Origin of the sequence: Rhizobium sp. BK181, from assembly GCF_014193305.1 — a bacterium.
Taxonomy (GTDB): domain Bacteria; phylum Pseudomonadota; class Alphaproteobacteria; order Rhizobiales; family Rhizobiaceae; genus Rhizobium.
Map to the genome: position 1 here is coordinate 1 of NZ_JACHZA010000019.1, position 57671 is coordinate 57671.

Genomic DNA, 57671 nt, shown 5'->3' on the forward strand with positions numbered 1-57671 from the left:
GGCTATCGCTCCGACTACGACCTCATGGTCGTGGTCAACGACAGGTCCTTTGCCGAAGAAGACGCGCTCTGGGAGGGGGTCGACAACAGGCTGCTCGAAGAACAGATCGCTCGCCGCATCGAGACACCGGTTGTTCCGATCGTCCATACCTTGGCCGACGTCAACGACCAGCTCGGCCGCGGCCGACCCTTCTTTGTCGATATCGCCAGGGACGGCATCGTCCTCTACGAAGTGCCCGGCCATCCGCTAGCAAAACCGAAGCCGTTGACGCCGAAGGAACAGCGCCAGGAAGCAAAAGGCTATTTTGAGCAATGGTTCAAGCTGTCAGAAGAAGCGCTGAAATTGGCTGAACTTGGAATGGCAGACAACATTTGGCGTCATGGCGTATTCATGCTTCATCAGGCGACGGAATCCGCCTATCATTGCGCTCTGTTGACCCTTACCCTCTACAGCCCGAAGTCGCATCGCATCAAGGTACTGCGCTCTCGCGCCGAAGGACTGGACCCGCGCCTGATTGCGGCATGGCCTCGTGACACCCGGTTTTCGCGGCGGTGCTTCGAGCTGCTGTCTCGCGCCTATGTCGAAGCCAGGTATTCCTCCCAATACGAGATCACCCAAGAGGAACTTGCCTGGCTTACAGAGCGGGTCAGGAGCCTGCAGGAGGTTGTCAAAACAGTCTGCCTCGAGCGGTTGTCCGGGGAGTAGTATTCCGGATCCCGCATGGCAAGGAGTGGGCTTCGTACAGCAGGGATCGGCTCTTTGGTCGCCCGTGAATTGATTTCATACTGGTACGAACGCTTACACCAGTTGATGCAATAATGCTGACGATCGAACATCCTCCGCCGCCGCCGTTTTCGGTAGGGTCCAATTCGGACGGGCCTCTACCGGCACATGATGACGCTTGGCGCTTTCAACCACTGATCGTATTGTTACCGAAGTGCAACGTCCCATGACCAAAAGGCCGTTTGTCGACAGCAACCCGTCACTTCGAGATTGATCGACTCAGACAAGAATGAAAGGCTGGCTTTGCGGCTAGCTGACTCGCCAGCCGAAAGGCGATCTATCGGAACAGCCCCAGCCCCCAGGTGGCGGTTCAATCGAAAGGGAATGGATTTCCAATGACACTTCGGATGGCTTTGTTGACCTCCGCCGCGGTATTTGCTGCCGCGTCTACGCCGGTCTTTGCTGCTGATGCAATCGTTGCAGCTGAACCCGAGCCGGTTGAATATGTCCGCGTCTGCGATGCATATGGCACAGGCTATTTCTATATCCCAGGCACCGAAACATGCCTCAAAGTCAGCGGTTACCTTCGTTTCGAGGTCTATGCGGGCCCGGATGAGAAAGGCACCTCGGACTGGAACGCTCGCACGCGCGCTCATGTGCAGTTCACTGCCAAGAGCGACACCGAATATGGTCCGCTCACTGGCCTAATCGTTATACGAAACAACGGTGACAATCCCGAGACGACCTCGATCCTGGACTCGGCCTACATCGACCTCGCCGGCTTCCGCGCCGGTCTGTTCTACAGCTGGTGGGATGACGACCTTTCTGGCGAACCGGACGTCCTCTCGAGCTTTGAAACCCTGCACAACTCCATCCGCTACCAGTATGAAAACGGCGACTTCTACGCTGGCGTCACCGTCGACGAGCTGGAAGACGGCTATTACAAGCCCGGTGAGAACCCGAATAATTTCGGCGTCGGCCTCGGCATTGGCGGCAAGGCCGGAGCAATCAGCTACCAGGTCATCGGCAGCTACGACACCGACAACGAAGACGGTGCAGTGCGCGGAATGCTCTTTGCTGATATCGGCCCCGGGACACTTGGACTGGCAGCGATTTACGCATCTGGTCCGAACTCCTACTATTCCCAGTCAGAATGGACCGTTGCAGCCGAATACGCTTACAAGGCCAACGAGAAGTGGACCATCACCCCGGAGGCTCAGTACTTCGGCAATTACGTGCCTGATCTCGGTAGCTTCAGTGGCGACTCGTTCGACGGCCTCGGCGACGCATGGACGGTCGGCATTACTGTAGACTATCAGATCGCTGACAACCTCTATGCCAAGGCAACAGCCGATTACACTGATCCCGATGATGCTGACGAGGTGACCAAGGGTTTCTTCCGTCTGCAGCGCTCCTTCTGATTCCTGCCGGCGCCCTCATAGGCGGGCGCCGTTCAATCTCATCGGTCAGGGCGTGTTCTTGGTTTACCGCTCCGTTTCAGGCAACGCGGCACGTCGGTGCTGTATTCGGCTTCGAAGCCAAAATTCATGGGATCGAAGCGAGCGGATACCCTCCCGGACAATTTGGAGATGGTGCGAAGTTCAGGAACCGCCGCGAGTCTCGGGCGATGGCGAGTGAAGCTTTCAACGCTCGCGGGTTTTGATGACCTGTGATCGGACACTCGCAGGTTTCGCGGCTACGCCAGTTCCCTGAAGGTAATAGAATATCGCAGCTGTTCAACGGGAGGGATGGAATGTTCCCATTCCATCCGCGAGGGACCTGAGAGAAGATATGCGTACCCAGCCGCCACGCTAATAGATCTTCGCTCCCACTTGCCGGCCATACGTCGGCGGCCCTGATCCGTGCGGCTGAAGAGGCTGGAATTCCCGTGATAACAGTCGTTCATTAAGCTCGTTCCCGCCCAACGGATTTGGCTCGAGTGACGAGTAAGGCGGGGAAACCGCCACTGGGGCTCGCTGTTGGCGTGCCGCCAGTCTGCAGCGCTAGGCCATTGCACGCACGATGGTCACCTTCAATCAAACCGAGAATAAAATGATCATCGTTGGCGGCATTAGGTCCAGCGCTTCGGCATTGTGTTGAGCCTCGTCGAAGTCAGCGGCCATGCTGGTTGTCCTTGGAATGCCGAGAGCCCACTCCTACCTTGAGGCCATGGAAGCTGCCATACTCGAAGGGGGTTGGGATTTGCGCTCGATCAACCAGTACGCTAGCGTACGATGGGGCCGTCGCAGTTGTGAGTAGTCTTTCGGACCGTATACCAATAACCAGGACTCTCGTCTCGTTTGAACAAAATTTCCTGTTCATGCTCCCCTGCCCTCCCGGAATTCATGACGTCCAAGAAGAAATCGGCAACGACGCGAAATGCGAGACCCAAGTCGCTCCTGCAACGCCTAGCGGCCCAGCCCGAGAAACTCTTTGCGGGCAAGTTTCGCCAGCAATGCGCTGCGTTGTGCTTCCGTTACAAGGATGACAGAACAACGATTGAAATTCTGATCGTCACAACGCGCGACAGTGGGCGCTGGATCATTCCGAAGGGATGGCCGATAGAGGGGAAGGCACTCATGAGGCTGCAGCCATCGAAGCTAGGGAAGAAGCAGGAGTTCGAGGTAAGGTTAGAAAGAAACCGGTCGGCAGATACACATACCTGAAGCTTCTAGGCGACGGCGAGGTCGTGCCCTGCATCGTTGATATTTTTCAGATCGAAGTCAAAAAGAAACACGACAGATTCAAGGAGCGTGGCGAGCGCATCCTGGCTTGGGTCTCCCCGGACGAAGCAGCACGCAGGGTTAGGGACGTTGAGCTCAAGTCTCTGCTAGTGGAATTCACGCCCCACGGACGTTGATCGTGGCAGGCCAATCAAGGCGACATTCATGATTGAATGGTTCGTACGGTCTTATTGCCGGACGCGATATGGATGCGGACATCCGGGAACTTGCGGGCTGCCCAGGCTGCAGTGAGGACGCGCATACGGCAAAGGTGCTGTAGTACGCACCTTCTCTGCATTGGGGGTCATTGCGGTTCGCGAGCCGACGTCGAGTGAATTGAAACTCAATTGCCATACCTCCTCGAAAATCCAACATATTGTGTTGACGAGATGTGCCGCTATTGTAGTTTCGTGTAAACTCTAGGCGGCAGACTCCGATTGGATCGAAATGGAGTTCGATGCCAGCCGAAAGGCAGAGGCAATCATCAGGCATGGCTGAATTTAGCAGAATGGAGAGGCATAGTGTCCTACTCTAAGGCGGAAGAGTCGCCGTTGTTGCGGGACCGCTATCAGGCATTTGTCAGCCAAATAACACTGCAACCGAGAGCTCTTCTGACCTTTCTTGGATGCTACCTTCTCATTCACGTCTTCGTCAGACTTCTGCTGCCTCACGGCCTGCGATATGACGAGTCGCAGCAGGCTTTGTTCTCGCAGTGGCTGGCGATCGGATACGACAATCAACCACCGCTGTATAACTGGGTTCAGCAGGCATTCATAGGTGTATTCGGCCTTTCGCTGGCGACCCTGGCATTCACCAAGAGCCTGAGTCTTTTCGCTGTTTTTCTCGCCTTTGTCGCACTTTCTAGGATTTTGCTTCGGTCGAGTGCATCAATTGCGCTGGCGACACTTCTACTCTTCACGATCCCTCAGTTTTCGTGGGAATCCCAACGCAACTTGACCCACACCGTTTGCGAGCTTGCGGTGGTGTGCGCGTTTTTTTACTCGGCGTCCATAACGATGAGGCGTCCGACAGCCCAATCCTATGTAGCGCTCGGATTGGCCACTGGCCTTGGGATGTTGAGCAAGTATAATTTCGCGCTTATCGTCGTTGGGGTAATGGTGGCCGCGCTCGGCGATCCATCTGGACGAGCGCGGCTTTTTGATCGACGTTTTGTTCTGTGTATTTTGATCGCCGCTGCGATCTTTCTCCCGCACGCGGTTTGGATGATAAGTCACCGCGATATCGCAGTGGACAGAAATCTCGGGCTACTCGGAGTAAGCGAAGAGATCCAACTGGTGATGGCGGGCAAGGGCATGCTGGATGTAGTGTCCACCGCAGTGCTGCTGTTGCTTCCGACACTCCTGACGTTTGGTCTCATCGTTAACAAGGATGTGGTTCGCGTCTGGAATGCATCGAGTAGCGAGTCCCGGTTCCTGGGACGCTACCTAATCGCCGTATCGGCCACGCTTCTCGTGATAGCCTTCTTTGGCACGAATGGAATGCGCGACAGATGGCTCCTGCCTCTCTATGTCGTCGCTCCGCTTTACCTCTGTCTGAAGTTGGAGGCGGCTGGCGTCGTTGTTGAACCGCTGGTCAAAAGGCTTATGCCGGTTGTCCTAGCCGTAATGATCCTCGTGCCGGCGAGCCTGCTTGTGCGTTCAGGTTTTCCTCAATGGTTCAAGCGCCCCGATGCTACCGGAATCCCGTATGCAGAATTTGCTCAGTCTGTGACCATGTCGGGTACACGCATGCCCGACCTCATTGTAACCGACGAATGGCTTGCAGCTGGTAATCTTCGCCTTCAGTTCCCCACCACACCGGTTCTGTCGCTCAATTTTCCCAACCTTACGCCGGTATATGAGCGGAGCACCCTCAGATCGATCTTGGTCGTGTGGACGGACAACGAAATAAAGCAGAAGGAAAGGCCTGAGCTCGATCGATGGGTCACGCTGATGGGTGAAAGAGGCTCCGCTTCGCCGGTCAGCACCGTTTCCTTGCCTTACGAACGAAGCTGGGGTCTCAGGCAGGCTGAGTTCCACTACCGTTGGGTTGATTTGCCGATCAACTAAACGCCACGGCCAGATCGATCAGCGTTCCTGCTGCTAGCACTGCCCCGTAGCCTGCTCATCTCGCTTCCTCGACACAGTGATCTTACGTGTAGAGATGCCGCGTCGGAGAACCGATGCGAGGGCTATCACGAACACTTGACCGCCTCACCCGACTCGGCCCACCAAGCCGCGGCGGGGTTCCCCGCCCATCACCACGAAAGAGGAAATTCTCGTGCCGGCGATTTCCGCCGTCGATAAGTCGTGGTGGAAAGAGTGATAGTTTCCAAGATCCAGCAGGCATCGAGAGTTCACCCCGAGGGAGGTGCCGACCTTTTTGTTTGGCGCCGGCGTCCAGCTCTTCCTGCGGTACCAGCGCAGGGGCTGCTGTCGCGTGCGAAAGCGTTGCCCTGCGGCAACACTCAGCTTCTGAACGATGCTGGCGAACCATGAAATTGCAGGTGAACCGCTATACTCTCCATTAGGGTAGTTGCATGTTTCGCCCTAAACCGGGTTAGACCGAGCGCATACGGGGGCAGAAGTTGACTGAGACTGTTGATGGTTCATACCTTCCCGTTCGGCGTGCCACCAGTATAAGCACAATCCTTCCCGTCCTTCTGCTGGCAACCTATTTCACCGCGAGCTTCGTCCTTCGGCTGCTGCGCGGCGGCGATCTCGCCTCCGACGAGGCGGAACAAGTCGCACTCTCGCATGCGTTGCAATTCGGTTATGGCGACCAGCCGCCTCTCTACAACTGGGTGTTCTACTGTTTCGCCAAGGTCTTCGGCGCGTCAGTCGATACGCTGGCATTCGTGAAGAATGCGACGTTGCTGATGAGCTGCCTGTTTCTTGGCTTGGCTGCTCGCAAAGTGGTGGGAGAACGTGACGCTGCCTGGATCTCCATTCTCGGCTTCCTGAGCCTGCCGGCGGTCTTTCTGCTGTCGCAGCGGGATCTGACTCACACCGTCGGCGCCTTCGCTGTCGTTGCGCTGTTCCTCTACGTGCTGACGCTGGTGGCCGAGCGCCCGTCGGCTGGCAACTACGCGCTTCTCGGCGCGGCGGCCGGCCTGGGATTTCTGGCAAAGTACAACTTTGCGATAATCCCCGTGGCGACAGTGGTTGCGCTCCTGCTTGAACCCAGCCTGCGCCGACTGGTTCTCAACTGGCGGCTGGCCGCGACCATTGCGGTTGGTCTCGCTGTTGTTGCCCCGCACGTTTATTGGGCGGTAACCCATCTCGATGCGGCAACCGGTGACACGGTGACAAAGATGCGGGCAGCATCGAGCCACGGGATGCCTCTGCAGCTCATCGCCGCCTTGGAGCTGGTGGAATCAATTGTCAAATGCTGCGCATTGACGATCGCTATTCTCGCCGTTGTCTATCGCGGGCATCTCCGCACCATTTTCGTTGCGAGCAGCGAATGGACGCGGGTGATCGGCCGGATGCTTGTCGTCAGCATGTTTCTGGTCTTCGTCATCATGCTGGCTGTCGATGCGACGATGATGCGCCCGAAGTGGATCTCGATCTTCTTCGTCGCATTCCCCCTCTATCTCGCATGTAAGGTCGATGCGGCAGGGGTCCACGTCCCCGGCGCAATCAGCAAGCTTACCGTGCTCGTTGGGGCAATGATCTTTATCTCACTGGGCGTCGTTTTCGCAGGAAGCTTCCATTAGCGCGGCACACGACGCCGCTTATATCCGGCACGCGAGATCTCACTCCAACCGTTACATCGCCGCATTGTCCTGCACCTCCCGTAGCCCCTCGTGAGAGGCGTGGCGAAGCTTTCCGTCCTCAAGCACCTCGCAAAATCAGCGCCCTTACGCAAGGCAGCATGTCGAACCGGGCTTACCGAACGAATCCTCACGATGACGATGCCGGCGCTGCCACGATGCAGGCTCAGTCGCTCATTGCCGGTCGAGATCCGAATCCGATGGGGAGCCCGCAGTTCTGGACGGAAGCATTCATCCGCGGTGGTGGTGGCGGCATGCTCGGCGATTTCGTCAACTCTTCGGTTACGCGCGGCGGGGAAGGCATCACCCTTCTCTCCACCATTGCGCGTGTAAAATACCGATGTGTCACTTTCGCCTTCCGGGGCCTGATGGTGACCGTCGTTGCCTATGTCCTCTTGCTTGTCAGCACGTAATCGGGACCTGGAGAAACGAGGCATAGCGTCTGATCCTGCACATCGCGCGTAGATGATGCCGCTCGGTCAGGAGCTTGTCAGAGCCCCAGTTACCAGAAATAAGTAAGTTTTGGGCACTGTAGGAGGGTCAAGGGGCACGATCGGAGAGGGGCGGCAACGGGCTTAGTTGATAGGCTTTTCAGGCGCGGCATGAGCAATAAAGCCACACAAAGCTCAGGGTATAGTCTCTCCTTCAACCCGCGAAAACTCGCTGGCAGCTCCAAGAAACCAGCAACAACTGCCGGGAGTGAACCTCAGCTTCCAAGCGTTCACTGGGTAGTCGAGCACATCGCTCAAACTGAACGGCTGTATGGCGAGTTGCACAATCAGCTTCCAGATCCCAATCTGACTGTAACAAAACCGCGGTCGATTGAACGAAAACTTGCAATTCAGGGTAAAACCGACCCTTCAAAGATCGCTGAGTATCACAGACAGACGCTAAATAAAGAGGCGATCGATACAGCCCAGCGCATTGCCCTCCTCTTTCAGGTGCTTTCTGTTGATGTCGCCCACGAGATTAAGCGGGCTAAATCTCGACCGCGCCGAACCAAACGCCAATCAAAGAAGCGTAGCGCCTAACATCTTCCTACACCGGCCTTAGGCCGGCGACGGGATGGTCACGCCGTCACGTCAACAAAGATCGATTTCTCCACGAGCGTTCCGCACAGCCAACTGGCGATGCAGGCGAGCGGTCGCGCCAATGTCGTCATCGATGGTGACCACATTGGCGCGCCTGCCAAATCGCGCCGAAAAAAACTCCCGTTCTGTCTCGGCCGAAGCCAAGTGCCGGGTAACCAAGCATACATCCGTTCCCAAAACCACCGCATATCGCATCGGCTTCCTCCGGTGTGGTAGCTTGATTGCATGATGCACGATGAGAGCATGGAACGCAACTTCTTGGCGAGCAGCAAATTGAAAAAGCTCAAGCCATCGGAGCGGTCATTTCGAGATGGCGCGTCCCCAGACCACCTCCATGATCGGCCTGATCAAAAAGCCAGCATTTTCGAGATGATCGAAGTCCAGTAGTTTGAGGAGGATCGCACTAAGGTCTTCTTGTGCCCCCATGATTCTCGCCCTACAATTCCCCGTACTGAAGGATCGTCCACCCGGCTATTCGAGGTGATGACAAGTCTTGCGTTTGTCCCGGTCCGTGAAGCGCCCAGGTCATGAGGCGTCTTGCCGAAATTCGCCCGACGCCGGCCTGGAGCTCACGCGACGCTGACAAAGGAAGTTCTGCGACAACCCCTTTCGATAAGGTCATAGTAGCAGGCTTTGGTTCGCCGAAAACCCTCGGAGCCTCGGCTACCCTGAGTGGCGAGGTGTCTCCAATCGACGCCGTTTGGATCGGATCGGTCTCATGGCCGTTCCTAATTGGCTGCGTTCGTAGCGTTGGGACTGGGACCGCCATTGCGGAGAGATCGGCGAAATTGCTCTTTTCAGTTTCCTTGCGATCGCTGCCGCCTTGAGCAATCTGGCGGGCAAGTGCTGCCTCCGCACGGCTGGAAGGCACCGCAAGGAGAGCGGTCTTCAGATTGGCGCCCGAGGCCCTTGTTTCCGTTTCCTCCGTGTCGTCCTCATCCACCGTCGCGGCAATGTCGATCGTTCTCGAGCCAGCTCGCTTTTTGCTGTCGGCAATCGCTTGGTCGTAGCCCGGTAGCGGTCGGCCATCCGCGGGAACATGCATTGTTCGTCCGCTCGGAAAAATGCTTGCTAGTTCCTGTCGCGACATGCGGGGCCAGGCTCTGACACGACCGACATCGAGATGAACGAAGGGAGAACCGGAGCGGGGATAGTATCCCACACCGCCTTCCTGTTTCTGCATCGCCAAGGCCCTCAGCGTGGCAAGTTTCACGCCTGGAATGTAGAAGTCCATCGCCTTTCCAAGCATGTGTTGACTGCTCTTTGCGACGCCTGAGCTTCTGGATCGGGACCGCAGCATGTTGTTGGTAGTAGGTGAACGATACGCTGAGACGACGTGAATGTAGTCGCGAGCTCCGCTTTTGCCATAGACCTCCCAGACGAGATCGAGCAGCCGGGGATCCATGCGCGCCGGCTCGTTTCTTCGCCAGTCACGCAGGAAGCGGTTAACCTGGGCAAGCCCTCTTGGATCGAACTTTCCATCGCGTTTGAACGTAATCGTTGCCCGCTCTCCCGTGTGGGTAAAGAAGAGTTTTAACGCGCGATCTTCCGCAGCGGCATCGACGGCAAATCCTAAAACCGCCAGCAAGGCGATGGCCACCTGTCTGACGCGCCGAACAACAGAGCATAGAACACCCACCGCATTGAATGATGTGCGCCCAACGGCTTGAGAGTTGCTGGCATAGCCGGACATTGCGATCCTCGTCATCTGAGATCATGCCCGGCTGCAGAAACACGACGGACGGACGAAGCCACAATTATGGTCAACAAAGCCCTAACAACACGTTGACGGTTTGTTTCATCGGCTCCGTTTCAGAGCCGCCGTCAGCGGTCCGCTATGCCCTGAATCTCTCAAGCGCGGTCAGGTGCTGGACGGGTGGGTCTGCATCGTCCCAGCGGTATATTTCTGTCCGGAGGAAATGACGTTCGTCATCAAGAACGTCCTCATCGAGCTCGATCCACCACGACCGCGGACGCCCGTCGGTACCGTCGGACCATCTGTATCCGCGCGCCTTGAGGTGATCCTTCATATCGAACGGGCTATGCTCGGCAAAGAGCCGGACGCGTGAGCGCTGGGCAGCGCGGTGGAGTTCGGCAAAGGGACGGTCATCCTCTCCTTGCTGGTGGTCCAGGACTTCAAGAAGCGCAAAACAATCGTCGACGGCGCGATGTCCGTCATGAAAATAGCCTGCCTGCCCGATGAGGTAACCGAGTTTGGTTCCCTCGAAGCCACGGGAGCTCCAATCGATCTCCTTGACCGAACAGGCCCAGGCCTTGTTGACGAACAACGGAGAGAACGCCTCACAGAAAGGACGATCGAAACCGGCATTGTGGGCGATGATAAGGTCTGCGGGTTCGACGATGCGGCGCAGAGCCGCGATGTCGATCTGTTGGCCCGCCACTATTTCGTCGGTGATCCCGGTCAACCGGGTGATGTCAGCGGGGATCGGCGTCTGCGGTTCCTGCAGGCCGCCATAGACGTCGGTGATATCGCCGATCCTACCATTGTCGTCGAAGGTGAAGGCAATCGCACCAAACTCGATGATCTCGTCATTTCGGTGATTGAGGCCCGTGGTCTCGGTGTCCACGATCACACCGACCCGCGTAAATTCGGGTCTTCGCTCTGTCACGATCGGTCGGGGGAGCAGTCTTCGCAGGATCTTGTAGTCCCCGGTCGCCTCAAGGCTTTTGGCCATTTCCTCCGGCGCCGTTCTCGAGCTTTTCCGGATAGCTCGTTCCCTGACCGTTTCAGCGCCAGCCGCGACCGGTATCGAAGCAAACATGTCGAGCTGGTTCGCCATTATTCCCCTGTTGGATCGGCCTTTTCGCGTTATTCGGAACAACGAGTTTACAGCGATTTGAGAGTGAGGTCGTTCGTCGGCGGTCGAAATCCCCACCTTTCGATGCCGGCCATCGGTCCCCCATCGGGCTCCGAATGCCATGCTTCGAGCAACACCATCACGAGACTCCAGGTTTTCGGGGTTCCAGCTATCTGGTCGCGCGTCTTCGACTTGTCTTGGCCGCACCAATGTCATGATCCAGAATGACGGCGTCGTGCGGCCGGACCGTCTTTCGAGCTCACACGGCTCGGCCCTTGGCCACCCCCTTCGCCCCTTGGTCGACAGCTCACAACAGGCGTGCTATTGAAAAGCGAATGAGTGATTCTCTTTTTGGAGTTTGCGCCATGACGCTCGATCTCGGATGTAACTCGATTGACGATCTTCCTCTTGTTGAATTGGACGCCACCGCACAGGCAGAGCTCGTCCGCGCAGGGCGCGTAACGCCGGAAGAGCTGCTTGATGCAGCGATCACCCGTATCAAGCGATTAAATCCTGCGCTCAATGCTCTCAGCGCATCGGCCTTCGAGGCCGCACGCGAACGCGCCCGAACGAACGCGGGTGACGGTGCCTTCGCGGGTGTCCCCACCCTGCTCAAGGACCTGATCGCCTATCCCGGCCAGCCTCTTGGCCTGGGTTCCCGCCTCATGTCCGGCCAGATCGCGCCAGCTGGTTCACCCTATACCGAAGCGCTCGACGCGGCGGGTCTCGTTGTTCTCGGCAAGACGACGACCTCGGAGTTCGGCCTCGTCGGCACGACGGAGCCGCTTGTGACAGGCAAGACACGCAATCCCTGGGATCTGTCCCGATCGACAGGCGGTTCCTCAGGTGGTGCCGCAGCTGCGGTCGCCTCCGGCATGGTACCCGTCGCACACGCGTCCGATGGCGGCGGCTCTATCCGCGGTCCCGCCTCGCTTTGTGGCGTCTTCGGCTTCAAGCCGACCCGCTGGCGCACGCGCTCCGCCGGTCTTCCCAAGGATATGCCGATTGCCGCGATTCTGAGCGAGCATTGCGTCAGCCGTTCCGTGCGCGATAGCGCGACCTGGCTTCGCGTGACTGAAACCGAAGACTGGGCAGAACCCCTACCGGAAGCGGCAGATCTCTTTGCAAACCCGCCGCGAAAACTGCGGATCGGCTTCTATGGCCTCGACGCCTTCGGCAACTTGCCGGATGAGGCGGCCCGGGCTGCGCTGGAGCAAACGATCACACTCTGTCACTCGCTTGATCATACCCTTGTCCCGGTCGAGGGACCGCTCTTTGACGGCCGGGTGGCGGCGCATGCCGTCTACGACATCATGGCTATGACCACATCAGCCATGGTGGACTATCTCGCCCCCGGCCTTGCCCCGGACGCCGCCATCGCCTGCCTCGAACCTTATACGCTTACCCTCATCGAGCATGCTCGCGCGCTTCCACCGTCACGCTTTGTCGAGGCGGCTGCGGAAATCGCAGCTGCCGGCGACATGGCGCAAGCGGCACTCGACGATGTGGAAGTATTGCTTTCACCGACCATCCCCTTCACCGCCTTCCCTCTTGGCACCATCTCCCCGGATTGTCCCCTTCAGGTGATCCGGCGCCATTTCGAGCGGAGTGCCGCCTATACGGCGGCCGCATCGCTGGCGGGCTGGCCTGCCATGTCCGTACCGCTCTTTTGGACTGAGGAAGGCTTGCCTGTTGGGAGTCATTTTGCGGCACGGGCAGGAGAAGACGCCCTCCTCTTTCAGCTTGCGTTCCAGCTGGAAAACGCGGCACCGTGGCTACCTCGCCTCTCCGCGCTCTCACGGACGCTTGCATGCCGCAAATCCTGAAGGACGATCTTCGCAACAGCATTCTCGATGCCGCCGGCGCCATCTTCGCCGAACGTGGTTTCGAGGCAGCCCGGATCGCCGATATCGCCGAGCGCGCTGGCACCAGCGCCAGCAACGTCTATAAGTACGTGAAGGACAAGGCCGATCTCTTCGACAAGGTTTTGCCGGCAAACCACGCCGCAGAGCATCGGCGCCTGCTTTCGGCGCGTCTTGGCGAGTTCGAAAACCGCAGCGATTGGCGGGCGCTCGATGCGAGCGGTTCTTCGGCAGCGGGCGATCTGCTTGCCTTCTGGGCCACGCATCGACATGCTGCCGCCATCCTGATGAGCAGCGCCGCCGGCACTACTTTTGAGGATGAGCGGCCACGGATGATCGCTGACATGACCAGCCGCGCCGTCACCCGCCTCGGACGCCAGGATGATGCGCATCTGCATTTCGTACTGGAGCAGATTTTCGGTCGCACGCTCGATACGCTCGCCGGTATCCTGCGCCGCTATGACAATGCCGAGGACATCAGGAAAGCAGTCGCCCATTTCTGGCGGTTCCAGCTCGCGGGGCTCGCCGCTTTGCTGGACGCCTCTTGAGGGACCGTCAGTCTCTGCGTCGCTGGGATCCCCAAGCACTCATTGATAGCGATGACGAGCGTTGTAAACGCCCCTGTTTGATCGGGAAGAGTGGGATCTGTCCTGGCAAAGCGGGATCGGTCCGGAAAGACGGTCTCTGGCCGGTGTGGCCCTGAGTCTACGGTTATGCCGTCGTGATGGCTACGCTTGCACTTATTTGCCAGCGCCTGACGAACCCAGCGTCTTGTGGTCGCCGGCTCCAAGGGGCGCCACAATTGCAGTCGCTATGGAACGCGCAATCCCCGTCTCGATATCCAAAATGCTCCGACCCTTGATGTCGACATTGTAGTCGCCAGTCCAGACAACAACGCCGTCGGCCTGACGGACCAGGCGGGCAGTCGACCGCATGTCGTTGTCTTCCAACCGGACACTTCCCTGAAGGGCGTATGTCGGGTCAGTCGCAGTGACGCCAGTTGCACCGTTCCCTGACATGACCACAACGTCCTTGAACTTCGCAAGGTTGACAAAAAGCTCGCTGGTCAAACCGGCTGAGATGTCATTTGCAGCATTGCCTTGGCCAACACTCTGGAAGCGATCGATGACGATCCTCGGCCTGCTGCCGTCCGTTACCGCCGTTTTCAATGCCGGGTTTTCCCATTCTGCAAGCGATGCCATGACAACGGCGGCAAGCACGATCAGCGCAGCGCCGACCATGATCCAACGAAGCAGCCTGCCTTCACTCTTTTGCGCGTCGACCGGGACCTGCTCTTTTCCGGCACTCGTAGCGGGAGCTCCCACCTCAGGTTTGCGCTCGATGCCGCTCTCGCTTCCGGGGCCTCGCAACGTAAACGCGGGAACGTACCCACCGGCAGGAACCGTGATTAGCACTGGGTCCTTTGCGCCCGCCGTAAGGTAGTAGCGCTCCAGGGCGCTACGCAATTGACGTGCCGCAATGCGGACACAGGGATCGTTTTGAGCATCGAACGAGTTACCTCGTCCGAATACCGCCTGCGCAATCGTGAATGCTTTGAGATATCCTTCACGTTTCTCAACCGTCTCGGTCACGACGTACTGCAGGAACCTGCGTCCACGATCAGGAAGGATAAAATCCGGGCTTGAGAGGATCCTTCGCAGTTGTTCCCGTACGTCATCGGGCGCAGGAGTTGTTTCTCGGACACTTACAGCCTGATTTCTCACCGGTTCCCCTCCGACAAGCATACAACCAAAGCGTATATGACGCCCACTTTATCTACGTGGAATTGATGTGCAATTAATTCTTAACCCTCCAATAAACCAGATTGCTAATTTAGAGAACCGGATGCCTTGAGATAGTAGAAGCTACCGTAAACTACTTCCGTTTCGTCGGGCGATTGCTACTCTGCTTCAGGGGCAGAGGATAGCCAATGGGCAACGATCATGAGATCGGTGGCAGTCGTTCGCTTGCGCAGTCCGGACTGCGTCGCCTGATGCTCAGGTTGCCTGAGCAACGCAGGCGGCTGCAAGTCCTGTTGGGCTCTACCTCGTGGCCATACTTTGACGAGCTATTCGCGGCTTATGACGAGGCATGTATCGCGCTTGAGGCTTTTCGGCATGACAATGCTAGCTCGCATATCATCGAGGAATACGAGGTGGTCAGTGCCGAACTGGAGGCCGACATCCTCCGTGAACTCGACAGGGTTATTGTTTGGCCCAGTGACTGATGGAGCCAAGTTGCGCATCGCCGGGTTGCGCGTGGGCGCAGCCTCGGGCACATGCCTTCGGGTCCGCAACCCAGGCAAGACGTGCCTGAAATTGTTCCGCAGGCCCAACCCTTTTGCATATCCAGGTGGCGCAAAACGCTCTGCGCGCGAGGTGGCACCGGTCAGGGTCTGAGCCGTCTGGCTTTGATGCAAGACTCACGAGCCAATGGGAAACAGTCCTCATCACCATGAGACGCAGGTTTTCAGAAAAGCCCATCAGCCGATTTTATGGCCGCCCTCAAGACTTGAGAGCGGCGCGGCGGGATGCCGGGCCTGCAATCTTTCAAACGCCGAGGCTTCACACCTGAGCAATCCTGCGCAGATCGTCGATTGCCCCGGGCGCAGCCGCAATCACGGGCGCTCCCTTCGTCAGCCGCTCGCCTGAGGTCGGGAACGGATGGTACCAGCCGCCTGCTTCCTTCACCAGGCAGTACCCGGCCATGCAATCCCACGCGTGCATATACGGCTCATAATATCCGACAAGGCGGCCCGCTGCCACATAGGCGAGCATCAGGGCTCCCGATCCATTGCGCATGAAGTTTCCGCCAGCCTCCAACAGGCTTTCCACTATCCCGGCAACCGTCTTCGGCGTGACATGGTTGTTGGCACCGATACCAGTCACGGCATTGCGAATGGTCCGCGAGGAGTCCAGTGAGAGCTTCACTCCATTCAGCGTAGCACCCTTGCCGAGGGCTGCGGCATAGATCTCGTCGTGGCATGGCGCGCTGATCACGCCGACAACGGGCAGGCCCTCGTAGAGCAGACCGATCGAGACGCACCAATTCGGCATGCCGTTGACGAAAGGACTGGTTCCATCGATCGGATCGACAACCCAGGTGAACCCCGACGTCCCTTCTTCAAGGCCATACTCCTCGCCGAGCACGCCATCGGCCGGGTAGGCTTCATTGAAGCGGCCCCGGATCAGGTTCTCCACGTCGCGATCGGCGACCGAGACCACATCCTGCAGATCGCGCTTGGTCTCGATGACAAGCGTGTCCCGGCGCCTGAAATAGTCGAGCGCCAGCGCTCCGGCCTCGTTAGCCACCGTTTCGGCCAGCGCAAGGCGCGCTTCAAGGTCTGGTACAATATGCGACGTCATGAAAATCTTCCTTGATAAAAGGCAGCAATCAGCCGCCGATGATGGCAATCCCGCGATCCTTGAAGCCGATTTCAACCTCTGTCAAAGGCTCGAATGCCCTCGCCATTGAGCCATCGACGACGAACAGAGTGCCTTTGCTGGTCTTCACTTCATATTCCACGTGATCACCGAGATAGGCGGCATGGGTGACCTGTCCGCTGAACGCGCCGCCATTTTTTGGTGCTAGTGTGATGGCGCTCGGACGAATTGCAAGCTCTGCCGGTCCCTCGCGCATGTTACGACCGGCGACACGATGGTGCAGTCCGCCAATACTGATCGTCGCATGGCCGCCCTCGATGCCGATAATATCGCAAGGCACGACGTTGGCCTCGCCCATGAAATCGGCGATGAACGCAGATGCCGGCTGGTCATAGAGATCGTGGGGCGTGCCCTTCTGGGCGATCTCGCCGTCCTTCATCACGATGATCGCATCGGAAACGGCAAGCGCCTCGTCCTGATCGTGCGTGACGTAGACAGCAGTGAAGCCCAGCCGCTGCTGCAACTCGCGGATCTCGGTCCTGACCCGGCGGCGAAGACGGGCGTCGAGGTTCGAGAGAGGCTCGTCGAGCAGCAGGACCTGTGGCTCAAGCACCAGCGCCCGTGCAACCGCGACGCGTTGCTGCTGACCACCTGAAAGCTCGGCAGGCAGGCGCTGTCCCATGCCGGCGAGACCAACAAGCTTCAGGCCTTCTTCAGCCCTTTCGCGCGCGTCCTTTCGCTTCAGCCCGGAGGATTCCAGGCCATAGGCGACGTTGTCGAGGGCGGTCATATGCGGGAACAGCGCATAGGACTGGAAAACCATAGAGACATCACGCTCATTTGCCGGCAACATCGTGACGTCCTTTCCGCCGATCAGGATCCGTCCCGCCGACGGGTGCTCGAGACCAGCCAGCATGCGAAGCGTCGTCGTCTTGCCGCAGCCCGAAGGTCCAAGCAGCGTGACCAACGTGCCGGGTTCGATGGTCAGGGAAAGATCAGGGATCGCCGTGAAGGCGCCAAAGCTCTTGCGCACATTCTCGAAGACGACGGAGCCAGGTTTTGTGGGGGTCATGCGGTTTTCTCCTGACCGAGAGGTGCGGCAGCGGTAGCGGTCGGCGCCGCAAGCGCGACACGGTTTTCGCGCCGCAGGCGGCGCTCGCCGACAAGAAGTTGAAAGCCGGTGATAATGGCGACCATGACGATGATCAGTGTCGAGGAATAGGCGATTGCAATGCCGTATTCGCCGTTTTCGACGAGTCCGACAATATAGGAAGTCGCCATGTTGTACTCGGCACTCACGAGAAAAACGACGGCGCTGATCGAGGTGATCGCGCGCACGAATGAATAGACGAGGGCTGCAGTGATTGCGGGCCTGAGCAGCGGCAGGATGACCTTGCGGATTGTCCTGAAACTGTCTGCGCGCAGTGTGAGCGATGCCTCGTCGAGGCTCTTGTCCAGCTGGCTCATCGCCGCGACGCCGCCACGCACGCCAACCGGCATGTTGCGGAACACAAAGCAGGCAATCAGGATCAGCGCCGTCCCTGTCATTTCGAGCGGGGGCAGATTGAAGGCCATGATGTAACTGATGCCGATAACGGTACCCGGGATCGCGAAGCTCATCATCAGCGCGAACTCGAACACATTGCGTGCGGCAAACTTCTGGCGGACGATCAGGTAGGCGGTCAACAGACCGACAGCGGCCGTCAGCGGGGCAGAAATCAGGGCAATCTCCATTGTTGTCCAGAACGAGTTCCAGGCCACCCCGGTCCACGCCAGGCCGCCGTCATTGCGCAAGCCGATCGAGAAAGCGCGGATGTAGTGTTCCAACGTAAGCGTGTTGTCGAGACCCCAGGTGCGCACAAAACCGCCGAAGAGGATCATTGCATAGACGACAATTGTGAAAATCATCCAGGGTATGATGATCGCATGCACGGCAATCGAAAGCCCGCGCGGCAGCGCGATATGCTGTCCCGAATCGCCCTTGCCGGTAACTGTCGCGAAATTCTTGCCGGACAGCCAGAAACGCTGCGCCAGGAACGCCGACAGGGTAAAGCAGAGCAGGATCAGGGCAAGCACGGCGGCGCGCGACGGGTCGTTCTGCGAGCCGACAACAGCGAAGAAGATTTCTGTCGACAGCACGCCATGGCTACCGCCGAGCACCAACGGATTGCCGAAATCCGCCATGCTCTCGATAAATCCGATCAGGAAGGCGTTGGCGATGCCGGGCTTCATCAGCGGCAGGGAAATGCGCCAGAACGTGCGCCAGCGATCGGCGCGCAACGTCTGGGAGGCCTCTTCCATTGATGGGCTTACGCCCTCCACGACACCAATCAGAACGAGGAAGGAGATCGGCGTGAACGAAAGGACCTGGGCAATCCAGATCCCCGTCAGGCCATAGAGCCATCGGCCGGGCTCTATATCGAGCAACGTTGAGACAAACTGGGTTGCGACACCGGAGCGGCCAAACAACAGGGTCAGAGCAAGGCCAACGACAAATGGCGGAGTGATGATTGGCAAAATGGTCAAAAGCCGCAATCCCTTCTTGAAGGGAAAGCGTGTGCGCGTTGCTACCAGTGCAAAACAAAGGCCGAGCGTCGTCGAGCCGGACGCAGCCCAGATCGCCAGCCAGAGCGTCCGCCAGGCAACGCCGCAGCGTTCGCCTCCCCATACGCAGCCAAGGCTCCAGACGGATGGGTCCTGTATGTTCGTCAGAAAGCCGGTCGGGTTGAACGAACCGTCGAAGTCCTGGAAAGCGCCGACGAACATGCTGCCAATCGGGTAGAAGACGAACACGCTCACGAGCAAGACCAGCATCGCAATGGCACTGACCACGAAGGCGTCGCCCTTCATCACCCCGCGTTCGGCGAGCCCGAAGGAAAAAAGGATGACGAAGGTGAGACCGACCACGACGGCGCCTGCGCCCATCGACGGCTGACCATCCGGAAGGGCACCGAACAGGGTCTCGCTGATCGTCCAGCTCCAGCCGGTAAAGCCGATTGCAAGCCCTTGCACTGCCAGAAACAGAAGGCCGAGCCCACCCGCCCAGGCAAGGAGCGCACCGCGCCTGGCGTGATCGGAGATGAAGCGCGACGCGGCGCAAAGGACTACAAAGACGACGACGACCGCCAGCCACCATCGCCCATGCGAGACGATCTGCAGGACGCCAGGCGCCGAGGACGGATCTCCAGGAAAATCAGGTAGCCAGCCGAGCCCGAAGAAGCCGCCCTCCGTCCTGTACCACGGGAGTACCATCAACGCAGCAAGGGCAATGACGAGAGCGATATCCAGTCTGCGGTTATGGTTTTTCATCGATCGCTCCGCCAGAGTATCAGGCAATTTGGCCAGCAGCAGCGAGGCTGCCAGCCATTCTTGCTTTAAAGATCAGATCAATTGGCCTTGGCGCCAATGTCCTTGTCCCATCGCGAAAGCAGCGCCTTTCGCTTCTCTGGATCGCCGTAAGTCTTGAAGTCGTAGTCGATCAGCTTGATGTCCTCGAATTTCGGGGACTCCTTCGGGACCTCTGCCGACTTGTTGGACGGAAGCTGGAACGACTTGGCGTCCTTCATGTGTGACTGAACATCAGCCGACAGCGCCCAGTCATACCACTTCTTGGCATTGTCGAGGTTCTTCGCACCCTTGATGATCGACATCGAGCCGATTTCGTAGCCGGTGCCTTCGCAGGGAGCAACGGACGTGACCGGGAAACCCTCGACAGTCTGGGCAACAGCGTCATGCATGAAGACGATACCAATCGTCGTTTCGCCGCGTGCCGCAGCCTTTACCGGCGCCGAGCCTGACTTGGTGTATTGCGAGACATTGGCGTTGAGTTTGCTCAAGTAATCGAACGCCTTATCCTCTCCCATGATCTGCACAAGGGTCGTGAGCGCCGTATAGGCCGTGCCTGAGGAGTTCGGGTTGGCGATCTGAATCTCACCCTTGTAGGAAGCATCCAGCAGGTCGGCCCAGCACTTCGGCTCCTTCAACCCCTTCTTCTTCAGGAGCTCGGTGTTGTAGCCCCAGCCAAGCGCGCCGGCATAGACACCAACGGTGCGATAATTGGCGCTTTCTGCCTGCTTCTTCGCCCAGTCCTGTAGCTGATCGAGGACCGGCGACTTGTATTCCTGAGTAAGGCCCTCGGTGGCAGCCTGCAGGTGCGGATCGCCGGTCCCCGCCCACCAGATGTCGGTCTTCGGGTTACGCGCCTCGGCGCGAACCTTGGCATAGGTCTCTCCCGAAGACAGCCGAACCATGTTCACCGTGATATCCGTTTCTTTCTCGAACCGGTCCTTCATCATTTCGCAAATGACGACGTCGGCCGAGCAGATAAGATTGAGATTTCCTGCGGCGTGCGCCGAATAGGCAGACAGAGATATACCCGCGGCGAGAATGGTCGCGGCGATTTGAACCGACTTCATTGTATCCTCCTAAATGTACCGACGCCTCCACGCCGCACGCTTTGCAAGCGTGTGCAACAGTTGCATCTGCCTTGCTGTTGTGTCAACTGTTTATGGTGCAATTCGCACGATCTTGTCATTGCATTCATGTGCAATATGGCGTCGCGAGATGGGCAGAGAGGGCCGCTGTGAAACACACAACCATAAGCGCACGGGAGGTCGCGGACAAAGCCGGCGTGTCCCGATCGGCAGTGTCCCGGACGTTCACACCAGGCGCGAGCGTTTCAACGAAAACCCGTGAGCGCGTTATGCTCGCAGCCGAGGAACTTGGGTATCACGTCAATCATCTCGCTCGCGGCTTGATGCGCAATGAAAGCGGCATCGTGTGCCTGATCGTTTCCGAGGTTGCGACACCCTACCGATCGGCTCTCCTCGGAAAGCTGACGCTGAACCTGCAGAATGCGGGCAAGGTTGCCATGCTGATCAACACGGATCGTTCGGACGGCAGCGTTGACCGCGCTTTGCAGCAGGCACTTCGGTATCGTGCTGATGCTTCCATCATTCTTTCCGGGTTGCCGGACAGATCCATCACTCAGCTTTGCTTGCGCAACGGGCAACGGCTGGTTCTCATCAATCGCGACGACGATCAGCAAGGTCCATTGCGCATAAATCTGGACGACTACGAAGCCGGAGGGCGCGTTGTGACCGCCTTCGTGCGGGCTGGATGCAGAAGGCTCGCCTTTGCCAACTCCGAAGCTGGGACACCCAGCCTGATGGCGCGTGAGAGAGGCTTCGTTGCGGCGGCTCGCGCTTTGGGCATGGAGGTGATTGTGGAGCGCCATGGTTGGACCGGCTATGAAGCCGGCAGCGTCCTCGCTCGCCGCATGCTGACCGCCAAGGAACGTCCTGATGCGGTATTCTGCGCGACCGACCTGATTGCCTGTGGCTTCATGGATGCCGCTCGTCACCAATTCGGTTTGTCCGTCCCCGACGACCTCTGCGTGGCGGGTTTCGATGATATTGAGCAAGCGTCCTGGTCGTCTTACGCATTGACAACCTTTGCTCAACCAATCGCAGACATCGCCTCCAGGGCGGTCAATTGGCTGACCCAGATGCCGCAGGACGATGGCCAGGCGGTCGTCCAGCCCATCACCCTCAAGGCTGAAATGGTCTGGCGCAACTCGATCCGGGCGAAATCGGATGCGGGAAAAGAAAGCCCTGTTGCCGAGGGCTTCAGGTAACGGACAAGCATCGAAACACGCCGGCAGCTTGCGAGCTTTCCACTCCAGCAGGCACCTTTCCCAACTGCCTAGCGACGCGCCGCGACGTTTGTCTTGGCGGATGGCTGGATCTTCCGCACGCATAAGCGTGTCTCATGAAACAAATCCAGGTAGCCCGAGGCAAATGACGGGCAAGTCGATGAGGCTGTGCGAGCCGGTTAGCCCCCTGGACTGCAGTTTACGGTCTCATCTGCGTCGACGAGGGAGTGGAGGCGCTATGGTTCGTTGTCTGTGGCGTTTCGATCACCGCGTCTCTAACCTTCGTCCAGGCAAAAGCGACAACTGCCAGTATCAACACGATCGTGACAAAAATCCAAACACCTCCCCGACGATAACTTCGGGGTGTGGTGCGCAAGTCCAATTCACTGCTTTCCGAGTCGCCTGACATTGTCGTTCTTTTGAGCTCTTGTCGGATAACATGTCGCGCGAAATCTGGTTCCGATGGTCAGACTTCAGTCTGATGCGCCACACACCAGCCTCCGTTACCGATAACCCCGGATCAGACCTCGGCGCTGGTGCCCTCGGCCTTCTCACAGGCGGCTAACCCCGGACACCACCTCTGCGATATTCGAAGGAGCAATGCCGGAAACATAAGGACCCCCTAAACAACCCTTGAAGGGGCGGAATTCGTTCACTACGCTTTGGGCTTGATCGTCTATCGACCTGGATCCGGCTCATCACGCCGCAGTCTATTTGTGGGGCGTCAACGGAAAATAATGAATTGATGTCTAATATGCGGGGCAGGGATCGAGTTGGGAGCATCGCAACTCGCTTCGAGCGCGCCTGCAAGGCAATGAACAGCAATAAACATCAATACGCAGGGGCGATGATGGGGATAGTCGATAAGCTTTTCAGGCGCAGTGTTAAAAATGGCCCGACAGATGGATCAGGGCGAACTCTCTCTTCCAGCCCCCGCAAAGCAACCCATAGCTCGGGGCAATCAACCACAGCCGTGGAGCCGAGACCCCAAACGCGCAGCGAGCACTGGATTGGCCAAATCACCGAGACTGAGCGCCTCTACAGCGAACTACAGGCGACGCTTTTGGAGCCTGATCTGACAGTTGCTGAACTGCAAGCGATTGAACTGAAAGTAGCGGTCCAGGTTAAAGCCACCTCTTCCCAGCTCGCGGAATATCATCAGCGCGGCATCGGAAAAAATGCGATCGATACTGCCGAGCGCCTTGTCCCTCTCTTCGACGTGCTCTCTATAGACGTCGCCAACCGGATCGAGCGGGCCAAAACCGCGTCCGAACCGCAATAACGGTTCGCCGAAGAAGCGAAGCCCCCGACGCAGGGGGATCTCGGTACCGATGTGCCAACTCGGTTTTGATTTGAAGCACAGAGCGCACTTCATATCCCTGCTATCTGACGAGGGTTTTTAAAGCCAAATGAAGGCTCTGGCGGTGCCGGGCGATTACCACCACAAGGCCAGCGCCACGATAAGGAGGAAAATGATCGCCATGATCAGGATCAGCAGCTTCGGCCGCAGCATATGTCTCTCCCTGATCGTTTCAACCTGACCATACGACCGGAGGAGAACGTCCGCCTGAGATTCACGCCGCTGCCACCCTTTCCAGCCGCACCCGTTCGATCGCGTCACGAAGCTGTTCCTGGGTGAAGGGCTTTGTCATCCTCAACATACCGACATAGGCTGGATCATCAGGGAGGTCTGCATAGCCCGAGGCAAGAATGACCGGCAAACCGGGGTGGGACGCGAAGATCTGCCGCGCCAGATCCGCACCTGTCATTGCGGGCATGGCATGATCGGTGACAACGAGGTCCACGCGGGAGGAGGCAGCCAGCAGATCCAGCGCCTGGTAGGCCGATGCGGCTTCCAAGGCAGTATGACCGAGATCTTCAAGCATCGCGACGGTTCCTAACCGGACAAGCGCGTCATCATCGACGACGAGGACGCTCAGCGATGCAGGTACATCCGAGGCGCTTGCCATGGCACGCTGCTCCGTCGCAGACATCGGCTCCTCCGCGGTGTCAGCGACAGGCAACCAGAGCGATACGGTCGTGCCTTGGCCTGCGATGCTTGATACCTGCAGAACGCCTCCAGATTGCGCTGCTAGCCCATGGACCATTGAAAGCCCAAGACCCGTCCCCTTTCCTACCCCCTTGGTCGTGAAGAACGGTTCAGTGGCGCGCGACAAGGTCGCCTCATCCATTCCCTCGCCGTCGTCGGAGACCGATATCCTGATATAGCGGCCCTCCTTCAGCGACGTCGGACGATCCTCGCCATCCATTGACTGGGCCGTCACCGTCACGGTTCCGCCCTGCCCCAGTGCGTCCCGCGCGTTGACGAACAGATTGAGCAGAGCCAGTTCAAGCTGGTTGCCATCGACCAGTATTGGCGGCAGCTCCTTGGGGATCCGCCGCGCAATCGCGATCTGGGGGCCGACAGCCTTGCTCAGCAGGTCTTCGACGCTGTCGAACAGCCGCTCGAAGTTGACGGCCTGGGGCTTCAGATCCTGACGGCGGGCGAACGCAAGAAGTCGCTGCGTCAGCGCCGAGCCACGCTCTGCGGCCTGCATCGCATTTCCAATCAGGCGCTCGCTCTTTTCATCGGACGGCAGCCGCTTTTTCAAAAGGTTGAGGCTTCCTGATATCGCCATCAGGAGATTGTTGAAATCGTGGGCGACACCGCCGGTCAGTTGGCCGATCGTGTCGAGCTTCTGGGCTTCGAAGAGCTGCGCCAGCGCATCCTCGCGCTCGCGGGTCTTCTGGTCGATGCGCCGCTCGAGATCCTCGTTCAGCTGGCGAAGCTCCGTCGAGGATGCTTCAAGCTCCGCCGTGCGCTGTTGCACCCGTGCCTCGAGATCGGCATTCAGACGTTCCAGTTCGCGGGTCTTCCGGAAAAGATCGGCAAACACCCGCACCTTGGCGCGCAGCACCTCGGGAACGATCGGGACGGAGACGTAATCGACTGCTCCGGCCTCGTAACCCCGCAGACGGTCCGGCTCAGCCATCATCACGGCAGAGACGAAGATGATCGCGGTATTCTGATAGCGGGGGTGCTCCCTGATCATGCTCACCAGCTCGAAGCCGTCCTGCTCAGGCATGCAGACGTCAACCAGGATCACTGCGATCTCGTTGCGCAGCAGACACTCGAGAGCCTCCCGGCCCGACTGGGCCTTCATGAGGTTTTCGCCGAGGTCCTGGAGGATCACCTCATAGCTCAGGAGTTTTGCGGGCTGGTCATCGACGAGAAGGATATTGACTGGGCTCATGACACTATCCTCAGCGATGCAGCCACATGCGCAGCGCCGACAGCAGCTGCTCGGTGTTGACAGGCTTTGCCAGATAGTCCGACGCTCCCGCTTCCAGACATTTCTCGCGGTCTCCTTTCATCGCCTTTGCTGTCAGTGCCAGGATCGGCAGGCGCCGGAAGCTCGGGTCCGAACGGATAACCTGCATTGTCTCGTAGCCATCCATCCCAGGCATCATGATATCCATCAGCACGATCGCGACATCAGGCTCCTTCTGGATGACCTCGATCGCCTCGCTGCCCGTGGTCGCCGTCAGAACCTTCATGCCGCGACGTTCCAGCACGCTGCTCAGTGCAAAGATGTTGCGCGCATCATCGTCGACAAGCAGGACGGTCTCGCCAATCAGATCCTCGTCGGAACTGTGCAGTTCCTCGAGCATCGCCTGTTTTTCCCGGGGCATGTCGGCGACGATACGATGCAGGAAGAGTGCTGTCTCATCGAGCAGGCGTTCGGGCGATTCAACCCCCTTCACAACCACGCTGCGGGCCATGCTATGAAGCCGCGCATCCTCTTCCGGGGAGAGTTCCCGGCCGGTGAAGACCACAACCGGAATCTCGCCGATCTCGGCATCATCGCGCATCTTCTCGAGGACCTCGAAGCCCGACATGTCTGGTAGCGACAGATCAAGCACAACGCAGTCGGCTGCGTCATCCTTCAGGGCAGCGAGAGCATCCCGTCCGGTGCCGACGCTTGCAATGTCGATATCGTCATGTTCGAGCAGCGCCGTGACGCTGATGCGCTCGGCTTCGTTATCCTCCACCAGCAGCAGCCGCTTGCGCCTCGGCTGCGCAAAGGTTTTCAGCTGCGACAGGGCCTTCCCCAACCCTTCCGGCGTGGTGGGCTTGCTCATGAAGGCGTAGGCACCGCGGGTCAGACCATGCTGCCGGTCTTCGTCCAGGCTGATGATCTGGACCGGGATGTGCCGCGTCTTTGAATTCTGCTTTAGCTGGCTCAGCACCGTCCAGCCCAGCATGTCGGGAAGGAAGATGTCGAGCGAGATCGCGGCCGGCTGATATTCCTGCGCCAGGGCAAGTGCGTCACTGCCGCGCGTCGCCAACAGAACCTTGAAGCCGTTGTCACGGGCAAGATCGACCAGGACGCGCGCATAGTGGGCGTCATCCTCGACGACAAGCAGAACCGTGTCGGCAGATGTGATGGTCTGCCGGTCGTCTTCGACATGGTCGCCGGCCCTGTCGGCACGTCGGCCCGCCATGGCCTCCGACAGCTGCACGACATTGCTTGACGTGGAAGCCGCTTTCGACGTCGCAATGCCCGCCCCGACAAAGGTCAGTGGCAGATAAAGAATGAAAGTGCTTCCAACACCAGGCTGGCTGCGAAGCTGGATCTCGCCGCCAAGCAGGTTCGCAAGTTCACGGCTGATGGCAAGGCCAAGGCCCGTGCCGCCATATTGCCGGCTGGTCGAGGCATCCGCCTGCTGGAACGCCTCGAAGATGATGCGCTGCTTTTCAGGAAGAATGCCGATGCCGGTATCGGTCACCTCGAAGGCGATGACAGAAGGCGCATGCTTCAGTGAGGGATGATCCGGCGACCAGCCGCCCTGCGCCGCTGCAACCCGCAGCGTCACGCCGCCCTGTGCCGTGAACTTGAAGGCGTTCGACAACAGGTTCTTGAGGATCTGCTGGAGGCGCTTCGAGTCCGTGATGATGCTTCTTGCGACATCCGTCCCAATGTCGACCGAGAAGGACAGTCCGCGATTGTCGGCCTCATGCCGGAAGGGTCTGGCCATCACGTCAAGCAGGTTGCTGATGAAAATCTCTTCCGCGTCGACAGAGACGGTGCCGGATTCGATCTTGGAGAGATCAAGGATGTCGCTGATCAGGTTGAGGAGATCGGTGCCCGCCCCATGGATCGTCCTGGCGAACTCCACCTGCTTGGCCGAGAGATTGCCATCCGGGTTTTCCCCGAGTTGCTGTCCGAGGATGAGGATCGAATTCAACGGCGTGCGCAGTTCGTGCGACATGTTCGCCAGGAATTCCGACTTGTACTTCGAGGTCAGCGCCAGTTCGGCCGCCTTTTCCTCCAGTGCATGACGAGCCTGCTCGATCTCCTGGTTTTTGCCCTCGACCTCGACGTTGCGCTCTTCGAGCTGCTGAGCCTTCTGTTCCAGCTGCTCGTTGGTTTGCTGCAGCTCGCGCTGCTGGGTCTGAAGTTCTGCGGCGAGCTGCTGCGACTGCTTGAGCAGGCCTTCCGTCTGCATCGTCGCTTCGATCGAATTCAGCACGATGCCGATGGAGGTGGTCAGCTGGTCGAGGAAGGAAAGCTGCAGCGCCGTGAAATTCCCCGCCGAGGCAAGCTCGATGACCGCCTTGACCTGCCCTTCGAACTGAACCGGCAGGACGATCGCACTTCTCGGCAGGACCGAGAACACACCGGAACTGATCGGAACGACATTGCCGGGAAGATCGGTGACCAGGATACGTCTTGCATCGCTCGCGCACTGACCCACCAGCCCCTGGCCAAATTCGAGCCGGGCCGGATGCGCAGCCTCGACGCCCTCCGCATAGACCGACAGCAGCGAGAGAACAGACTGCTGCCCATCATCGACCTGATAGATGACCCCCTGATGCGCGCCGACGAGAGGCGCCAGTTCCGAGAGCAGCATCTTGCCGACCAGCGTCAGGTCGCGCTGGCCCTGCAGCATGTTCGTAAAGCGCGCCAGGTTCGTCTTCAGCCAGTCCTGCTCGGTGTTGCGCTCGGTCGTCAGGCGCAGGTTGTCGATCATGGTGTTGATGTTGTCCTTGAGCTCCGCCACTTCGCCGCGGGCCTCGACCTGGATCGATCGGGTGAGATCGCCCTTGGTGACGGCGGTCGCGACCTCGGCAATCGCGCGCACCTGCGTCGTCAGGTTGGCAGCGAGCAGGTTGACGTTGCCGGTCAGGTCCTTCCAGGTACCGGCAGTGCCAGGGACATTTGCCTGACCGCCAAGCCGACCCTCGACGCCGACTTCTCTGGCAACCGTCGTGACCTGGTCGGCGAAGGTGGCAAGCGTATTGGTCATGTTGTTGATGGTCTCGGCAAGCGCTGCCACTTCGCCTTTTGAGGCAACCGTCAGATTCTGCTTCAGGTCGCCGTTGGCAACCGCCGTGACCACCTTGACGATACCGCGAACCTGCTCGGTCAGATTGAGCGCCATGACGTTGACGGTATCGGTCAGGTCCTTCCAGGTGCCAGCCACACCGGGCACCTGCGCCTGGCCGCCGAGCTTGCCTTCGGTCCCCACTTCTCGGGCAACGCGTGTCACCTCGCCTGCAAAAGCATTGAGCTGATCCACCATCGTGTTGATGGTGTTCTTAAGCTCGAGGATTTCGCCCTTTACGTCGACGGTGATCTTGCGCGACAGGTCGCCGCGCGCGACAGCTGTCGTCACTTCGGCGATGTTGCGGACCTGGGTCGTCAGGTTGGCCGCGAGAAGGTTGACGTTGTCGGTCAGGTCCTTCCAGGTGCCGGCAACGCCTGGAACCACCGCCTGGCCACCCAGCCGTCCATCGGTGCCGACCTCGCGCGCAACGCGCGTTACTTCGCCGGCAAAAGACCGCAGCTGGTCCACCATGGTGTTGAGGGTGTCCTTGAGCAGGAGGATTTCGCCGCGCACATCGACGGTGATCTTGCGCGAAAGGTCGCCATTGGCGATGGCGGTTGCCACCTCCGCGATGTTTCTGACCTGGGCCGTCAGGTTTCCGGCCATCGAGTTCACGCTGTCCGTCAGGTCCTTCCAGGTGCCGGCGACGCCCGAGACCTGCGCCTGGCCGCCAAGCTTGCCTTCGGTACCAACTTCACGTGCAACACGCGTGACTTCGCCCGCAAAGGCATTGAGCTGGTCGACCATCGTGTTGATAGTGTTCTTGAGCTCGAGGATTTCGCCCTTCACGTCGACAGTGATCTTGCGTGACAGGTCGCCCCTTGCCACAGCAGTGGTGACTTCGGCGATATTGCGCACCTGGCCCGTGAGATTGGAGGCCATGGAATTGACGTTCTCTGTCAGGTCCTTCCAGGTGCCGGCAACGCCCGGCACCTGCGCCTGGCCGCCGAGCTTGCCCTCGGTGCCGACTTCACGCGCGACACGCGTCACCTCCGAGGCGAACCGGTTCAGCTGGTCCACCATGGTGTTCAGGGTTTCCTTGAGCTCCAGGATTTCGCCTGAAACGGAAACCGTGATCTTCTTCGACAGGTCGCCATTGGCAATCGCCGTCGAGACTTCGGCGATGTTGCGCACCTGCGCCGTCAGATTGCCCGCCATCGAGTTCACACTGTCGGTCAGGTCCTTCCAGGTGCCGGCAACGCCAAGCACGTTTGCCTGGCCTCCCAGCCTTCCCTCGGTGCCCACTTCGCGGGCGACGCGGGTTACTTCGCCGGCAAAGCCGTTGAGCTGGTCCACCATCGTGTTGATGGTCTCCTTCAGCTCCAGGATTTCGCCGGACACTGTGACCGTGATCTTCTTCGATAGGTCGCCTTGCGCGACCGCGGTCGCGACCTCGGCGATGTTACGGACCTGCGCAGTCAGGTTCGAGGCCATCGAGTTGACGCTATCGGTCAAATCCTTCCAGGTACCGGCAACGCCGCGGACATTGGCCTGGCCCCCGAGCTGGCCCTCCGTGCCGACCTCGCGCGCAACGCGCGTCACCTCGGAGGCAAAGGCGTTCAGCTGATCGACCATCGTGTTGATGGTCTCCTTCAGCTCAAGGATTTCGCCTTTCACGTCGACGGTGATCTTCTTCGACAGGTCGCCATTGGCGATTGCGGTCGAGACCTCGGCGATATTGCGCATCTGGGCAGTCAGGTTGCCGGCCATCGAGTTGACGTTTTCGGTAAGATCCTTCCAGGTACCGGCAACCCCGCGGACGTTTGCCTGTCCGCCGAGCCTGCCCTCCGTGCCGACCTCGCGCGCAACGCGCGTCACCTCAGAAGCAAAAGCGTTCAGCTGGTCCACCATCGTGTTGATGGTTTCCTTCAGCTCCAGGATTTCGCCTGACACCGTGACCGTGATCTTCTTCGACAAGTCGCCGCTGGCAATCGCGGTCGAGACGTCAGCGATGTTGCGCACCTGCGCGGTCAGGTTCGACGCCATCGAGTTGACATTGTCTGTGAGGTCCTTCCAGGTCCCGGCAACACCAGGGACCTGCGCCTGGCCGCCAAGTCGACCTTCGGTACCGACTTCGCGCGCGACACGCGTCACTTCGCCGGCAAAACCGTTCAGCTGATCGACCATCGTGTTGATGGTTTCCTTCAGCTCCAGGATTTCGCCGGAAACGTCGACGGTGATCTTGCGTGAAAGGTCACCGCGCGCCACTGCTGTTGTCACCTGCGCGATATTGCGGACCTGGGCCGTCAGGTTGCCGCACATGGCATTGACCGAGTCCGTCAGATCCTTCCAGGTGCCTGCGACACCCGGCACCAGCGCCTGGCCGCCGAGCTTGCCTTCCGTCCCGACCTCGCGGGCAACGCGGGTCACCTCCGATGCGAAGGAGCGCAGCTGGTCTACCATCGTGTTGATGGCCTCCTTGAGCTGCAGGATCTCGCCCCGCACGTCGACGGTGATCTTCTTGGAAAGGTCGCCATTGGCAACCGCGATCGTGACCTCGGCGATGTTTCGAACCTGGGCCGTAAGGTTCGACGCCATCGAGTTGACGCTTTCCGTCAGGTCCTTCCACACGCCGGTCACTTCGGGGACCTGAGCCTGGCCGCCGAGCTTACCGTCCGTGCCGACTTCACGGGCAACGCGGGTCACCTCGGAGGTGAAAACGCCGAGCTGCTTGATCATCGTGTTGACAATATCCGCCGAGCGCAGGAACTCGCCCTGCAGCTGCCGGCCATCGACGTCGAGAGGCACCGTCTGCAAGAGGTCGCCCTTGGCGACGGCTGTAATCGTCCGGGTAACCGCCGTCGTCGGCCAGACAAGATCGTCGATGAGGTGGTTGATCGACCGCTCCATGTCAGACCATGAGCCATCAGAAAGGCCGAAGCGGACCCGGGTGCTCGTGCGACCCTCGCGGCCTACGACCTGACCGACATGCTCGAGCTGATGGGCCATCCGCTGGTTGGCGGCAATGATATCGTTGAGGGCATCGGCGACCTTGCCGGTGACGCCGGTCAGGTCGGATCGCATCCTGACCGAAAAGTCGCCTCGTCTTACTGCCGTAAGTGTCTCTAGAAGTGCACTTGCATCACTGAGAGCGATGGCGGCCGGTTCGGGGTCGGGGAGCCTATACCCTCCCGTACTGTCACGCTGCACCTCACCACCTTGACTTCCCATGATATTCCCTCCACCGATCGCTTGGATCTAGTGCTCCTGAGAAAGATTGGTATGGGCAGTTTGGTTGGCCGATCAAGCAGGGTCCCACCCTTTGTTCGATAGCAGACATATCCTTGTTTGACGCGACCGGCCGCACCGGTGCGCAGCGAGTAGTGCTGCGTTCGCATTGGCGTTGTTGGTAGAAATCGCTCCATTGACGATACGACGGTCGCTCACCCGCGGCACGCCGCGGGATTTGTTGGGCAGCACTCCGGTTTGCAAGCTTGAATCACAGCTTGGCAGCCAGGCTCAACTGATCGCTATGCACCTGAAGGCGGACCCGCTATACTGACCTTGAGTTTTGTCGTTCATGACCTACAGCAAACGTGCGCGGTGGGCGGGGTTTCCTTAAGCCTGCGCACGAACTGGTGCGTCCCGCGCATGGTACACACGCGAATTGTGCATGCGAAAGAGCATCAGCAATTTTACATGTATCTCAAGTTAGGATGGGCGAGCCGCCCGAGATATAAGTTACTGCTCGGGGACGCGGTCCCAGTGTTAGGTGATTGAAGTGCGAGCCGAGCAAGGGAAGCAGTCGGTGAAGCGGCGCACCACAGCTAGTGGCCGCAAGCTCAAACCTAACCTGCGTTCCATGCTTTTGGCGGAGGAGTTGCGGCGGCGTCCGTCGCGTCCGGCCGACTACGGCGCAGAGAACCAGGCCCTGATCGCCTTGGCGCAGGAATTAGCACGCTCGCCCGAAGGCATCTTGCAGAAGCTCGTCGATTCCGCGTTAGGTCTGTGTCGCGCGCACTCTGCCGGGCTCAGCCTCCTGGAGGAAGGGGACGGGAAGAGTAATTTTCATTGGCGCGCCATCGCCGGGCAGTGGGCCAGTCACGTAAACGGCGGAACACCGCGCAACTTTGGTCCTTGCGGCACGGTCCTGGACCAAGGCGTCGCCATGATCTGCTCACATCCCGAAGTCGATTTCCCCTACTGGGAGCCCATCAGGCCCGTTCTTGAGGAAGCGCTCCTGATTCCCTTCTTCATCAAGGATGAAGCAGTCGGCACAATCTGGATCGTCGCGCATGACACCAGTCGCCGCTTCGATGCGGAAGACTTGCGCGTGATGACCAACCTGGGCGTTTTCGCAGCAACCGCCTATCAGACTTTGCTCACCCTGAACGCGGCGCAGCGAGTCGCTTCCATCGTCCAGTCCAGTCACGACGCAATCGTTGGCAAAGACCTGAATGGCATGATCACCAGTTGGAACGGGGGCGCGGAGCGAATCTTCGGCTACATGGCCGAGGAAGTCATCGGCCAGCCGATTATGATTCTGATTCCCCCGGATCGCCACAACGAAGAAACCGCAATTCTTGATCGCGTCCGCAGAGGCGAACGCATTGGTTCCTACGAAACCGTTCGCAGGCGTAAAGACGGAAGTCCGGTTGATGTTTCACTCACAGTGTCGCCCTTGATGGATACGGCGGACAGGGTCATCGGCGCGTCAAAAATCGCGCGAGACATCACCGAGCGAGTGTATGCAGAACGGGCGCTGCGCGAGAGCGAGGCCCAACTCGCACAAGAGCACGAAGTCGCCCGTCAGCTCCAGCAGGTCAGCCTGGAGCTGCTCTCCAACCGCCCTGAGCTTCTCTACGAGCGGATTCTCGATGCGGCCATCGTGGTGATGCGCTCACAGGCCGCGAGCATGCAGATATTTGAGCCTGATACGGGGATTTTGAAGCTGCTGGCCGGGCGCGGCTTTCATCCAGACGCGGCCACGTTCTGGGATCGCGTCGACTGCAACACGGCGAGCACGTGCGGCGAGGCGCTGAAGACAGGACGGCGCGTGCTCGTCAGCGACACCGAGACCTGCGCCTTCATGGCGGGGACCGAGGGCCTGGAGGCCTACCGCCTCTCCAACCTGCGCGCAGTCCAGTCGACGCCGCTGCGGTCTCGCAACGGCCGCACGCTCGGCATGGTCTCGACCCATTGGCGGGAGCCGCACGAGCCCAGCAATAGTGATTTCAGCCGCTTCGATGTGCTGGCCCGGGAAGCGGCCGACATGCTCGAGCGAGCGCAAACCGAAGCGTCCTTGCGCCAAAGCGAGGCGAGGCTGCAGGCGGCGGTCGATCTCGTGAAGCTTGGCCGCTATGAATGGAATCCCCAATCCAATGAATTGCAGTGGGACGACACCCTGAGGGCAATGTGGGGCCTGGCTGCAGGCGCGCCTGTCGATTACGAGGTGTGGAGGGCCGGCATTCATCCAGGCGATCAGGCGCGGGTCGAGGCTGCGATCGAGCGGTGCGTCGACCCGCGGGGCGATGGAGTCTATGAAGTCGAATATAGGGTAATAGGAAAAGCCGACGGCGTGGAACGTTGGATCGCGACGCGTGGGCAGACCAGTTTCGAGAACAACACGCCGGTTTCGTTTTTCGGCATCGCTCTGGAGGTCACCGACCACAAACTTGTTGAAGGAAGGCTCGAACGTCGCGTTGAAGAGCGGACGCGCGAACTGCAGGAAGCCAACCGGCAGCTGCGCTCTCAGATGGAGAAACGAGAGGTCGCCGAAGCCGAGGTCCAGCAGTTGCAGCGGCTCGATGCGATCGGGCAGATCACGTCAGGCGTGGCGCACGATTTCAACAACCTGCTCAGTGTCGTGCTCACCAATGCGAATCTGCTTTCCCGCACAGTGCAAGGACCTGACGATCAGGAAGGCGTCGAATTGATTCGCAACGCTGCTGAGCGCGGCGCGAAGCTCATTGCGCAACTCCTCGCCTTTTCGCGGCAACAACAGCTTGAACCCCACAAGGTCGATCTCAACAGCAAGCTTGTCGGGATGGACAATCTGTTCAGGGTCATCTTGGGCGGCACGTTGCAATTCAAAACGAGATTTGCCCCGGATCTCTGGCCCGCCTTGGTCGATCCAAACCAGATCGAGATGATCGTCCTCAACCTCGCCATCAACGCCAGGGATGCGATGCAGCCGGGCGGCACTCTGACCGTCGAGACGTTCAACACCATGATCGAAAGCGCGCCCTCCCGGCCGGAACAGCCGTTGCCGGGAGACTACGTAGCGCTCGCCGTCAAGGATACCGGCATCGGCATCCCAGACGAGGTGCTGCCACATGTGTTCGAGCCCTTTTTTACGACGAAAGAAGCGGGAAAGGGTTCAGGCCTCGGATTGGCGCAAGTCTTCGGTTTTGCCAAACAATCCTGTGGCGGCGTGCGCATCGAGACAGGCCTCGGCCGAGGCACTGCGGTCACGATTTTCCTGCCGCGCGCTGCGGCCGACGTTTCTGATGACCAGGCGGACGTTGTTGATGCGAGCAACCGTGCGCAGACTTCCAAGAGGTTGCGTGTTTTGGTCGTGGACGATGACAAGGCTGTCCTCAAGTCCACGGTCAGGATACTCGAGTTTCTCGGATATGCAACGGCGTCAGCGGAGAGCGGCAATGAAGCGCTCCGGCTGCTCGCAAGGGATCAAGAAATAGATGTCGTTCTCGCGGACTTCGCGATGCCGGAAATGAGCGGCGGTGAGCTTGCGAAAGCGATACGCGCGATGCGGCCAACTTTGCCAGTCATCCTCATGACCGGCTATAGCGATCGAGGCCCCCTGAAGGAACTGAAGGACTGGCGAATAATCTTGAAACCCTTCACGGAAAACGACTTGGTTAATACCATCGAAGCTGCACTAAAGTAGATGAGCTTCCGATGTCAGTTGTTGGCCCATCGCGTCATTTCGGGCGTTAGAGCGACTCAGTCGCTCCCGGATTAACGCGGACGTTAGGCTGGGTCTGGTGAGTTCCGCGCGACAGGCACGCGACGTCAGTCACCGCTTCCGGACGATTTTCGGGAACAGCACCCCCCGGTGCAGAGTTTGTCTCCAAAGGAGAAACGCCCATGCGCCGGTTCCACCTCGCAGCCTATCTGATCTTGACCGCTGGTCTTGGCCTTTCCCTGAACGCTCATGCCCAGTCCCTGCCCGATGAGGCCGGGCCGATATTTGGCAGCCACAGTTCTATCCCTTCAGAGGAAGCCATCACCAATCCGGACGGCTTCGGTAGATCTGCCGACAGAAAAAACATCGACGCCTCGCAGACAGGTTCCACGAACCAGGAAGATTGCCACAGGCCCAAGGATATCAGGACGGACCGACCGACCCTTGGCAGGGGAAAGCTCGACTGCGTAAGATAGCTGTCGCCTAGGATCAGGTTGCAGCATGATGGGCAGCGTTCCGCGCTAAAGAGTCAAGGCCATGGCGACTCAGGTGTCATCGCCAAATTTTTGCGTGGACCTCCCCTCGATTGCGCTCCCTGACTTCCCAATCCAGATCGGTTTCAGGCGAGCCTGCAGGGGAAATCTCCGCCGCTCGGGCAGGGCTAACAAACCCGACTGAAAAAGGCCCGGCAGCGGGAGCAACCGGGCCTTCTGGCGTCCAAGAAGGATTGGAGCCAGCTTTGCGCTGCGCCTGTCAGGACATTGCGAAGCAGAAACCGATAGGATTGTCGATGGTTCCATAGGCCAAATGAAAAGCCCGGCGGATCTGAAGATCTTCGCCGGGCCTGTCGCGGACCTTCATAGTGGGCGATGCAAGGTCCCCCAGCGTGTCGGCGGAGCGCTGCAAAGAGAAAACCAGCTAAATGCCGAAATGTTCCACAGAGGGGTCTTCGCTCTGCGAAGGTGAATCAGCTGACGAGGGAGGACATCAACCGACCATCGCCCGTCGGAGCCTGACGTCGTCGGCGCTCCGCCTATGGCGCTTGCGGGATGCCTGGCCCCATACATTGCATTGGAGTGACCGGATGCATTGGGCCCGGCAGTCGAAAACATGCGAAATCTCGCATTGACGTTTCGTGTCAGGGCATTATCTCGCGCCGACATTCCTCTTGATCCGACTGTGTGCTCGGCGCGCAAGCTGGGATATTCGGAACCGTCACACATTCGCGAGAGCAATTCATGTCGCATGCCGCAGTGTCCACCAACAGGCTCAAATCCAGCCTTGAGCCCGCCGTGGCGCTCGCCTTGGCCACCGCAGTCGCCTTCTTCGTCATCAGCGGCGCGATCGGGACCTTCAATCTGCGGTCGCTACGCGAGAACAACGCGAGAATCGTGCATACGCACGAGGTCATCTTAGGCCTGAGCAAGGTGCTTTCCAGTATCCAGGATGCAGAAACCGGGCAGCGAGGCTTCGTCCTTACCGGCGATGAGCGGTATCTGGACCCCTACCAGGCGGCCCTGACCAGTATTCCGCAGCGGATTGCCGAGATCGCGGATCTCACGAAGGATAATCCCGAACAACAGCGCCGACTGCCTATGCTCCGACAGCACGTGGATGCGAAGCTCGCGGAACTCAAGGAAACGATCGACATGAGGCGCTCGCAGGGTCTGGAGCCGGCGCTTGCCCTTGTCAACTCCGACCGCGGCAAGATCGAAATGGATGCCGTGCGAGCTCAACTCGGCGCCATGACTGAGGAGGAGACTAACCTCCGTGCAGCACGGCTCGCCGAGATGGAAAGCGCCTACAATACGGCGCTGGTGACCAGCATGCTTGCAGCAGCCCTCGGCATCGTCCTGACCATTGCCATCGGCGTCATGGTCCGCCGGGCAACGATGGCGCGCCGACATGAGGAGTGGCTGAGGACGGGCCAGCTGGGTCTCGCCACCGCCATGATGGGCGACCAGCAGACCGATCAGCTCGGCAACAGCATTCTCGAGTTCATGGCGCGTTATGCGGGAGCTGTCGCCGGAGCAATCTTCGTCGGCGATCAGGATTGGTATCGACGGGCATCCACCTATGGCGTCCCCGCGGGTGTGTCCATCCCTGCACGGTTCAGCGGAAGAGAAGGATTGCTGGGCCAGGCAGCCGCTGAACGCAGGACACTTCTCGTCGATGACGTTCCCGACGGCTATCTGGCCTTTGGATCGGCACTCGGTCAGGACAAGCCACGGCATCTGGTGATTTCGCCGGCTGTTCTCGATGAGACCGTCAACTCTGTCATCGAACTCGGTTTCCTCCGCAAGGTCCCCGAACACGTCCTGTACTTTCTGGAGCATGCGTCATCCTCCATCGCAACCGCAATACGCTCGGCGAACTATCGCACTGAGCTCCAGAAACTGTTGGAGGAAACGCAGCGGCAATCGGAAGAGCTTCAGGTTCAGAGCGAGGAACTGCGCGTTTCCAATGAGGAACTCGAGGAACAGGGCCGCGCGCTCAAGGAATCGCAGGCCCGGCTGGAGCAGCAGCAGGTTGAACTGGAGCAAACCAACTCGCAGCTCGAGGAACAGGCGCGGCAACTGGAAATCCAGCGGGACAGCCTGGAGCAGGTCAATGCTTCGGTGGAACTGAAGGCCCGCGAGCTCGAACAGGCGAGCCGCTACAAGTCAGACTTCCTCGCGAACATGTCGCATGAACTCAGAACGCCGCTGAACTCCTCCCTGATCCTCGCCAAGCTGCTTGCCGACAATGCTGAGGAGAACCTGACGGAGGAGCAGGTCAAGTACGCCCAGACGATCCAATCCTCAGGCAACGACCTTCTCAACCTGATCAACGATATTCTAGACCTTTCGAAGATCGAAGCCGGGCATGTCGACATAAAGCCGGAGCCTCTTTCGATCGAGAGACTGACAAACAACCTTTCACAGCTTTTCGATCCCGTTGCTCAAAGCAAGGAATTGGAGTTCCATGTCGACGTCACCGCAGACGCCCCGAGCGTCATCGAAACCGACCCGCAAAAGCTCGAGCAGGTTCTGAAAAACCTGCTATCCAACGCATTCAAGTTCACCGAGCGAGGAAGCGTGACGATCACGGTCAAGCCTGAAGCTCGCGGTCACGTCGCCTTCGCCGTCCGTGACACCGGCATCGGCGTCGCAGAAACACAGCAGAAAAGCATATTCGAGGCGTTTCACCAGGCCGATGGAACGATCAGCCGCAGATATGGCGGAACAGGTCTCGGGCTGTCGATTTCCCGGGAGCTTGTTCGCCTTCTCGGTGGCAGCATCCATCTCGCGAGCCGGGAGGGACAAGGGAGCACGTTTACAATCGTGCTGCCCCAGTCCTACGACCCCGCGAAGGTCGCGCCGCGCGATATTAGTTCTGCCGCGCCAATCGTCTCGGTTTCATCAGCGTCGGTCGACACCACAGCTATCCCGCAGCCGCCGCGTCGTCAAATCATCGAAGACGACCGCGCCGCACCCTTAGACGAACGACACCTTCTCCTTGTCATCGAAGACGATCACAGCTTTGCCGCTATCCTCAGGGACATTGCCCGGGAAATGGGTTTCCGTGTCGTGGTCGCCGGCACAGCGCAGGAGGCTCTTTCTCTCTCTAAACAGTACATGCCGAGCGCGATCGTCCTCGATGTCGGTTTGCCCGATCAATCGGGACTATCGGTGCTGGACAGGCTGAAGCGGGACGTGCGGACCCGTCATATCCCGATCCATATCGTATCGGCCAACGATAATGTGGAAACCGCGTTGTCGCTTGGCGCCGTTGGCTACATGCTCAAGCCGGTCAAGCGGGAGCAATTGATCGAGGTGCTCGCAAAGCTGGAGTCGAAGCTTTCTCAACGAATGCACCGCGTCCTGATTGTCGAAGACAACGAGGTCCAGCGGGAGGCCGTCGCGAAGCTCTTGACGTCGCATGACGTCGAAACGGTCAGCGCCGGGACGGCTGCCGAATGCCTGAAGCTCCTGAAGGAACAGACCTTCGACTGCATCGTGCTTGATCTGTCCTTGCCTGACGCATCCGGCTATTCGCTGCTGGAGACCATCAGCCAGGACGGCGACCACTCCTTCCCCCCTGTCATCGTCTATACCGGACGCGTCCTGTCTGCGGACGACGAGCAGAAACTAAGGCGTTACTCGAAATCGATCATCATCAAGGGGGCAAAGTCACCGGAACGCCTGCTGGACGAGGTGACCCTTTTCCTTCACCAGGTCGTCTCAGAACTCCCCGACGAGCAGCAGAAGATGATCCGCAAGGCCCGAAACCGGGACGCCCTCCTTGAGGGACGCCGCATCCTCGTCGTCGAGGATGACGTGCGCAACGTCTATGCGCTCACCAATATCCTCGAACCGAAAGGCGCGGTCATCCAGATTGCGCGCAACGGCCAGGAAGCACTCGATGCGCTTGCAAAGTCCGGGGATGACCCGGCGAAGGCTATCGATCTTGTTCTCATGGACGTGATGATGCCCGTCATGGATGGTCTGGCGGCGACCCGGGAGATCCGCAAGAACGCCGCCTGGAACAAGCTGCCGATCATAATGTTGACGGCAAAGGCCATGCCCGATGATCAGCAGCGGTGCATTGAGGCGGGTGCGAGCGACTACATGGCTAAGCCTCTCGACGTCGAAAAGCTCCTCTCACTCGTACGCGTATGGATGCCGCGGTGACCGAAATACATATCGGCAAGGTCGAGGATATCGAGATCCGGTTGCTGCTCGAAGCGCTATATGTCCGCTATCACTACGATTTCCGGAACTACGCCATGGCGTCGATCAAGCGCCGGTTGAAGCAGGCGCGCGAGCAGCTTGGCTTTTCGACCTACTCGGCACTGCAGGAAAACCTCCTGCACGACCCGTCAGCACTTCCGCGACTGCTCGATTACCTCACGGTCCAGGTCAGCGAGATGTTCAGGGATCCCGCCTACTTCAAGGCGATCAGGGAGCAGGTGATCCCGCATCTTCTTACCTATCCTTCCCTCAAGGTGTGGATCGCAGGCTGCAGCGGCGGCGAGGAACTCTATTCGATGGCGATCCTCTTTCGGGAAGAAGGTCTCGAAGAGCGTACGATATTCTACGCCACCGATATCAACCAGGATGCCCTGGCGATTGCGGAGCGCGGGATCTACGATCTCGACCGGATCCAGCTCTTTACCGAGAACCACCGAAAGTCCGGGGGCAAATCTTCCCTGTCGGAATATTATACAGCCGCTTATGGCCGGGCGACGTTCGACAAGACGTTGCGCCGCAACGTCGTCTTTTCCGATCACAGCCTCGTCACTGATGCAGTCTTCGGGGAGATGAACCTCGTTTCCTGCCGCAATGTGATGATCTATTTCGATCGGTCCCTCCAGGATCGGGCGATTGGCTTGTTCAAGGATTCCCTGCCGCGGAACGGCTTTCTGGGTCTTGGATCCAAGGAAAGCATCCGGTTCTCGTCGCATTCAAAGTCGTTCAAGGAGTTTGTGCGCGAGGAAAAGATCTATCAGAGGACGGACTGATGAGCGTTCGGCGCCATGAAGCAGTGGTTATCGGCGCGTCCGCAGGCGCGCTCGAAGCATTGTCGGTGATCCTGCCGGCACTACCAGACGGATTTCCGCTGCCGATCTTCGTTGTGGTGCATGTGCCTCCTGACAAGCGGAGCATTCTCGCCGAACTCTTCCGCACGAAATGTGCCATCGATGTCCGAGAGGTCGAAGACAAGGAAACGATCAAGGCCGGAACGGCATTCTTCGCACCACCCGACTATCACCTGCTCGTGGAATCGGTCGGCTCTCTGGCCTTGTCCAGCGATGATCCGATCATGTTCTCGCGCCCATCGATCGACGTGCTGTTCGAAACTGCCGCGGATGTCTACGGCTCGGGCCTGATAGCGATCGTCCTGACCGGTGCCAACCATGACGGTGCTGCGGGCCTGCGCGCAGTTGTCGACGCTGGTGGAACAGCCCTTGTCCAAAATCCTCACGGCGCTTTTGCTCCGGCGATGCCCGAAGCGGCAATCCGGGCATGCCCGGGCGCAAACATCATGTCGCTTGCGGCGATCACTGAATATCTGAAGAAGGTGTAAGCTCATGGACCCCGTGTCCTTTCTCCTGGTGGACGACCTCGAAGAAAACCTCATTTCCCTGGAGGCGCTCTTGCGCCGTGAGGGTCTCAGGCTCCTGAAGGCGCGCTCTGGAGATGAAGCCCTGGAACTTCTGCTGAAGCACGATATCGCCCTCGCCCTGATCGATGTGCAGATGCCTGGCATGAACGGCTTTGAATTGGCCGAACTCATGCGGGGAAACGAACGGTCGCGGCGGGTTCCGATTATTTTCGTGACCGCTGGTAGCCCTGACCGGTCGTGGCGTTTCCAGGGCTATGAAGCTGGCGCCGTCGACTTCATCCAGAAGCCGATCGAGCCCGACATTCTGCGCAGCAAGGCGGAGGTTTTCTTTGAACTCTATCGGCAGCGCCAACAGCTGGCAATGCAGCGCGATGAGCTTGAAGCGCATGCAACCGCGTTGAAGGAAGCCGACCAGAGGAAGGACATCTTCCTTGCAACGCTCGCTCACGAACTGCGCAACCCACTCGCACCACTTCGCCACGGGCTCGACATTCTGAATCGAAAGCCTGACAGCGCCGAGGCGGAGAAAATTCGGTCGACGATGGATCGCCAGCTATCCCATCTGGTGCGGCTGATCGATGATCTTCTCGATGTTTCACGTGTCAGCCAGGGCAAGATCGAGCTGCGCAGAGAACCCGTCAAAGTCCAGGACATCGTCAATCTGGCGGTTGAAGGAAGCCGACCCGCGATCGATGCGGCCGGGCATAGGTTTGTGGCCGACCTGCCAAGCGAAGCGCTATGGGTCGATGGCGATCCCGCTCGCCTCTCCCAGGTCGTCGGAAACCTGCTGAACAACGCGGCCAAGTACACGCCTGAGGGCGGACGGATTGAGATAACAGCCTATCGGGAGACAACGGAGGTCGTCATCGTGGTGTCCGACAACGGGATCGGCATTCCGGAGCATATGCGCTCAAATGTCTTCCTGCTGTTCACCCAGGTCGAGGATCACCTGACACGTTCCCAGGGCGGCCTGGGCATCGGCCTTTCTCTTTCGAAGCAGCTCGTGACCTTGCATGGCGGCCGGATAGAGGCAAAAGCTGGCCCAACGGGAACCGGCACATGCTTTGTCATTCGGCTGCCTCTCGTTTCCGCTCCGGCGGAAACCACGCCTGAAGCCCGACCGAGCGTGGATGAAACTGTTTCTGAACAGACAGGAAAGGTTCTCATTGTCGATGACAACGTCGACGTCGCTCAGGTGGTGGGCTGGATGGTGGAGGAGATCGGATACGAATATCACCTCGTTCATGACGGACGGGAAGCTCTTCAGGCGGCCCGCTCCTTCCAACCCGACATCGTGCTTCTCGACATCGGCCTGCCTCATATGGATGGGTACGAGGTGTGCCGCGCATTTAGAGCCGACGGCGAATTCAAGGATATTCCGATCATCGCCCAGACCGGATGGGGACAGAGCAAGGATAAGGACCTCGCTTCGGCGGCTGGTTTCAACCACCATCTGACGAAGCCGGTCGATCTGGACGAACTTGGATCGGTTCTTGGCCAGATTGTTCGGGAAACGCCAAGAGCTCAGTAACGACGTGCAGCTACCGACGATGATCCTTCGAGGGCTTGTCGGGACCAAGGCCTCCCATTCACGGCATATCCAGTGGCGCCTAAGCGGGCCTGGTCGTTGACGCTTCTGCTTTGAAGTCCCATCTACAGTCAGATGTCAAAGACGAGAAAGAATGTCCCTTCAGACCTGATCCAGACCTGGGCGCTGCCTCCCGCGGCCACGCTGGGGTCATCCGTGCGCGCCAAAGGGATCCTCCTCGAGATCAGAGCCCGATTGCCTTCCGTAAGCCGCAAGTCGCTTGATCTCAGCGGTAGCTTTCTCACCTTGGGAATGCCCGAATGTGCGAAAGCCGAGTTTCGCAGGGCCTCGGCAGTCGTCGCCGAGGCACTTGAAAATATCGAAAGCCTCCCGGTGATTCCTCGCGAAATTGAGGAAATCCTATCCATATCCACAACCGAGAGACATCGCTGGCTCAACGATGGCCGACTGCCGAGTGCTGGAACCCGAACGGTGAAGCTTCGTGGGCGTGCACGCAAGATAACCTTTCATGTCTTCGACCCACGGGCGGTCGAGGACATGCTCGACCGCGGTATCGTCGACGAATGGCGCGAAGACGACGCCGCAACTGCGGCGGAAAACAGAAGGCGTGCGGCCTGGAAGGCGAAACTGACCCGCTCCCTCAAGAAGGGTGGCAAAGCTCCGACGCCGCCCGAGGTGAGCGCCGACGATGAACCGTCGAAACTGCGCGGCTGGGAAGAGTTCGGGCGCGAAGGCTTTCTTCGTTAGGCTGTCAGCCTTCCTCACCCCGTTCGAATGGTCCCGGTTGCTGAGCTTAAACGATCTCAACGGTATTGCCAATTTGGCCCGAATTGCCGAACTGGGCGGCATGATGTCGGAATACGGGGTGGAACCGGACTGACGGCTGCTCGTTGTGAGATAAAATAAAGGAGCCCTCAAATGACCTACGTCGCATCGCCGACCTACTCGGACAACCCGTTTGCCCGGCAAGCCAACCTCAAGCAGTGTCTCGAGACCGCCAGGCATCGCCTCAATGAGACGTCAAACGCCTCGGAAGCAGAGAGACTGGAAATTCTGGTTTCCTCGGCACTAGCCGCCGGCTGGGGCGAAGATGAAACCCGCGCTGCCCTCAACAGTGACGAGCGCCCGCAAGCTGTGCTACCCCAGCCCAACCAGATCGGCCTTGTGCCATCGTCGTCGCTATGAGCATTCACCGACCATCAAATCGGGAAATTGGACCCTGGCTTATCTTGCTGGCCAGCATTATCGCGATGGGATTGGCCATCCTTGCCGGGGCTAAAATAGGCTCGCAGTACGAGCAGCACCGAAATCGCGTTGCGGTGACCGAGCGAGGGTAGCCACTTCGACATGATCGCTAAGCAAGCTGCCGGGTTTGCAGGGCGTGACTGACAAAGCCATCACCACAAATTGCCAGCCACGTACGATCCACCCTATCAAAGATAAATGCCTGCTTTTCTAGCTGGTCAGCATGGGGTTCTGCGCTTCAAGCAGTCGGCGAAACGTCTCGGCGTTCTTGACTGCATTGGCATCACGGTCGTTATTGAAATAGGCCCAGACCCGTTTCGCGCCACTAGCTTTAATGCGCTCGACCCATCCGAGCAGCTCCTCGTCGCTATAGTCATGTCGATACCACTGGGTGGTGCCGTGAAAACGTAAATACACGTCGTCCGAAGTCTTGACGAGTTGATCAGGAAGCCGCGGTCCGCTGGTTGAACAAAAGATCACTCCGGCAGCCTCGAACTTCCTAAACACAGTATCATCCCACCAGCTCTTATGCCGGAATTCGACGACGTTCCGTCGAGCCGGGTCAAGCTGACAGAGGATCAAATCCAGCATCTCCGTTGTGTAGCGCACGCGCGGAGGCAGCTGGAACAAAAAGCACCCCATATGGTCTCCAAGCACGTCCGAAATATAGCCGAAGTCCCGCACCAGTTCGTGGGTGCCTTCGAAAGCTTTGATGTGCGTAATTAACTCACATACTTTCACGGTGTAGACGAAGGCGTCATCTGCCTGGCGCAGCCATGTCTTTACGGTGGCGAGCGTTGGCCAAGAATAAAACGGGGCATTAAGCTCGACGGTTCGAAAACTTTTCTGATAATGGGCAAACCATGGGCTTCGTGAAAGATCGGAGGGATAGAATCGTCCGTTCCAATGCCAGTAATACCACCCCGAACAGCCGATTTGAATGTTGCTTACGGCCGAGAGCGCTCCGGGGTAGCTGGCCTGTTTGGCACCCATTCTAAGATCGTGCATTTTTGCGGCGCGCTCTTCATTTTCATTGCGCTGCTTCTGTCGGCGCAAGGCCCGCCGGGCCCTGCGCGCCTCCACCTCTTCTGCTGCCGGGACTGACATCAGCGGATTCCCGGTTTGAGCTCCGGATCTTGCATGCGTTTGGCGGGTCCTGGCTGCGACCGGATTACATTGGCTATCGCGAGGGCCGAGAAGCAACTTTTCGATCGGACCATGCCTTTTTCGCCTCCAAGAAAAACTGGGACGACCATCATCCCTGGAGACAACATCCCTCGTAAGAAATCGTTCCGGTGCGCTACTCGAATAGCCGGAGCCGGGCAACCCGGCCGGACGGCAACCGAGCGAAGCATCGTCTTCGTCCGGAGCCCAAAACGTTGAACTTTCAGGAAACACGGCCTCCTCGGTTGTCGCTGCTGGCTGGAGTTGAAACCCCTCCCGGGACGCGGAAGGCCCGAAAGCGTCGCACCAGATGGTCGCGGTCATCCAGGTATGTCCGCCGTTGAAGTTTCGAGAAACGATCGGTGATTGACGGCGGCGCGTCCCGCTCTAGGTGCAATGAACTGTAGTCAATTTGGATCAGCATTATTTCGAGAGGTTCAACATGGAAGAAGCAGGTATCGGCTGGATTGCAGCGATTATCATCGGCGGTATTGCGGGATGGCTCGCCGAGCAGTTCATGAAGTCGAACATGGGGGTGCTGATGAACATCATCCTCGGAATCGTTGGGGCTATCATCGCCAATATCTTGCTTTCGCTGGTCGGTATCGTTCTGAGCGGTTGGCTCGGATACCTGGTTGCCGGATTTGTCGGAGCCTGCATATTGATTTGGGTGGGAAGGCTCATCCGCCGCTAATGCGTAAGCCCAGACCGGCACTTTCTGCAGAGCGAAACATTAAGCCGGCGCGATCGGTCATCAGGTGGCGGTTCGGACCATGCAGTCCGACCATGGGATCAAGGAATTGCTGCAGTGGAATTATTGGTTGATGATTTGAGCCACGACGTAAGGGGTGACGCGTACTGCTTTATGGCGCTAAAAGGCTCGGGTTAAATACCGTTCTGCCAGAGTTTCAGATGCCAAGCGCTTATCGCAAATCAAAGCTTTTCCGTCGTTCTCGTGTTCTTCGGGGTTCCTTGTCCCTCTGGCGTACAAGGGCCGTATTTTGGTTCGGCGCAATCGCGATAGGCGTTGTAAGTGTCATATTTGCCAAACTTGCCGATCTTGCGCAAAAGGCTTTCACCTCGATTGGATCATCGAGTGAGTTCGCATTTTTGTTGCCTCTGTTGATTACGCCACTGGGATTTATGCTGTCTGCTTATCTAGCAGCCAAAGTGTTCCCAAACTCTCAAGGAAGCGGCATTCCGCAGGCGATAGCCGCCCGGCATCTCCAGGAGAATGAAGACCGTCAGCGCTTGTTGTCTTTGAAGATAGCAGTTGGCAAAATCATGCTGACGATTTTGGGCCTGTTTTGCGGCGCTTCGATTGGACGCGAAGGACCAACTGTTCAAGTTGGCGGAGCAATCATGCTCGCGGTGGCTCGCTTCGGAGGCATGGCGCAGGCCAGAGGCCTTATCCTGGCAGGTTCCGCAGCCGGTATCGCCGCCGCTTTCAACACACCGCTCGCCGGGATCGTCTTTGCAATCGAAGAGATGAGTCGGAGCTATCAGTCGCGTGCGAATGGTATCGTCCTGACCGCTGTCATTCTTTCCGGCATGGCGGCTCTCGCTCTTGCGGGTAGCTATAATTATTTCGGCGAAGCATCGGCAACCCCAACTGACATTCGAGATTGGGGGCTGATCTTGATCTGCGGTGTTGGTGGCGGCGCACTCGGCGCTTGCTTCAGTGGTTTCGCCCTCCATTTCGGTCAGCGCCTTCGCCGTTGGGTCCACCCACAGCCACTCACACGGACGGTCGCGGTTGCAGGACTTTGCGGTCTACTCGTTGCCGTCATTGGGGTTGGATCCGGCAGTGCGACATTCGGCACTGGCTATGAACAGGCCAGAGGCGCTATCGAGGGTCATGCCCTTCCAATGCTGTTCTTCATCGAAAAGCTTGCGGCAAGTTTTCTTTCGATGCTGTCCGGCATACCCGGCGGTATCTTCGCCCCGTCACTCGCCGTGGGCGCAGGGTTCGGCAGTACAGTTGGATCATTGCTTGGCACCAGCATTGCCCTGGCAGCGATCCTTGGGATGGCAGGGTACTTTTCCGGTGTCGTGCAAGCGCCGATGACAGCTTTCGTTATCATCCTGGAAATGACTGGCGATCACCAGGCCGTGATCCCAATCATGGCCGTTTCCATGATCGGCTATTTAACATCGCGGATATTGTCGCATGAACCACTATATCATGGACTTTCGAGGGTCTTCATCGCCTCCGCGATCCGTGCCCGTCGGTCGGAACAAAGAATCCAAGCTCCGGCTTAGGCAGCAGTTGCGATCGTTTTCGCGCCACCGTGACCTTTGATGAACAGGGCGACGGCAAGACAGTGCTGACGATGCGCCAGCTCGACCCTACTCGCGAGCGGCGTCAGATCGTTATCGGCTTCGGTGCGGTCAAATATGGGCTGCAGACACTGGATGGTCTCGCGGCTTGGCTGGATGGCTGAAGGATTGGATGAGGTTGCGTATATCGACGTTGCCAACTCGCTAATGGACCGAAGGTCATTACTGAACCATCGGACCTTGGTCCGGCTTCCACAACGAACGGACAGGCCTATTTCCTCCTATTTAGTGAGGGAAAAGAGAGAAGCTGCGGTTCTTGAGAAACGCATCGCGACCTCTCCGCAGAAGGAAAAGCAGGATGCGGTCCTGAAGAGGTGAAGATGATGAGCTTTGACGGCCACGCAACCGATACCGATGAGCATGCATCGATGTCCGACCTTCTGAAAGCAGTTAAGCTCGCTTTCGATGGCCACTCGGGTCAGAAGGACAAACAGGGCGAGCCCTATTTTTCCCACTGCAAACGTGTTGCCGAGGCCGTCACCGACGAGGACGAACGAACAGTCGCCTATCTGCATGATCTGGTCGAGAAGGCACCGGGTTGGAGTCTGGAACGGCTTCGCGAACAGGGCTTCAGCCCGCTGATCGTTGATGCCGTGGACGCACTCACCAAACGCCCCGGCGAAGACGACGAGAGATTCGTCCTCAGGGCAGCGTCCAATCAGATTGCCCGGCCCGTGAAAATAGCCGATCTCAAGGACAACCTTGCCCAGGCTCGAAAGATGAATTCAGATACGTCCAGATACGAACATGGGCTCAGGATCATCGAGAAAAAATTCGGACGCGACTGACACGCCGGACGCGGGTCGGTTGCGCATAGCATCGACCGGTTTGTCGGCTGTGCACTCATTCGCCTGGAAGCACTCGCAAACTTTTAGACAGGATGTTTTTGCCCGCCGCGAAGCGCTATGAGATGGGATGCTGTTGGGCTAGATCGCCGGCCTCCCCGCCGTATTCCGTTCGACCCACTGGTAGACGAAGCCCGCCACCTCTTCCCAACCCGGCTCGTTGCAAATGAAGTGGCTGCGTCCGGGATAGGTCAGGAAATCGGTCACGCTGCCCACGTCCTTGTATGCCTTGTAGTTCTTTTCGTTCAGCTCGGACGGAATGATTTCATCTCTCTCGCCGCCGATCAACAGCAATGGCGAATGCGGACATTCCAGATCAATGCGACCGGCCCCTCCCATGCAGTCGCGCAGCACGTTGCGGCTATCGTGTGTCGCAGTTTCCTCGAAGGCAAGCGCCGCGTCTGCTTTGGACAGCGAATTCGCGAATGACCGGTGGAACGTCTTGGCATCCATGAAAACAGGTTCATCCCCCTTGAGAGGGTTAGCTATGATTGCTGCGTTCTTGATGAAACCCCAGTCGAATTCGAGCATACGATTGGGAGCGACAGAAGAGATCGCCACGCCGGCGGATAAGAGTCCTTTCGCGACAAGGAGTTGCGTGACAAGTCCGCCGACAGAGTGGCCGATCATGACGGGGCGATCGTAGTTGCCAACAACCCTTTGCATTGTCGCGACGACGTCATCAAGACTGAGTTCGCCAAGTCCTGGAGGAGGACTTTCACGCAGCTCCGCCGGATCACCATCGTGCAATGGCCAGGCAGGAACAACGCACTCAAAACCATGACGGGAGAAGTATCCTACCCATCTCGTCCAACTTTTCGGATTCTGAAACATGCCGTGCACAAATACAATGGTTGTCATAGCACTTCCTCTTCTGTTGGAAGAAGGCGAACGACATCAAAGGGTAATCGTTCCAACAAGCGGGCCGCGCCCAGAGACTGCAAATGACCGCTCTTGAACGTCCCCCCCGCACCAATGCATGCCATCAGCTCTTTCCGATGCGAACCCATACCCGCAGATAAATCCCTGAAGTTCATCGGTCGAGGTACAAGCAGCACGAGACTGAAGACCGTTCGTCCGTCGACAACCATGGCCATCGCTTACGCAGGCCTCGATCAGTGTCGTAGGAAGACTGGTCTTTTGCGCATAAATATGCTTGCGGCGACAATATAGGTTTCAATAGCAAGAGGATCCCATGCCCCAAAACATGTTCGACCTGACCGGACGGGTTGCAGTGGTAACCGGTGCCAGCCGTGGCCTTGGCCAATGGATCGCACTTTCCCTTGCGCAAGCCGGGGCAAGTCTCTGTGTTACCGCTCGCGACGAAACGTCGCTTGATGAGACGAAACAGAAAATCGAAGCCCTTGGCAGGACATGCCTGACCAGCGCCCAGGATGTCACCGACGTCTCCTCCATCGACGAAACGTTGAACCGGTTTGATACGATTGCAAGCGGGATCGATATCCTCGTCAACAATGCCGGTTGCGAGCAGGTGGCTCCCTCGCTCGATGTCGATGAAGCGATCTGGGACAAGATTATCGGAACGAACCTAAAGGGTGCCTTCTTCTGGTCGCAGGCCACAGCACGGCGGATGTCCAGTCGGGCCACCGGTGGAAGCATCATCAACCTCTGCTCTCTCACCTCATATGTCGGCATTCCCACAGCCGTGCCCTACGGCTCTTCGAAGTCTGGGCTTCTCGGCATGACACGTGCGCTCTCGGCCGAATGGGCCCCGCTTGGCATCCGCGTAAATGCGATCGCTCCCGGTTACTTCCGCACGGCAATGACGGAAGGCTTCTACCAGGACGGAAACTGGTCGGAGCGGATGCTCGACAAGATCCCGCAGAAGAGGTTCGGTGAACCTTCCGATATTGGCGGTGCCGTGGTCTTTCTTGCGAGCGAAGCCTCTGCCTATGTCACCGGGCAATGTATTGCCATTGATGGCGGTTTTCTTGCGTCCATCTGAGGCTGCCAAACGCGGTCCTTGCCCTTGACAGCGACGGGTTCACCATTACACATGCTGTATAGACAACTATAGACAATAACGGCAACGAAGTCGTCGACTTCCTGGGAATCTGCCGGGCTCAAGTCCGGCGTCCTCGCGTGATCAGAAATCCTGCTGGAGGCACCCGTTGCGTTGCGCTCCTGCCGGCCGCATCCAGTTTTTGTCGGCCACGACCTTGTCGTGGCAAAAGGCCGCCTGCGCGGTCTAGAACCAAGGGCCCATGCAAATGACTGACGTCACCTTCCACGACTATTCGAAACTTGGTGCTGGCGAGAAAGTCGCTCTTCTGCGCCGGTCCGAGACCGATATCTCGGCCTTCATCGAAAAGGTTGCGCCGATCTTGGAAGCCGTGCGAACGGAGGGTGATCGCGCCATTGCCCGCTTCGGACGTGACCTCGACAAGGCAAATGTCACGGAAGAAACCATCAAGGTCACGGAGGCGGAGTTCGATACGGCCTTCACGGCAGTCAGTGAAGATGTGATCGAGGCAATCACCTTCGGCATCGAGAACATCCGCCATTTTCACGAGGAACAAAAGCCTGAGGCCATGTGGCTGAAGGAGATCAAGCCTGGGGCCTTCGCGGGCGACCGCTTCACACCGATCAAGTCGGTCGCGCTTTATGTCCCACGCGGCAAGGGGTCGTTTCCATCCGTTACCATGATGACCTCCGTCCCGGCGGTTGTAGCAGGTGTTCCAGAACTCGCGATCGTCACGCCACCAGCACCTGACGGCAGCGTGGATGCCGCAACGCTTGTCGCAGCACGTCTCGCCGGCGTCAGGACGGTCTACAAGGTCGGCGGGGCGCAGGCTGTCGCCGCTGTCGCCTACGGCACGGAGACGATCAAACCCGCGCTCAAAATCGTCGGACCGGGAAGTCCATGGGTGGTTGCCGCCAAGCGGAGCCTCGCCGGCATCATCGACACCGGGCTTCCGGCCGGCCCTTCCGAAGCGATCATCTTCGCTGACGACACCGTTCATGGAGGCCTGGCGGCACTCGACCTCCTGATCGAGGCCGAGCACGGCCCCGACTCCTCCGCCTATCTCGTCACCCATAGCCGCAGGGTTGCCGAGGAGGCGCTTGGCGCCCTCCCAGAGCACTGGGCCCGCATGACCAAGCAACGCGTAGAATTTTCCAGTGCCGTCCTTTCAGGCAGATGCGGCGGTATCATCCTCACCTCGTCGATTGAGGAGAGCTATGATTTCGTCAATGCCTATGCGCCCGAGCACCTTGAGATTCTCTCGCAGGATCCCTTTGCCCATCTTGGACACATCACCGAGGCGGCGGAAATCCTCATGGGACCTCATACGCCCGTCAGCATCGCGAACTTCTGCCTCGGGCCGAACGCGGTGCTTCCGACGAGTCGCTGGGCGCGGACATTCGGTCCGCTCTCTGTGACCGACTTCGTGAAACGCAGTTCGATCGGCTATGTGACGGCCTCTGCCTATCCCGAGTTTGCCAAGCGCGCCCATAAGCTTGCCGAATACGAAGGGTTCTCGTCCCACGCGCATGCCGTTTCAGCCGTCCGTGATGACTATCTCCCGAAGCGAGGCTAAAGCGATGAAGGCCGTTCGCCTGCACGATGCGCTCGATCTTCGGGTCGAGGAAATCGAAAGTCCCGGCCCTCCACCGGCGGGCTCCGTAACGATCGATGTTCGTGCAGCAGGGATCTGCGGCTCGGACCTTCATAATTTCCGGACGGGGCAATGGATCAGCAGGCGTCCGTCGACCGCCGGGCATGAGTTCTGTGGACGGATATCGGCGATTGGAGAGGGTGTCGAAGGGCTTGCCGTGGGCGACCTGGTCGTCGCCGACTCCCGATACTATTGCGGTGAATGCAATGCCTGCAGAGCCGGATGGACCAATGTCTGCGAGCGGCTCGGGTTTGTCGGTGAGGTCTGCGATGGCGGTTTTGCCGAGCAGAGCCAGTTGCCTGCAAGGCTTGTCAGGAAGCACGATCCGTCACTCGTCCCTGCCATTGCCGCCATGGCCGAACCTCTTGCCGTGGCCCTTCATGCCGTCCGTCGGCTCTCCCCCCGCGTTGGCGAAGCGGTCATAGTCATCGGCTGCGGCTCGATTGGCGGCCTTTGCGGCCTGCTTCTGTCGCGTCTTCATGACGGAAAGCTGCTCTTTGCGGACATGAACGTGGACCGCGCAAACATGGTCGCCAGGATCTGCGGCGGAGCCGCGGTTCCGCTCGACAAGGTAAAGACAAGAGACGGTCTTGACGGCGCCTCCCTTCGTTACGCAATCGATGCCACCGGAAACACCAAGGCGATCGAACAGGGTATCGAGATCCTCGATGGAGGCGGCACCTTTGCTCTCGTCGGCATCAGCCACGGGAAGATCGATCTCGACCCGAACACCCTGGTCGAGCGCGAGATTGCCCTTGTCGGATGTCACGCCTTCGAGAGTGAGCTTGGCGATGCCATCGCCCTCTTGCCCGAGCTTCAGTCTTCACTTCTGGAATTCATCGACGTCCGGCCCTCGCTCGACGACATTCCCGATGCATATCGCCAATTGAGCGAAGGGCGGGCAACCAAGCTGAAAACCATTATTCGTATCGCCGATTGATCAAGACACGCAAGGCGTGAGACGGAGCTTAAATATTGACCGGTCTCTCAAATACCGCGCTGCCACTCTACGAGAAGGTCAAGGACTTCGTCCTCGACAACATCGGTAACGGCAACTGGCCACAGAACGGGAGGCTCCCGTCCGAGCACGATCTGGTATCCTCGCTCGGAGTGTCCAGGATGACTGTCCACCGCGCATTGAGAGAACTGACCGACAAGGGCTACCTCAGGCGCGTCCAGGGAGTCGGCACCTTTGTTTCGCCTCCGAGAGCCCAATCCACCCTGATCGAGATCAGCAACATCGTCAGCGAGATAAAGGACCGGGGAAGTCGACATCGGGCAGAGGTCATCGTCCTGGAGAGAATCGAGAAGCCGGATGAAATGCTGCTCGGGGCATTTGAATTCACAGAGCTCCGACCGGTCGACCATTCCCTCATCGTTCATTGGGAGAATGACGTTCCTGTTCAACTGGAGGAACGATACGTCAATCCGGCACTTGTGAAATACTATCTCGATCAGGATTTTACGTCTGGTGCGACCTACGATTACCTACAGCACAGTACGCCACTGACCGAGGTCGAGCATCTGATCAGCGCCATTCCCGCGACGGAACGGGACGCAAAGCTTCTGCATATCCGTGAACGTGACAGTTGCCTGGTCCTCAACCGGAAGACTTGGACCGGACCGACCGTCGCTACAGTCAATACCTTCACCTATGTCGGCAGCCGCTATGCGCTCGGGAGCCGATACCTGCCACCAGCAAAATGACTGGTTAGGGTAGGTCGTGGCGTGGAGGCGCTGAATGGAAAGACATCAGCCTTACCGGATAGCGACAGGGCGACATTAAAATGTATGCCAAATCGAAAAGCACTGCCATCACACCCGCTATTCCGCCTTGATGTTCGGGCGTGAAACTTGAAAAGATGCAACGCTAACAACGAGAAAAAAGAGGGGTTTGAAATGAACTACGCTATCATCAGCAGGCACGTTTACCGCGGAGCGCTGGCACTCGGGATCGTCGGTGCGCTCGCCTTCAGTCCGGTTGTCGCACAGGACATCCCGGCAAAGCCGGAGGCTGGCACCTTCAAGATCGGGATCGAGCCATGGCTCGGTTATGGCCAGTGGCACGTGGCGGCAAGCAAGGACCTGTTCAAGAAAGCCAATCTCGAGAACGTCGAGCTGGTCAACTTCACCGAGGACAAAGACATCAACGCCGCGCTCGCAAGTGGTCAGCTTGATGCCGCCAACATCGCCACCCACACCGCCATGGGCATGGTCGCTGCCGGTCTTCCGGTAAAGATCGTCTCCCTGCTTGATTTCAGCCTGAAGGCCGATGCCATCCTCGCCGGCAGCGACGTCAAGAGCGTTGCTGACCTCAAGGGCAAGAAGATTGCCTTCGAGGAAGGCACGACCAGCGATATCCTCCTGAACTACGCCCTTGCCAGCAACGGCATGACCATCAAGGACATAGAACGCGTGCCGATGCCGGCAGCCGACGCCGGAACCGCATTGATCGCAGGACAGGTTCCCGTTGCAGTAACCTACGAGCCTTACATTTCGACCGCACTTGCCCAGGACAAGAACATCCAGCTCCTGTTTGAAGCAGGCAAGGACCCGGGTCTCGTCTCCGACGTCCTCGTCGTTCGCGAGGAAGTGCTGAAGGAAAGGCCGGGACAGGTGCTGGCGATGATCAAGGCCTGGGATGCGGCACTTGCCGACTACAAGGCCAATACGGAAGAGGACCGCGCCATCATTGCAAAGGCCGTTGGTGCCTCGCCGGATGATCTGAAGACCGCCTTCGACGGCGTTCAGTACTACACCTCCGCGGAGGCTGCGAAGGCCTTTGCCGGTGACTTCAAGAGCAAGACCTTCGCCGATGTTCTGAAGGCAGCCAAACAGGCCGGCCTTCTCACACAGGACGTTTCCGCTGACAGCATGATCGACACCTCGTTCGTTGACGCCGCGAACAAGTGACCTCTGCCAACGGAACCGTAATGTCTAGCTCCGAAATACCCTCGACATCCAAGGAGAGATCCCGCGCGCAATCGCGCGCGGGCGTCGGCCGGCCGCCAAGCGCGTTCCGGATCGGCGATCCGATCGGCGGCCGGGCCTTCTTCATGATCGCTCTTGCCGTCTTCGTCCTGCTCTTTGCCATCTGGTGGATCACGACCGGCACCGGTTGGGTGAAGCCTATCTTCCTGCCCTCTCCGACAGCGGTCTGGACCAAGATGGTCGAACTCGCCGTCGATGGCACTCTTTGGACCGACGCGGGCATCAGCATCTATCGCATGCTGGTCGGGTTTCTTCTGGCCTCAGCCATGGCAATCCCGATCGGGATCATGATCGGTTGTTTCAAGACATGGGAAGCGGCCATCGAGCCTTTCGTCGATTTCGTTCGCTACATGCCGGTCGTTGCCTTTGTGCCCCTTACCATTCTTTGGGCCGGAACCAGTGACATCCAGAAATTCGTCATCATCTGGATCGGAACATTCTTCCAGCAGGTGCTGATGGTCATGGACAGCGTCAAACGCGTTCCAACCGACTTCGTCGGGCTTGGCCGCACGCTTGGAATGTCGGAAACCAGGATCCTGCGCCGCATCGTCCTGCCATCCGCCCTTCCCGGGATCTGGGATACCCTGCGCATCAGCCTGGGTTGGGCCTGGACCTGGCTTGTCCTTGCCGAACTTGTCGCCGCCACATCCGGGCTTGGCTATCGCATTGTCGTCTCGCAACGATATTTTCAGACGCAGACCATCATCGGTTACATTCTGCTGCTTGGCTTGCTCGGCCTGATCACCGACCAGAGCATGAAAGCGCTCGAGCGCGTCTTCTTCCGCTATTCCTCGAGGCATTGACATGAGCGAACCCAAACTCAAGATCGAGGGCCTCAACAAGTGGTACAGCGGCAGGAAATCCCGCGTTCATGCCTTAAGCGATATCGAGCTTGAACTTGCCGACAACGAATTCGTCTCCCTGGTTGGCGCGTCCGGGTGCGGCAAGAGCACGCTTCTTTCCATCGTCGCGGGCCTGCAGGGATTTGATAATGGCGTCCTTCTGACGGATGGCGCTCCGATTGTTGGCCCGGGGCTCGATCGTGGGGTCGTCTTTCAATCCTATACGCTCCTGCCATGGCTGACGGCGCAGCAGAACGTCGAATTCGCCCTGCAGGCGGCCGGGATGAGTTCCGCCGAATGCCGGGATGTCGCTCGCCATCACATCGAGCTGGTCAAGCTGGACAAGTTCGCCGATGCTTTTCCCTCGCAACTCTCGGGCGGGATGAAACAGCGCGTCGCCATCGCGCGTGCCCTCTCCTACCGTCCGAAAATGCTGTTGATGGATGAGCCATTTGGCGCGCTTGACGCACTGACCCGTCACCAGATGCAGGAGCTTCTTACCCAGATCTGGGAGGAACACCGGCTGACCGTTCTCTTCGTTACCCATGATGTCGAAGAGGCCGTCTACCTCTCCGATCGCATTCTTGCGATGAGCATCAATCCCGGGCGCATCAGTACGACCTTCAACGTCGGGCTTGGACGCCCCCGAAATCAGGAGATGATTTCAACGACGGAATTCATCGCGCTCCAAAAGGAAGTGCTCGCTGCCATCCGTGCGGGCTCCCAGGGCGAACTGGAACATTGAACCCCACGGAGGCCGGCTCGCGGCATCGGCCTCCTTCGTCACTATTCCAACCAAACCTTCCCATCAAGTTCAGCATGATGCGTCCGACGTCGTTATCCTGCGACGGGTTTGGCAGCGCACCGATCCAGGCCACGGAGCCCGTCGAAAAGACAACGCCCCCGCCTTCATGCTGATAGATCGTCATGTCTGCCCGCCGAAGGGCAGTTCGCTCGGCTTCGCCGCCTGCGACCCAAAGATCGGGCCGCACCTGGAAGCTCTCGTCAAAGCCATCCGCAACGGCGAGGCGAACGAGATTCTTTGGTGTCTCCTCCGAGCGGATGACCGCATCGATCTCGTAGCCGGCAGCACCTCCAAGCACGCCGCCTTCGGCTCCGAAGGTATTGGGTGAAACGCCGTCAAAGAGCCACGCATAGTCGCCATAGTGGCTTTCCTCGAGCCGCCGATAGGGTCGAGATTTGCCGAAGCTCATGATCACGTAGGTGACGCCGACAAGAGCTTGCGGATGATGAAGGCCGCGATCCTCCCAGTTTCCACCGGGCTCGCCGGTCATTGCGAGATGGATTTCGCCCGGTCTGCCCGACCAGATGTCGTTCTTCCCGCGCCGCAGCTCCATTTTGTCGCCCTGGAACGCTACGACCCAATAAAATCCGTTTCCACCGAGGTAAGCAAGGCTACCGCCGGAACTGAGATATTCCTTCAGCCCAGTCATCATGGCCGATGACCAGTATTCCGGATGACTGCCTGTCAAAAGCAGTCGATAAGGCGTGATGGCTGCTCTTCCTTCGTCATCGAGATCATGGTCAGTCAGGATGTCGACATCAATTCCATGGCGGCCGAGAAATTTCAGAAGCTGCAAATCGACCGGAAGGAGATGCGGCGAGTTCGAGAGGGGATAGTGATAGTCTGCGCGAAGG

The 57671-nt window shown here is 58.7% G+C and carries 43 protein-coding genes and 2 pseudogenes (1 of these 45 running past the window's edge); 31 read left to right on the forward strand and 14 right to left on the reverse strand.

Annotated features, from left to right (window positions below; translation table 11 throughout):
- Both FHT77_RS26450 and FHT77_RS26455 read left to right on the forward strand, forming a co-directional pair.
- On the forward strand, positions 1 to 705 hold a 705-nt coding region (locus tag FHT77_RS26450; RefSeq protein WP_183757936.1), incomplete at its 5' end, for a HEPN domain-containing protein.
- A gap of 413 nt (positions 706 to 1118) precedes the next feature.
- Positions 1119 to 2144, forward strand: coding sequence for a porin (locus FHT77_RS26455; protein ID WP_183757938.1), 1026 nt, complete (start codon positions 1119 to 1121; stop codon positions 2142 to 2144).
- A 275-nt stretch (positions 2145 to 2419) separates the two neighbouring features.
- On the opposite strand, the pseudogene FHT77_RS31660 reads toward FHT77_RS26455, so the two are convergent.
- Positions 2420 to 2611: pseudogene (locus tag FHT77_RS31660) on the reverse strand (alpha-ketoglutarate-dependent dioxygenase AlkB); the annotation flags it as partial.
- Between the two features lie 666 nt (positions 2612 to 3277).
- Between FHT77_RS31660 and FHT77_RS32325 the strand changes: the two are divergent.
- From FHT77_RS32325 to FHT77_RS26480, 5 genes are all read left to right on the forward strand, one after another.
- The gene (locus FHT77_RS32325) at positions 3278 to 3583 is read left to right on the forward strand and encodes a hypothetical protein (RefSeq protein WP_405049349.1); all 306 of its coding nucleotides are present in this window, start codon (positions 3278 to 3280) and stop codon (positions 3581 to 3583) included.
- Positions 3584 to 3967: 384 nt separating this feature from the next.
- Entirely contained in the window at positions 3968 to 5515 is a 1548-nt protein-coding gene (locus FHT77_RS26465) for a glycosyltransferase family 39 protein (protein ID WP_183757939.1), read from the forward strand.
- Between the two features lie 518 nt (positions 5516 to 6033).
- Complete coding sequence (locus FHT77_RS26470) at positions 6034 to 7164, forward strand: glycosyltransferase family 39 protein (RefSeq protein WP_183757941.1); 1131 nt, start codon at positions 6034 to 6036, stop codon at positions 7162 to 7164.
- Positions 7165 to 7322: 158 nt separating this feature from the next.
- Positions 7323 to 7634, forward strand: coding sequence for a hypothetical protein (locus FHT77_RS26475; RefSeq protein WP_183758057.1), 312 nt, complete (start codon positions 7323 to 7325; stop codon positions 7632 to 7634).
- A gap of 189 nt (positions 7635 to 7823) precedes the next feature.
- Positions 7824 to 8252 (forward strand): hypothetical protein, encoded by a 429-nt coding sequence (locus FHT77_RS26480; RefSeq protein ID WP_183757943.1) that lies wholly within the window; start codon positions 7824 to 7826, stop codon positions 8250 to 8252.
- Positions 8253 to 8612: 360 nt separating this feature from the next.
- On the opposite strand, the gene FHT77_RS31980 is transcribed toward FHT77_RS26480, so the two are convergent.
- From FHT77_RS31980 to FHT77_RS26490, 3 genes are all read right to left on the reverse strand, one after another.
- Complete coding sequence (locus FHT77_RS31980; RefSeq protein ID WP_281412597.1) at positions 8613 to 8738, reverse strand: hypothetical protein; 126 nt, start codon at positions 8736 to 8738, stop codon at positions 8613 to 8615.
- A gap of 10 nt (positions 8739 to 8748) precedes the next feature.
- On the reverse strand, positions 8749 to 10020 hold the full coding sequence (locus FHT77_RS26485) for a DUF882 domain-containing protein (protein WP_246720193.1): 1272 nt from the start codon (positions 10018 to 10020) through the stop codon (positions 8749 to 8751).
- Between the two features lie 127 nt (positions 10021 to 10147).
- Positions 10148 to 11113 (reverse strand): 3'-5' exonuclease, encoded by a 966-nt coding sequence (locus FHT77_RS26490; RefSeq protein ID WP_183757945.1) that lies wholly within the window; start codon positions 11111 to 11113, stop codon positions 10148 to 10150.
- Positions 11114 to 11496: 383 nt separating this feature from the next.
- Between FHT77_RS26490 and FHT77_RS26495 the strand changes: the two genes are divergently transcribed.
- On the forward strand, positions 11497 to 12957 hold the full coding sequence (locus FHT77_RS26495; RefSeq protein WP_183757947.1) for an amidase: 1461 nt from the start codon (positions 11497 to 11499) through the stop codon (positions 12955 to 12957).
- Positions 12942 to 13541 carry a TetR/AcrR family transcriptional regulator gene (locus FHT77_RS26500; RefSeq protein WP_183757949.1) on the forward strand — a complete coding sequence of 200 codons (600 nt, stop codon included), beginning with the start codon at positions 12942 to 12944 and terminating at the stop codon, positions 13539 to 13541. Before FHT77_RS26495 ends, FHT77_RS26500 begins: the two co-directional genes overlap by 16 nt.
- A gap of 192 nt (positions 13542 to 13733) precedes the next feature.
- On the opposite strand, the gene FHT77_RS26505 is transcribed toward FHT77_RS26500, so the two are convergent.
- Positions 13734 to 14585 (reverse strand): hypothetical protein, encoded by an 852-nt coding sequence (locus FHT77_RS26505; RefSeq protein ID WP_312859776.1) that lies wholly within the window; start codon positions 14583 to 14585, stop codon positions 13734 to 13736.
- 338 nt (positions 14586 to 14923) lie between these two features.
- Here FHT77_RS26505 and FHT77_RS26510 point away from each other — a divergent pair, with 338 nt between their 5' ends.
- Entirely contained in the window at positions 14924 to 15220 is a 297-nt protein-coding gene (locus tag FHT77_RS26510) for a nodulation protein (protein ID WP_183757953.1), read from the forward strand.
- A gap of 337 nt (positions 15221 to 15557) precedes the next feature.
- Here the strand turns inward: FHT77_RS26510 and FHT77_RS26515 are convergent, their stop codons facing one another.
- From FHT77_RS26515 to FHT77_RS26530, 4 genes are all read right to left on the reverse strand, one after another.
- Positions 15558 to 16358 (reverse strand): inositol monophosphatase family protein, encoded by an 801-nt coding sequence (locus tag FHT77_RS26515; RefSeq protein WP_183757955.1) that lies wholly within the window; start codon positions 16356 to 16358, stop codon positions 15558 to 15560.
- A gap of 28 nt (positions 16359 to 16386) precedes the next feature.
- The gene (locus FHT77_RS26520; protein ID WP_183757957.1) at positions 16387 to 17448 is read right to left on the reverse strand and encodes an ABC transporter ATP-binding protein; all 1062 of its coding nucleotides are present in this window, start codon (positions 17446 to 17448) and stop codon (positions 16387 to 16389) included.
- Complete coding sequence (locus FHT77_RS26525) at positions 17445 to 19685, reverse strand: iron ABC transporter permease (protein WP_183757959.1); 2241 nt, start codon at positions 19683 to 19685, stop codon at positions 17445 to 17447. Before FHT77_RS26525 ends, FHT77_RS26520 begins: the two co-directional genes overlap by 4 nt.
- A 77-nt stretch (positions 19686 to 19762) precedes the next feature.
- Complete coding sequence (locus FHT77_RS26530) at positions 19763 to 20791, reverse strand: ABC transporter substrate-binding protein (RefSeq protein ID WP_183757961.1); 1029 nt, start codon at positions 20789 to 20791, stop codon at positions 19763 to 19765.
- Between the two features lie 92 nt (positions 20792 to 20883).
- Here FHT77_RS26530 and FHT77_RS26535 point away from each other — a divergent pair, with 92 nt between their 5' ends.
- Positions 20884 to 22011, forward strand: a complete 1128-nt coding sequence (locus FHT77_RS26535; protein ID WP_183757963.1) for a LacI family DNA-binding transcriptional regulator — start codon at positions 20884 to 20886, stop codon at positions 22009 to 22011.
- 832 nt (positions 22012 to 22843) lie between these two features.
- Complete coding sequence (locus FHT77_RS26540; RefSeq protein WP_183757965.1) at positions 22844 to 23311, forward strand: hypothetical protein; 468 nt, start codon at positions 22844 to 22846, stop codon at positions 23309 to 23311.
- Positions 23312 to 23603: 292 nt separating this feature from the next.
- Here the strand turns inward: FHT77_RS26540 and FHT77_RS26545 are convergent, their stop codons facing one another.
- Together FHT77_RS26545 and FHT77_RS26550 are read right to left on the reverse strand one after the other, a co-directional pair.
- Positions 23604 to 25283, reverse strand: coding sequence for a response regulator (locus FHT77_RS26545; protein ID WP_183757967.1), 1680 nt, complete (start codon positions 25281 to 25283; stop codon positions 23604 to 23606).
- 10 nt (positions 25284 to 25293) lie between these two features.
- Positions 25294 to 31593, reverse strand: coding sequence for a HAMP domain-containing protein (locus FHT77_RS26550; protein WP_183757969.1), 6300 nt, complete (start codon positions 31591 to 31593; stop codon positions 25294 to 25296).
- 577 nt (positions 31594 to 32170) lie between these two features.
- On the opposite strand from FHT77_RS26550, the gene FHT77_RS26555 reads away from it, so the two are divergent.
- The 8 genes from FHT77_RS26555 to FHT77_RS26590 all read left to right on the forward strand — a co-directional run bounded on the left by FHT77_RS26555 (position 32171) and on the right by FHT77_RS26590 (position 44132).
- Positions 32171 to 35272 carry a PAS domain S-box protein gene (locus FHT77_RS26555; RefSeq protein WP_183757971.1) on the forward strand — a complete coding sequence of 1034 codons (3102 nt, stop codon included), beginning with the start codon at positions 32171 to 32173 and terminating at the stop codon, positions 35270 to 35272.
- Positions 35273 to 35472: 200 nt separating this feature from the next.
- On the forward strand, positions 35473 to 35766 hold the full coding sequence (locus FHT77_RS26560; protein WP_183757973.1) for a hypothetical protein: 294 nt from the start codon (positions 35473 to 35475) through the stop codon (positions 35764 to 35766).
- Between the two features lie 762 nt (positions 35767 to 36528).
- On the forward strand, positions 36529 to 39963 hold the full coding sequence (locus FHT77_RS26565) for a response regulator (RefSeq protein ID WP_183757975.1): 3435 nt from the start codon (positions 36529 to 36531) through the stop codon (positions 39961 to 39963).
- A complete protein-coding gene (locus FHT77_RS26570; RefSeq protein WP_183757978.1) occupies positions 39948 to 40793 on the forward strand; it encodes a protein-glutamate O-methyltransferase CheR in 846 nt (281 codons plus the stop codon). The genes FHT77_RS26565 and FHT77_RS26570 overlap by 16 nt, the downstream gene beginning before the upstream one ends.
- Positions 40793 to 41359: a chemotaxis protein CheB gene (locus FHT77_RS26575; protein ID WP_183757980.1), complete on the forward strand. Its 567-nt coding sequence runs from the start codon at positions 40793 to 40795 to the stop codon at positions 41357 to 41359. The genes FHT77_RS26570 and FHT77_RS26575 overlap by 1 nt, the downstream gene beginning before the upstream one ends.
- 4 nt (positions 41360 to 41363) lie before the next feature.
- Complete coding sequence (locus FHT77_RS26580; RefSeq protein ID WP_183757982.1) at positions 41364 to 42929, forward strand: response regulator; 1566 nt, start codon at positions 41364 to 41366, stop codon at positions 42927 to 42929.
- 132 nt (positions 42930 to 43061) lie between these two features.
- Positions 43062 to 43694, forward strand: coding sequence for a hypothetical protein (locus FHT77_RS26585; RefSeq protein WP_183757983.1), 633 nt, complete (start codon positions 43062 to 43064; stop codon positions 43692 to 43694).
- 171 nt (positions 43695 to 43865) lie between these two features.
- Positions 43866 to 44132: a hypothetical protein gene (locus FHT77_RS26590; protein ID WP_183757985.1), complete on the forward strand. Its 267-nt coding sequence runs from the start codon at positions 43866 to 43868 to the stop codon at positions 44130 to 44132.
- 270 nt (positions 44133 to 44402) lie between these two features.
- On the opposite strand, the gene FHT77_RS26595 is transcribed toward FHT77_RS26590, so the two are convergent.
- Positions 44403 to 45299 carry a DUF72 domain-containing protein gene (locus FHT77_RS26595; protein WP_183757987.1) on the reverse strand — a complete coding sequence of 299 codons (897 nt, stop codon included), beginning with the start codon at positions 45297 to 45299 and terminating at the stop codon, positions 44403 to 44405.
- A 499-nt stretch (positions 45300 to 45798) separates the two neighbouring features.
- Here FHT77_RS26595 and FHT77_RS26600 point away from each other — a divergent pair, with 499 nt between their 5' ends.
- From FHT77_RS26600 to FHT77_RS26615, 4 genes and pseudogenes are all read left to right on the forward strand, one after another.
- Positions 45799 to 46050, forward strand: a complete 252-nt coding sequence (locus FHT77_RS26600) for a GlsB/YeaQ/YmgE family stress response membrane protein (RefSeq protein ID WP_183757989.1) — start codon at positions 45799 to 45801, stop codon at positions 46048 to 46050.
- Positions 46051 to 46268: 218 nt separating this feature from the next.
- Positions 46269 to 47618, forward strand: coding sequence for a chloride channel protein (locus tag FHT77_RS26605; RefSeq protein ID WP_183757991.1), 1350 nt, complete (start codon positions 46269 to 46271; stop codon positions 47616 to 47618).
- An 11-nt stretch (positions 47619 to 47629) separates the two neighbouring features.
- Positions 47630 to 47800, forward strand: a pseudogene (locus FHT77_RS26610) (ATPase); the annotation flags it as partial.
- 216 nt (positions 47801 to 48016) lie between these two features.
- Positions 48017 to 48484, forward strand: coding sequence for an HD domain-containing protein (locus tag FHT77_RS26615; protein ID WP_310503306.1), 468 nt, complete (start codon positions 48017 to 48019; stop codon positions 48482 to 48484).
- 138 nt (positions 48485 to 48622) lie between these two features.
- On the opposite strand, the gene FHT77_RS26620 is transcribed toward FHT77_RS26615, so the two are convergent.
- Positions 48623 to 49402: an alpha/beta hydrolase gene (locus FHT77_RS26620; protein WP_183757993.1), complete on the reverse strand. Its 780-nt coding sequence runs from the start codon at positions 49400 to 49402 to the stop codon at positions 48623 to 48625.
- A gap of 334 nt (positions 49403 to 49736) precedes the next feature.
- On the opposite strand from FHT77_RS26620, the gene FHT77_RS26625 reads away from it, so the two are divergent.
- The 7 genes from FHT77_RS26625 (at position 49737) to FHT77_RS26655 (ending at position 56757) form a co-directional block, all read left to right on the forward strand.
- Positions 49737 to 50507, forward strand: coding sequence for an SDR family NAD(P)-dependent oxidoreductase (locus FHT77_RS26625; protein ID WP_183757995.1), 771 nt, complete (start codon positions 49737 to 49739; stop codon positions 50505 to 50507).
- 265 nt (positions 50508 to 50772) lie between these two features.
- On the forward strand, positions 50773 to 52101 hold the full coding sequence (hisD, locus tag FHT77_RS26630; RefSeq protein ID WP_183757997.1) for a histidinol dehydrogenase: 1329 nt from the start codon (positions 50773 to 50775) through the stop codon (positions 52099 to 52101).
- 4 nt (positions 52102 to 52105) lie between these two features.
- Positions 52106 to 53119, forward strand: a complete 1014-nt coding sequence (locus FHT77_RS26635) for a zinc-binding dehydrogenase (protein WP_183757999.1) — start codon at positions 52106 to 52108, stop codon at positions 53117 to 53119.
- Positions 53120 to 53154: 35 nt separating this feature from the next.
- Complete coding sequence (gene hutC, locus FHT77_RS26640) at positions 53155 to 53886, forward strand: histidine utilization repressor (RefSeq protein WP_183758001.1); 732 nt, start codon at positions 53155 to 53157, stop codon at positions 53884 to 53886.
- 192 nt (positions 53887 to 54078) lie between these two features.
- On the forward strand, positions 54079 to 55092 hold the full coding sequence (locus FHT77_RS26645) for an ABC transporter substrate-binding protein (RefSeq protein WP_183758003.1): 1014 nt from the start codon (positions 54079 to 54081) through the stop codon (positions 55090 to 55092).
- Between the two features lie 20 nt (positions 55093 to 55112).
- Positions 55113 to 55973 (forward strand): ABC transporter permease, encoded by an 861-nt coding sequence (locus tag FHT77_RS26650; RefSeq protein WP_183758005.1) that lies wholly within the window; start codon positions 55113 to 55115, stop codon positions 55971 to 55973.
- 1 nt (position 55974) lies between these two features.
- On the forward strand, positions 55975 to 56757 hold the full coding sequence (locus FHT77_RS26655) for an ABC transporter ATP-binding protein (protein WP_183758007.1): 783 nt from the start codon (positions 55975 to 55977) through the stop codon (positions 56755 to 56757).
- Here the strand turns inward: FHT77_RS26655 and FHT77_RS26660 are convergent.
- A protein-coding gene (locus FHT77_RS26660; RefSeq protein WP_246720194.1) for a N,N-dimethylformamidase beta subunit family domain-containing protein crosses the window boundary here: on the reverse strand, positions 56690 to 57671 show its 3' portion. The gene runs 473 nt beyond the window's last position; 982 of the gene's 1455 nt are visible here — the last part of the coding sequence; the start codon falls outside the window, past its right edge; the stop codon is at positions 56690 to 56692. The two genes, FHT77_RS26655 and FHT77_RS26660, sit on opposite strands and share 68 nt — an antisense overlap.

Excerpts from the sequence above, each read along its gene's own strand:
- FHT77_RS26515 (WP_183757955.1), bottom strand. The coding sequence starts at position 16,358 with ATGACGTCGCATATTGTACCAGACCTTGAAGCGCGCCTTGCGCTGGCC.
- FHT77_RS26570 (WP_183757978.1), top strand. The coding sequence starts at position 39,948 with ATGGATGCCGCGGTGACCGAAATACATATCGGCAAGGTCGAGGATATC.
- FHT77_RS26575 (WP_183757980.1), top strand. The coding sequence starts at position 40,793 with ATGAGCGTTCGGCGCCATGAAGCAGTGGTTATCGGCGCGTCCGCAGGC.
- FHT77_RS26565 (WP_183757975.1), top strand. The coding sequence starts at position 36,529 with ATGTCGCATGCCGCAGTGTCCACCAACAGGCTCAAATCCAGCCTTGAG.
- FHT77_RS26490 (WP_183757945.1), bottom strand. The coding sequence starts at position 11,113 with ATGGCGAACCAGCTCGACATGTTTGCTTCGATACCGGTCGCGGCTGGC.
- FHT77_RS26475 (WP_183758057.1), top strand. The coding sequence starts at position 7,323 with ATGTCGAACCGGGCTTACCGAACGAATCCTCACGATGACGATGCCGGC.
- FHT77_RS26655 (WP_183758007.1), top strand. The coding sequence starts at position 55,975 with ATGAGCGAACCCAAACTCAAGATCGAGGGCCTCAACAAGTGGTACAGC.
- FHT77_RS26645 (WP_183758003.1), top strand. The coding sequence starts at position 54,079 with ATGAACTACGCTATCATCAGCAGGCACGTTTACCGCGGAGCGCTGGCA.
- FHT77_RS26510 (WP_183757953.1), top strand. The coding sequence starts at position 14,924 with ATGGGCAACGATCATGAGATCGGTGGCAGTCGTTCGCTTGCGCAGTCC.
- FHT77_RS26595 (WP_183757987.1), bottom strand. The coding sequence starts at position 45,299 with ATGTCAGTCCCGGCAGCAGAAGAGGTGGAGGCGCGCAGGGCCCGGCGG.
- FHT77_RS26545 (WP_183757967.1), bottom strand. The coding sequence starts at position 25,283 with ATGAGCCCAGTCAATATCCTTCTCGTCGATGACCAGCCCGCAAAACTC.
- FHT77_RS26525 (WP_183757959.1), bottom strand. The coding sequence starts at position 19,685 with ATGAAAAACCATAACCGCAGACTGGATATCGCTCTCGTCATTGCCCTT.
- FHT77_RS26615 (WP_310503306.1), top strand. The coding sequence starts at position 48,017 with ATGATGAGCTTTGACGGCCACGCAACCGATACCGATGAGCATGCATCG.
- FHT77_RS26625 (WP_183757995.1), top strand. The coding sequence starts at position 49,737 with ATGCCCCAAAACATGTTCGACCTGACCGGACGGGTTGCAGTGGTAACC.
- FHT77_RS26530 (WP_183757961.1), bottom strand. The coding sequence starts at position 20,791 with ATGAAGTCGGTTCAAATCGCCGCGACCATTCTCGCCGCGGGTATATCT.
- FHT77_RS26455 (WP_183757938.1), top strand. The coding sequence starts at position 1,119 with ATGACACTTCGGATGGCTTTGTTGACCTCCGCCGCGGTATTTGCTGCC.
- FHT77_RS26635 (WP_183757999.1), top strand. The coding sequence starts at position 52,106 with ATGAAGGCCGTTCGCCTGCACGATGCGCTCGATCTTCGGGTCGAGGAA.
- FHT77_RS26590 (WP_183757985.1), top strand. The coding sequence starts at position 43,866 with ATGACCTACGTCGCATCGCCGACCTACTCGGACAACCCGTTTGCCCGG.
- FHT77_RS26600 (WP_183757989.1), top strand. The coding sequence starts at position 45,799 with ATGGAAGAAGCAGGTATCGGCTGGATTGCAGCGATTATCATCGGCGGT.
- FHT77_RS26520 (WP_183757957.1), bottom strand. The coding sequence starts at position 17,448 with ATGACCCCCACAAAACCTGGCTCCGTCGTCTTCGAGAATGTGCGCAAG.
- FHT77_RS26495 (WP_183757947.1), top strand. The coding sequence starts at position 11,497 with ATGACGCTCGATCTCGGATGTAACTCGATTGACGATCTTCCTCTTGTT.
- FHT77_RS31980 (WP_281412597.1), bottom strand. The coding sequence starts at position 8,738 with ATGGGGGCACAAGAAGACCTTAGTGCGATCCTCCTCAAACTACTGGAC.
- FHT77_RS26605 (WP_183757991.1), top strand. The coding sequence starts at position 46,269 with ATGCCAAGCGCTTATCGCAAATCAAAGCTTTTCCGTCGTTCTCGTGTT.
- FHT77_RS26540 (WP_183757965.1), top strand. The coding sequence starts at position 22,844 with ATGAACAGCAATAAACATCAATACGCAGGGGCGATGATGGGGATAGTC.
- hisD (WP_183757997.1), top strand. The coding sequence starts at position 50,773 with ATGACTGACGTCACCTTCCACGACTATTCGAAACTTGGTGCTGGCGAG.
- FHT77_RS32325 (WP_405049349.1), top strand. The coding sequence starts at position 3,278 with ATGGCCGATAGAGGGGAAGGCACTCATGAGGCTGCAGCCATCGAAGCT.
- FHT77_RS26585 (WP_183757983.1), top strand. The coding sequence starts at position 43,062 with ATGTCAAAGACGAGAAAGAATGTCCCTTCAGACCTGATCCAGACCTGG.
- FHT77_RS26550 (WP_183757969.1), bottom strand. The coding sequence starts at position 31,593 with ATGGGAAGTCAAGGTGGTGAGGTGCAGCGTGACAGTACGGGAGGGTAT.
- FHT77_RS26480 (WP_183757943.1), top strand. The coding sequence starts at position 7,824 with ATGAGCAATAAAGCCACACAAAGCTCAGGGTATAGTCTCTCCTTCAAC.
- FHT77_RS26620 (WP_183757993.1), bottom strand. The coding sequence starts at position 49,402 with ATGACAACCATTGTATTTGTGCACGGCATGTTTCAGAATCCGAAAAGT.
- FHT77_RS26560 (WP_183757973.1), top strand. The coding sequence starts at position 35,473 with ATGCGCCGGTTCCACCTCGCAGCCTATCTGATCTTGACCGCTGGTCTT.
- FHT77_RS26535 (WP_183757963.1), top strand. The coding sequence starts at position 20,884 with ATGGTGCAATTCGCACGATCTTGTCATTGCATTCATGTGCAATATGGC.
- FHT77_RS26500 (WP_183757949.1), top strand. The coding sequence starts at position 12,942 with ATGCCGCAAATCCTGAAGGACGATCTTCGCAACAGCATTCTCGATGCC.
- FHT77_RS26485 (WP_246720193.1), bottom strand. The coding sequence starts at position 10,020 with ATGACGAGGATCGCAATGTCCGGCTATGCCAGCAACTCTCAAGCCGTT.
- FHT77_RS26580 (WP_183757982.1), top strand. The coding sequence starts at position 41,364 with ATGGACCCCGTGTCCTTTCTCCTGGTGGACGACCTCGAAGAAAACCTC.
- FHT77_RS26650 (WP_183758005.1), top strand. The coding sequence starts at position 55,113 with ATGTCTAGCTCCGAAATACCCTCGACATCCAAGGAGAGATCCCGCGCG.